The 57671-nt window shown below is 36.7% G+C and carries 54 protein-coding genes, 5 tRNA genes and 1 pseudogene (1 of these 60 running past the window's edge); 6 read left to right on the top strand and 54 right to left on the bottom strand.

What is annotated here, in order from left to right; genetic code table 11:
• From B5D29_RS06480 to B5D29_RS06405, 15 genes and pseudogenes are all read right to left on the bottom strand, one after another.
• On the bottom strand, positions 1-653 hold the 5' portion of the coding sequence (locus B5D29_RS06480; RefSeq protein ID WP_078768769.1) for a segregation and condensation protein A. Its footprint begins 76 nt before the window's first position; the window shows 653 of its 729 coding nt (coding positions 1-653); it begins with the start codon at positions 651-653; its stop codon lies beyond the left edge, outside the window.
• A 10-nt stretch (positions 654-663) separates the two neighbouring features.
• Positions 664-1335 carry a site-2 protease family protein gene (locus B5D29_RS06475; protein ID WP_078768768.1) on the bottom strand — a complete coding sequence of 224 codons (672 nt, stop codon included), beginning with the start codon at positions 1333-1335 and terminating at the stop codon, positions 664-666.
• Positions 1336-1354: 19 nt separating this feature from the next.
• Positions 1355-2170, bottom strand: a complete 816-nt coding sequence (gene prmC, locus B5D29_RS06470; protein WP_078768767.1) for a peptide chain release factor N(5)-glutamine methyltransferase — start codon at positions 2168-2170, stop codon at positions 1355-1357.
• Positions 2167-3141, bottom strand: a complete 975-nt coding sequence (locus B5D29_RS06465; protein WP_078768766.1) for a DUF1385 domain-containing protein — start codon at positions 3139-3141, stop codon at positions 2167-2169. The genes prmC and B5D29_RS06465 overlap by 4 nt, the downstream gene beginning before the upstream one ends.
• A 20-nt stretch (positions 3142-3161) precedes the next feature.
• On the bottom strand, positions 3162-4640 hold the full coding sequence (locus tag B5D29_RS06460) for a sensor histidine kinase (RefSeq protein WP_078768765.1): 1479 nt from the start codon (positions 4638-4640) through the stop codon (positions 3162-3164).
• 25 nt (positions 4641-4665) lie between these two features.
• The gene (locus tag B5D29_RS06455; RefSeq protein ID WP_078768764.1) at positions 4666-5379 is read right to left on the bottom strand and encodes a response regulator transcription factor; all 714 of its coding nucleotides are present in this window, start codon (positions 5377-5379) and stop codon (positions 4666-4668) included.
• A 28-nt stretch (positions 5380-5407) separates the two neighbouring features.
• The gene (locus B5D29_RS06450) at positions 5408-6712 is read right to left on the bottom strand and encodes an FG-GAP repeat domain-containing protein (protein WP_078768763.1); all 1305 of its coding nucleotides are present in this window, start codon (positions 6710-6712) and stop codon (positions 5408-5410) included.
• 375 nt (positions 6713-7087) lie between these two features.
• Positions 7088-8146, bottom strand: a complete 1059-nt coding sequence (gene mnmA, locus B5D29_RS06445; RefSeq protein WP_078768762.1) for a tRNA 2-thiouridine(34) synthase MnmA — start codon at positions 8144-8146, stop codon at positions 7088-7090.
• A gap of 6 nt (positions 8147-8152) precedes the next feature.
• Complete coding sequence (gene nadA / locus B5D29_RS06440; RefSeq protein ID WP_078768761.1) at positions 8153-9067, bottom strand: quinolinate synthase NadA; 915 nt, start codon at positions 9065-9067, stop codon at positions 8153-8155.
• A gap of 30 nt (positions 9068-9097) precedes the next feature.
• On the bottom strand, positions 9098-9520 hold the full coding sequence (gene nifU, locus B5D29_RS06435; protein ID WP_078768760.1) for a Fe-S cluster assembly scaffold protein NifU: 423 nt from the start codon (positions 9518-9520) through the stop codon (positions 9098-9100).
• Positions 9520-10704, bottom strand: coding sequence for a cysteine desulfurase NifS (nifS, locus tag B5D29_RS06430; RefSeq protein ID WP_078768759.1), 1185 nt, complete (start codon positions 10702-10704; stop codon positions 9520-9522). The genes nifU and nifS overlap by 1 nt, the downstream gene beginning before the upstream one ends.
• 164 nt (positions 10705-10868) lie before the next feature.
• Complete coding sequence (locus tag B5D29_RS06425; RefSeq protein WP_078768758.1) at positions 10869-11348, bottom strand: dihydrofolate reductase; 480 nt, start codon at positions 11346-11348, stop codon at positions 10869-10871.
• 9 nt (positions 11349-11357) lie between these two features.
• Positions 11358-12260, bottom strand: a complete 903-nt coding sequence (gene thyA, locus B5D29_RS06420) for a thymidylate synthase (protein WP_078768757.1) — start codon at positions 12258-12260, stop codon at positions 11358-11360.
• A gap of 101 nt (positions 12261-12361) precedes the next feature.
• Positions 12362-14095 carry an ArnT family glycosyltransferase gene (locus tag B5D29_RS06415; protein WP_078768756.1) on the bottom strand — a complete coding sequence of 578 codons (1734 nt, stop codon included), beginning with the start codon at positions 14093-14095 and terminating at the stop codon, positions 12362-12364.
• A gap of 468 nt (positions 14096-14563) precedes the next feature.
• A pseudogene (locus tag B5D29_RS06405) lies at positions 14564-15019 on the bottom strand (tyrosine-type recombinase/integrase); the annotation flags it as partial.
• A gap of 223 nt (positions 15020-15242) precedes the next feature.
• Here B5D29_RS06405 and B5D29_RS06400 point away from each other — a divergent pair.
• A complete protein-coding gene (locus tag B5D29_RS06400) occupies positions 15243-15602 on the top strand; it encodes a hypothetical protein (RefSeq protein WP_078768754.1) in 360 nt (119 codons plus the stop codon).
• Between the two features lie 148 nt (positions 15603-15750).
• Here B5D29_RS06400 and B5D29_RS06395 read toward each other — a convergent pair whose 3' ends face one another.
• From B5D29_RS06395 to gdhA, 21 genes are all read right to left on the bottom strand, one after another.
• On the bottom strand, positions 15751-15999 hold the full coding sequence (locus B5D29_RS06395) for a DUF2442 domain-containing protein (RefSeq protein ID WP_078768753.1): 249 nt from the start codon (positions 15997-15999) through the stop codon (positions 15751-15753).
• 15 nt (positions 16000-16014) lie between these two features.
• Positions 16015-16269: a DUF4160 domain-containing protein gene (locus B5D29_RS06390; protein WP_078768752.1), complete on the bottom strand. Its 255-nt coding sequence runs from the start codon at positions 16267-16269 to the stop codon at positions 16015-16017.
• Positions 16270-16528: 259 nt separating this feature from the next.
• Positions 16529-16604 (bottom strand) — tRNA-Lys (locus B5D29_RS06385).
• A gap of 6 nt (positions 16605-16610) precedes the next feature.
• Positions 16611-16685: transfer RNA gene (locus B5D29_RS06380), tRNA-Gln, on the bottom strand.
• A 10-nt stretch (positions 16686-16695) separates the two neighbouring features.
• Positions 16696-16772: transfer RNA gene (locus B5D29_RS06375), tRNA-His, on the bottom strand.
• Between the two features lie 23 nt (positions 16773-16795).
• Positions 16796-16872, bottom strand: a tRNA-Arg gene (locus B5D29_RS06370).
• 10 nt (positions 16873-16882) lie between these two features.
• Positions 16883-16956 (bottom strand) — tRNA-Gly (locus tag B5D29_RS06365).
• Positions 16957-17021: 65 nt separating this feature from the next.
• Positions 17022-19328 (bottom strand): ATP-dependent Clp protease ATP-binding subunit, encoded by a 2307-nt coding sequence (locus B5D29_RS06360; protein ID WP_078768751.1) that lies wholly within the window; start codon positions 19326-19328, stop codon positions 17022-17024.
• A gap of 21 nt (positions 19329-19349) precedes the next feature.
• Positions 19350-19976 carry a CDP-alcohol phosphatidyltransferase family protein gene (locus B5D29_RS06355; protein ID WP_078768750.1) on the bottom strand — a complete coding sequence of 209 codons (627 nt, stop codon included), beginning with the start codon at positions 19974-19976 and terminating at the stop codon, positions 19350-19352.
• Positions 19973-20698 carry a CvpA family protein gene (locus B5D29_RS06350; protein WP_078768749.1) on the bottom strand — a complete coding sequence of 242 codons (726 nt, stop codon included), beginning with the start codon at positions 20696-20698 and terminating at the stop codon, positions 19973-19975. The genes B5D29_RS06355 and B5D29_RS06350 overlap by 4 nt, the downstream gene beginning before the upstream one ends.
• A 1-nt stretch (position 20699) precedes the next feature.
• Positions 20700-21878, bottom strand: a complete 1179-nt coding sequence (locus tag B5D29_RS06345) for a DUF5711 family protein (RefSeq protein WP_078768748.1) — start codon at positions 21876-21878, stop codon at positions 20700-20702.
• Positions 21868-22611 carry a tRNA pseudouridine(38-40) synthase TruA gene (gene truA / locus B5D29_RS06340; RefSeq protein WP_078768747.1) on the bottom strand — a complete coding sequence of 248 codons (744 nt, stop codon included), beginning with the start codon at positions 22609-22611 and terminating at the stop codon, positions 21868-21870. Before truA ends, B5D29_RS06345 begins: the two co-directional genes overlap by 11 nt.
• Positions 22608-23417, bottom strand: a complete 810-nt coding sequence (locus B5D29_RS06335) for an energy-coupling factor transporter transmembrane component T family protein (protein WP_078768746.1) — start codon at positions 23415-23417, stop codon at positions 22608-22610. Before B5D29_RS06335 ends, truA begins: the two co-directional genes overlap by 4 nt.
• Complete coding sequence (locus B5D29_RS06330; RefSeq protein ID WP_078768745.1) at positions 23414-24286, bottom strand: energy-coupling factor transporter ATPase; 873 nt, start codon at positions 24284-24286, stop codon at positions 23414-23416. Before B5D29_RS06330 ends, B5D29_RS06335 begins: the two co-directional genes overlap by 4 nt.
• A complete protein-coding gene (locus B5D29_RS06325; protein WP_078768744.1) occupies positions 24286-25137 on the bottom strand; it encodes an energy-coupling factor transporter ATPase in 852 nt (283 codons plus the stop codon). Before B5D29_RS06325 ends, B5D29_RS06330 begins: the two co-directional genes overlap by 1 nt.
• Positions 25138-25140: 3 nt before the next feature.
• Entirely contained in the window at positions 25141-26007 is an 867-nt protein-coding gene (locus tag B5D29_RS06320) for a class I SAM-dependent methyltransferase (RefSeq protein WP_078768743.1), read from the bottom strand.
• Positions 26007-27359 carry a phosphoglucosamine mutase gene (gene glmM, locus B5D29_RS06315; protein WP_078768742.1) on the bottom strand — a complete coding sequence of 451 codons (1353 nt, stop codon included), beginning with the start codon at positions 27357-27359 and terminating at the stop codon, positions 26007-26009. Before glmM ends, B5D29_RS06320 begins: the two co-directional genes overlap by 1 nt.
• A 9-nt stretch (positions 27360-27368) precedes the next feature.
• Positions 27369-28421, bottom strand: coding sequence for a Holliday junction branch migration DNA helicase RuvB (ruvB, locus tag B5D29_RS06310; RefSeq protein ID WP_078768741.1), 1053 nt, complete (start codon positions 28419-28421; stop codon positions 27369-27371).
• A gap of 11 nt (positions 28422-28432) precedes the next feature.
• Entirely contained in the window at positions 28433-29038 is a 606-nt protein-coding gene (gene ruvA, locus B5D29_RS06305; protein WP_078768740.1) for a Holliday junction branch migration protein RuvA, read from the bottom strand.
• Positions 29035-29553 (bottom strand): crossover junction endodeoxyribonuclease RuvC, encoded by a 519-nt coding sequence (gene ruvC / locus B5D29_RS06300; RefSeq protein WP_078768739.1) that lies wholly within the window; start codon positions 29551-29553, stop codon positions 29035-29037. The genes ruvA and ruvC overlap by 4 nt, the downstream gene beginning before the upstream one ends.
• A gap of 132 nt (positions 29554-29685) precedes the next feature.
• Positions 29686-31020 carry an NADP-specific glutamate dehydrogenase gene (gene gdhA / locus B5D29_RS06295; RefSeq protein ID WP_078768738.1) on the bottom strand — a complete coding sequence of 445 codons (1335 nt, stop codon included), beginning with the start codon at positions 31018-31020 and terminating at the stop codon, positions 29686-29688.
• 170 nt (positions 31021-31190) lie between these two features.
• Here gdhA and B5D29_RS06290 point away from each other — a divergent pair, with 170 nt between their 5' ends.
• A complete protein-coding gene (locus tag B5D29_RS06290; protein WP_159443418.1) occupies positions 31191-31943 on the top strand; it encodes a YdcF family protein in 753 nt (250 codons plus the stop codon).
• A 20-nt stretch (positions 31944-31963) separates the two neighbouring features.
• Here the strand turns inward: B5D29_RS06290 and B5D29_RS06285 are convergent, their stop codons facing one another.
• The 8 genes from B5D29_RS06285 to B5D29_RS06250 all read right to left on the bottom strand — a co-directional run bounded on the left by B5D29_RS06285 (position 31964) and on the right by B5D29_RS06250 (position 39634).
• On the bottom strand, positions 31964-32599 hold the full coding sequence (locus B5D29_RS06285) for a hypothetical protein (protein ID WP_078768736.1): 636 nt from the start codon (positions 32597-32599) through the stop codon (positions 31964-31966).
• Between the two features lie 4 nt (positions 32600-32603).
• Positions 32604-33593 (bottom strand): FRG domain-containing protein, encoded by a 990-nt coding sequence (locus B5D29_RS06280; RefSeq protein ID WP_078768735.1) that lies wholly within the window; start codon positions 33591-33593, stop codon positions 32604-32606.
• The gene (locus B5D29_RS06275; RefSeq protein WP_078768734.1) at positions 33593-34618 is read right to left on the bottom strand and encodes a DUF2804 domain-containing protein; all 1026 of its coding nucleotides are present in this window, start codon (positions 34616-34618) and stop codon (positions 33593-33595) included. The genes B5D29_RS06280 and B5D29_RS06275 overlap by 1 nt, the downstream gene beginning before the upstream one ends.
• A 10-nt stretch (positions 34619-34628) precedes the next feature.
• Complete coding sequence (locus B5D29_RS06270) at positions 34629-35066, bottom strand: RrF2 family transcriptional regulator (RefSeq protein ID WP_078768733.1); 438 nt, start codon at positions 35064-35066, stop codon at positions 34629-34631.
• A gap of 109 nt (positions 35067-35175) precedes the next feature.
• On the bottom strand, positions 35176-37599 hold the full coding sequence (locus B5D29_RS06265; RefSeq protein WP_078768732.1) for an ATP-dependent Clp protease ATP-binding subunit: 2424 nt from the start codon (positions 37597-37599) through the stop codon (positions 35176-35178).
• A 43-nt stretch (positions 37600-37642) separates the two neighbouring features.
• Positions 37643-38641, bottom strand: a complete 999-nt coding sequence (locus B5D29_RS06260; RefSeq protein ID WP_078768731.1) for a hypothetical protein — start codon at positions 38639-38641, stop codon at positions 37643-37645.
• Positions 38641-39168 carry a UvrB/UvrC motif-containing protein gene (locus tag B5D29_RS06255; RefSeq protein WP_078768730.1) on the bottom strand — a complete coding sequence of 176 codons (528 nt, stop codon included), beginning with the start codon at positions 39166-39168 and terminating at the stop codon, positions 38641-38643. The genes B5D29_RS06260 and B5D29_RS06255 overlap by 1 nt, the downstream gene beginning before the upstream one ends.
• A 16-nt stretch (positions 39169-39184) precedes the next feature.
• Positions 39185-39634 (bottom strand): CtsR family transcriptional regulator, encoded by a 450-nt coding sequence (locus B5D29_RS06250; protein WP_078768729.1) that lies wholly within the window; start codon positions 39632-39634, stop codon positions 39185-39187.
• Positions 39635-39873: 239 nt separating this feature from the next.
• On the opposite strand from B5D29_RS06250, the gene B5D29_RS06245 reads away from it, so the two are divergent.
• A complete protein-coding gene (locus tag B5D29_RS06245) occupies positions 39874-40740 on the top strand; it encodes a collagen-like domain-containing protein (protein ID WP_143406741.1) in 867 nt (288 codons plus the stop codon).
• Positions 40741-40779: 39 nt separating this feature from the next.
• Positions 40780-41856 carry a tetratricopeptide repeat-containing glycosyltransferase gene (locus B5D29_RS06240; protein WP_078768727.1) on the top strand — a complete coding sequence of 359 codons (1077 nt, stop codon included), beginning with the start codon at positions 40780-40782 and terminating at the stop codon, positions 41854-41856.
• Between the two features lie 16 nt (positions 41857-41872).
• Here the strand turns inward: B5D29_RS06240 and B5D29_RS06235 are convergent, their stop codons facing one another.
• Positions 41873-44374, bottom strand: coding sequence for a heavy metal translocating P-type ATPase (locus B5D29_RS06235; protein WP_078768726.1), 2502 nt, complete (start codon positions 44372-44374; stop codon positions 41873-41875).
• Positions 44375-44555: 181 nt separating this feature from the next.
• Here B5D29_RS06235 and B5D29_RS06230 point away from each other — a divergent pair, with 181 nt between their 5' ends.
• Positions 44556-45104 carry a flavodoxin family protein gene (locus tag B5D29_RS06230; protein ID WP_078768725.1) on the top strand — a complete coding sequence of 183 codons (549 nt, stop codon included), beginning with the start codon at positions 44556-44558 and terminating at the stop codon, positions 45102-45104.
• A 130-nt stretch (positions 45105-45234) separates the two neighbouring features.
• Positions 45235-48051: a leucine-rich repeat protein gene (locus B5D29_RS06225; protein WP_078768724.1), complete on the top strand. Its 2817-nt coding sequence runs from the start codon at positions 45235-45237 to the stop codon at positions 48049-48051.
• Positions 48052-48090: 39 nt separating this feature from the next.
• On the opposite strand, the gene B5D29_RS06220 is transcribed toward B5D29_RS06225, so the two are convergent.
• The 9 genes from B5D29_RS06220 to ilvB all read right to left on the bottom strand — a co-directional run bounded on the left by B5D29_RS06220 (position 48091) and on the right by ilvB (position 57568).
• Positions 48091-50652, bottom strand: coding sequence for an ABC transporter permease (locus tag B5D29_RS06220; protein WP_078768723.1), 2562 nt, complete (start codon positions 50650-50652; stop codon positions 48091-48093).
• On the bottom strand, positions 50639-51331 hold the full coding sequence (locus B5D29_RS06215; RefSeq protein WP_078768722.1) for an ABC transporter ATP-binding protein: 693 nt from the start codon (positions 51329-51331) through the stop codon (positions 50639-50641). Before B5D29_RS06215 ends, B5D29_RS06220 begins: the two co-directional genes overlap by 14 nt.
• A gap of 76 nt (positions 51332-51407) precedes the next feature.
• A complete protein-coding gene (locus B5D29_RS06210) occupies positions 51408-52400 on the bottom strand; it encodes a sensor histidine kinase (RefSeq protein ID WP_078768721.1) in 993 nt (330 codons plus the stop codon).
• Entirely contained in the window at positions 52393-53070 is a 678-nt protein-coding gene (locus tag B5D29_RS06205) for a response regulator transcription factor (protein ID WP_078768720.1), read from the bottom strand. Before B5D29_RS06205 ends, B5D29_RS06210 begins: the two co-directional genes overlap by 8 nt.
• A gap of 118 nt (positions 53071-53188) precedes the next feature.
• A complete protein-coding gene (locus B5D29_RS06200) occupies positions 53189-53599 on the bottom strand; it encodes a hypothetical protein (RefSeq protein WP_078768719.1) in 411 nt (136 codons plus the stop codon).
• A gap of 10 nt (positions 53600-53609) precedes the next feature.
• Positions 53610-54089, bottom strand: coding sequence for a 3-isopropylmalate dehydratase small subunit (gene leuD / locus B5D29_RS06195; RefSeq protein WP_078768718.1), 480 nt, complete (start codon positions 54087-54089; stop codon positions 53610-53612).
• A 15-nt stretch (positions 54090-54104) separates the two neighbouring features.
• A complete protein-coding gene (gene leuC / locus B5D29_RS06190; RefSeq protein ID WP_078768717.1) occupies positions 54105-55364 on the bottom strand; it encodes a 3-isopropylmalate dehydratase large subunit in 1260 nt (419 codons plus the stop codon).
• A 12-nt stretch (positions 55365-55376) separates the two neighbouring features.
• Entirely contained in the window at positions 55377-55886 is a 510-nt protein-coding gene (gene ilvN, locus B5D29_RS06185; RefSeq protein ID WP_078768716.1) for an acetolactate synthase small subunit, read from the bottom strand.
• A 14-nt stretch (positions 55887-55900) separates the two neighbouring features.
• The gene (gene ilvB, locus B5D29_RS06180) at positions 55901-57568 is read right to left on the bottom strand and encodes a biosynthetic-type acetolactate synthase large subunit (RefSeq protein WP_341465257.1); all 1668 of its coding nucleotides are present in this window, start codon (positions 57566-57568) and stop codon (positions 55901-55903) included.
• Positions 57569-57671: the final 103 nt, after the last annotated feature.

Raw genomic sequence — 57671 nt, 5'->3', positions numbered from 1 at the left:
ATTCTTTTTGTTTTTGTTAGTTCCAAAACAGCTAAAAATGTTGCCACAATATCCGATTTTGATTTTGCTCCGTCAAACAAATTCAAAAAGCTGACCTTTTTTCCGCTCCAAAGTTTACGCATAACGGTTCTAACCTTTGATGCTACATTTACAAATTTCTTTGCAACAATAACTTTGAATGAATCAATCGGAGGGGGCAATCGTCTTTGTGCCTTGCCTGCAACATTTACATAAGCGTCCAAAAGTTCATCAGGTTCGTGAAATCTTTCATAATCATAATTTACCCACCCGCCTTGTGGCTGACGAACAAATCTGCCAAAGCCGTCTGTTCGATTGGAAAGTTTTTCTGCCATCAACTTACAGTCACGATATTCTATAAGTTCGCCTGTAAGTTCCTTTTTGAGCACTTCCGCTTCTTCATGTCGAGGGAGCAAAGAAACAGTTTTGATATAAATCAATCTTGCTGCCATTTCCAAAAAATCACCGGCAACATCAAAATCCGCTTCTTCCATTTGTCTGACATAATCAAGGTATTGATTGACAAGTTCAACAATCGGAATGTCATTAATATTCAGTTTATGCTTACTGATAAGGTGCAAAAGCAAGTCCATAGGACCTTCGAACACCTCAATTTTATAGGTTAAATTATCCATAATACCTCAATTAAATATGGAGCACCAATCTTGGAAGTAAAGAAATAAAGTTCAACAATTTACTTGTAAGAAAAGATATAGGAGTATCCAAAATTCCTGTGAAAAGAAGAATCATAAGGCCAATCATTATATATCTTTCATACATCATATATTTATAATAAATTTTATCAGGTAAAACAGCTGCCAAAATCTTTGAGCCGTCGAGCGGTGGAATTGGGAACAAATTAAACACTGCAAGCATAACATTGATTTGAGCAGAATAAAGGAAGAAATATGCTATTGCACTTCCAACAGCCGAATTGCCTGCAAATTTTGCCAAAATAAAATATCCCCAAACCGATACAAAGCCCATAAGAATATTTGCAAGTGGACCAGCAAATGCTGTCAGAGCCATACCGCCTTTTTCATTTTTAAAGTTTCTTGGATTAATCGGCACAGGGTTTGCATAACCGATGCCAAAGAGAAAAATCATCACTGTACCGATAGGATTGAGATGTGCAAAAGGATTGAGTGAAAGTCTGCCCTCTCTTTTTGCAGTGTCATCACCAAGTAAATGTGCCATAAGACCGTGTGCAAGCTCGTGTATCGGCAAGCAACAAAACACAACAAAACATCTCGAAAGCACAGCAATAACCGCAAGCAAGTACTCGCCTTGTTGTATATATCTAAAAATTGAAATCATTTAATTAATCACCTTTGTTTTATATTTTTGCAACAACCATTCTGTCGTTACCGTACATATCTTTTAATACTTCAACACTGTTAAAATCAGAAAGAACATCAATAATAGTTTTACCTTGATCCTCGCCTATTTCAAGCATCAAAACACCGTTTGGTTTAAGCTTTTTACTCCATTTATCATTGATAACTCTGTAAAAATCAAGTCCGTCAGTTCCACCGTCAAGAGCCATCACTGGTTCTTTTTTTACTTCATCTTGCAATGTTTGGAGAACATCCGTTTTGATATACGGCGGATTTGAAATAATCAAATCGGCTTGTTCAATATCTATATCGTTAAAAATATCATCATTAATCAAAATTGCATTATATATGCCATCGGAATTTTTCTTCAAATATTCAAATGCGTCTTTGCTTTTTTCAATGCAATAAACTTTTGATGACGGAACAGCTTTTGCAATACTCAAACCAATACACCCACTGCCTGAACACAAATCAATAATAACCGGAGCGTCAACAGTTTTCAATTGTTTAACAGCTAGTTCAACAAGTTCTTCGGTTTCAGGTCTCGGAATAAGAACGCCCTCGCCAACATAGAATTCACTTTCGTAAAAATCCCATTTACCAACAACATATTGAAGTGGCTCTCCTGATTTTAATTTCCACAAGCAATCCGCAAGCTGTCTTGTGATAACAAAATCATCTCTATGAGCATGATATTCGTTGTTTTTTATTCCTGCAACATGGCAAACTACTGTCAAAGCCTTGAAATCAGCCTCATCTACACCGTTTGCACCTAAAAAACTTACGCTGTAACTATACGCTTCCTTAACATTCATCGCTTAATTTCATCGTCCTCAATATTGTCTGTAATAACCGCTTTTATAGAAGCAATGCCAACTTCAATTATATCGTCTTCAGGCTCTTTTGTAGTAATTCTTTGCATCCATAAACCCGGTGCAGATACTATTTTGACAAACAGATTGTCGTGCTTGCCCGCGTATCTGATAAATTCATAGCCGATGCCCATAATAAGTGGGATGAGCGGTAATTTGATAAACATCCACGCAATTGTGTTTTGCTTCAATTCAGCCGGAACAACAAGTGAAAGAAGCGTAACAACAACAATACTTAAAATAAGCATTACAAACATAAATGATGTACCGCATCTTGGATGAAAGCGAGTACACTTTTTTACATTTTCTACAGTAAGCTCCTCACCTGCTTCATAGCAAGCAATGCTTTTGTGTTCGGCGCCGTGATATTTGAATAGTCTTTTTATATCTTTCATTTGAGAAACAAAAAGCATATAAACAACAAAGATAACTATTTTCATACAGCCTTCAATAGTACCCTGCCAAGGAGTGAGAGCCATATGTGTTGCTTCATTAATTTTATTGAATATAAACACAGGCAAGAAAAAGAAAATCAAGAACGCAAGTGCAAAGCCCAAAACAGAGGCAATGCCCATAATTATATCCATAAATTTGTCGCCGAGTTTATCAGTAATCCATTTTTCAAACTTGTTCATTTCGACATCTTCAAGGTCTTCCATACCTGATGCTTCTGCCGAATACATCAAAAGTTTGTAGCCCATAATCATTGATTCAATAAAAGCAACAATGCCACGAATAATCGGAAGTCCGAAAAATTTATTCTTATCTTTTAAATGCTTAAAATCATGATATTCAACAAGAATTGAATTATCAGTTTTCCTGACAGCAGTTGCAATCCCTTTTGGTCCTTGCATCATAACGCCCTCAATAAGAGCCTGACCGCCGACAGAAGTAATATGTTGTTTTTTACTCATTAAAACGATAGCCTTTCAAATTAATTTTGACTTGGTGCTTCTAATAACGGAAGATGAATAGTAACCAAAGTTCCCTTATTTTCAACACTGTCAATATCTAAAAATCCATTATGTAAATTTACGATTTCGGTTGTAACCGCAAGACCGATTCCCGAGCCTTTAACGCTGACATTTGCCTTGTAGAACTTTTCCTTAACATGAGGCAAGTCCTCTGCGGAAATACCGCAACCTTGGTCGGCAATAGCAATTTTTACAAAATCCTTGCCATCTCTTTTTTCAAATTCTGCCTTAACAAGAATTTTGCTTCCGGGACGAGAATATTTGAGTGCATTATCAAGAATATTCATAAACACTTGCTTGAGCCTGTTTGCATCGGCATTTGCAATACAAGGTACTTCAGGAATACTGTATTTAACCTCATAACCCTCTCGTACAGCACGCTCAATGAATGTAAACAGCGTTTCTTCAAGTTCGGCAAGAATATCTACATTTGCAAGTCGAAGCGTCATTCTACCGCTTTGAAGTCTTGAGAAATCAAGAAGTTCCTCAACAAAGCCTTCAAGTCTGCCTGCCTCTTTAACGATAACTTGCAAGCCTTTTTTGGTAAGCTCATCAACATTGTCTTGGTTGCCGAGAGTAAGCGTTTCTCCCCAGCCTTTAATTGAGGTCAAAGGAGTTCTCAATTCGTGAGAAATAGTAGAAATAAAGTCATTTTTCATTTTATCGGCTGTTTCAATTTCAGAAGCCATTGTATTAATGCTGTCTGCAAGGTCACCGATTTCATCATTGTATTTTTTCTCAATTCTGACATCAAGATTTCCCTCGGCAATTTTTTTAGTTGCCTGATTAACTTCTTTAAGCGGAGTGATAATTGTTCTGATAAAATACAAATTTGAAAGAATGATTATAGCCAAAATAATCAAGAAAATAAATGCTATTAGCACGGAAATACTTGTAATTTGACGGTCAACATTGTCAACAGCGGTCATAACACGAATTGCGCCAACCTTTGTGTTGTCAGAGCTTTTAATAACCCTGCAAACAGCCATAACTTTTTGACCGTTTGTTAGTTTGCCGACAAATTTAGCTTTTCCATCTTCATTTTCCATTGCAGATTGATAATCGGACATTTTCTGCTTCTCAACCGCAAAGCCGTTTGATGAAATAATTACATTCCCTTCATTGTCAACAATCCAAACAGTAGTTGAATCTTTGTTTGAATAAGTGTCAATATAAAGTGCGGCTGAAGATTCAAGCGATTCACCGTTGTTTATATTATTTTCAAAATAATTAACGGCAGAATCCGAAGCGGCGGAATTAACTATACTTTCAACCGAACTGTAATAATATACCTTTATAAGAGAAGTGCAAACAATGAAAGCAATGGTAAAAAGCAAAACAACAAGACCGATAATCAATATCAACCATCTGCGTGTAATGCCTTCGATTTTTTTGCTTTTAATTTTTGTAATGTAATCAGCATTAAAATCATTGCTCATTTGTTTATAAATCTCTACTTTCTGTTTATTGTTCGCTTGTTATCCACTTGTAGCCAAGACCCCAAATGGTGACAAGTCGTGTCGGACTTGAAGGATTATCCTCAATTTTCATACGAAGTCTGCGAATGTTTACATCAACAATCTTTTCATCGCCAAAATAATTTGCTCCCCAAACTTGCTTTAAAATATCATTTCTTGACAAAGCTGCATTTGGATTGCGGAAGAAATACTCAATAATTTGGAATTCAACCTGGGTGAGTTCAATCATATTGCCCGACTTCAAAAGAGTTCTGTTACGAAGATTAAGTTCAAATTCATCAAGAATTATACTGTCAGAGCTTGAATCACCCTTTTTGAAGCCTCTTGTCATTTCAACTCGGCGATAAACTGCATCAACACGAGCCATAAGTTCACTTGGTGAAAACGGCTTTGTAACGTAGTCATCCGCACCGAATAAAAGTCCGGTAACCTTATCCATTTCCTGTGTTTTTGCGCTGAGCATTATGATTCCGAGATCTGATGAAAGTTTGCGGAGTTCTTTGCATACAGCAAGTCCGTCAAGTTCCGGCATCATAATATCAAGAATAGCCACATCAAAGCCTTCTTCATCCTGCTTGAATTTTTGAAGTGCAACAAGTCCGTTTTCGGCTTGTTCAACAGTATAGCCTGAACGAGAAAGGTTAATTACAATAAATTCTCTGATGGATTCTTCGTCTTCAGCTACAAGTACTTTTTTCATATTTACACCGTACCTTTCTTACAGTATGCTAACAAATTTTGATGTATTGCTTCAATTCGTCAATTGAAATATCAATTTCTTTATCATTTGATGTTTTTGCAAGATAATAATATCCTGATTTGTCAAGAATTATGCTGTATCCTTGATAAGCATTTTCATCATATACCGCTTTTAAAACCGGCATAATTGAAAACACAGAAGATTTTGTTTTTTTGTTGATAACGGTCATTTCACGAGTCTTTTTGTTATATGTTGCAGATATGTTTTTAAAATATTTGTCCGGAATAATAACATTGTAATTATCATCTTTGACATACAACGAATAGTTTGTGTGAACAAGAATTGTTTTATTATAAATTTTCCAATTCAGCGGTTTGATATTTTTCGGCAAGCCCTTAATTGCAATATCTGTTGGGATTTCAATTCTTTCATCCTCGTTTATATCACAAGAATTTACAAGGCATCCTCTTGATGTTCCTGATGTTCTGCCTGTTGAATAACTATAAAACGGAGAGACAATTGAGTCGTACATATTTGACCAATAGATGACTTCTGTTCTTATACTGTTACCGTTTGAACCGATTGCATCGGCATATACTCTTATATCACCCTCGGCTTTTTCAACATTGATATTTCTATAAGAAATAACTCGAGAATCAAGTTTTGTCTCACCTTTTAATTTCAGGTTGTTGTCATTCAAAGAATAAAGTTCTGCCTTTGCACTTGTCTTTGTTCCCGAATTGATTTCAAACATCAATATTTCATTATTACCTGTTTGTTTAAAATCAACGATAACATAGTTGTTGAGATAAATTTCGTCTTTGTTGATTTGTTTAACCTCAAACTTTTTGTCATCAAATTTAAGGTCGTATACAACAAATAAATGACTGTTTGAATTTGAAATATTGTTCCAGCAAACAATGATTTCATCTTTGCCGTCGTTGTTAACATCTGCAAAGTCAAGACGATATGCATCATCTCCATAACCCTTTATATCGGAAACAACTTCCCACTTACCTGAATATTCCTTGATAATAGCCATTCGGATAGTGCCAAGATTATCGTTTGGCTCATAGAAAGCAACAGCTTCTTCTTTTTCGTCACCGTCTAAATCATAAAAGTTATATGATGTGATGTATTCGCCTGACGAAGGGTTCTTTAATGAATAACCGTTTGACATAAAACTGTCAAGTGCACTTTTAACATCGGCATTATCCCCAAACGGTGCAACTGCCGAAATTAAATCATTTACAGATGAAGCAAGCCTAAAACTGCAACCGGAGAACAACGCAACAATCAATACAATGCACATAAGTACTTTTATGTATTTCACATTCAATCCCCCTTGCAGATACAATAATTAAATAAATTATAACAGATTATTTAAATAAAATAAATAGCAAATTAAGAAAAAATAACATTTTTGTTACAAAAATAAACATCCAATATAAAAAATTGGATGTTTATAACAAAAATACTACAAAAAGAGGTGGATTGGAGCCTTTTTAAAGACATCGGTTAGAGGAGAAACAATGAAAAGAGAAACATTTTACCGACTCCGAAACAGTCAATGCCGTGTGGTTGGAGAAACCATTATATGTCTTCCACCCTCATAAATATTCACTTTATGATTATATTATACATATTTTTTTGTGAATTTCAATATAACAAAATGAATAATTAATTAAATTTTCGTTAATTCTCAAAATTATTCTATTGTTCCGCCACCAAGAACATAATCGCCGTCATATAAAACAACTGCTTGTCCCGGAGTAATTGCTCTGACAGGTTCATTAAATTCAACAACAACCCTATCGCCGTCACAATATGCAACACATGGAACTTCACGCATATTATATCGAGTTTTTGCAAAGCAAGATATTTTATCATCAGGCTTTTGAGCAATCCAATTAAAATCTCTTGCAGTAAGGCTTTTTTTGTTTAAATCTTCATTTGAGCCTAAAACAACGGTATTACTTTCAATATCTTTGCTGATAACATAAACCGGATGACCAAGAGCAATATTCAGCCCTTTTCGTTGACCGATTGTATAACGAATGAGACCGTTGTGCTTGCCGAGAACATTTCCCTGCTTGTCAACAAAATCACCGCATGGATATGTTTTGCCCTTGTATTGCTCAATGAATTTTGAATAATCCCCGTCAGGTACAAAGCAAATATCTTGGCTGTCTCGCTTTTTTGCATTGATAAAACCGTTTTTCTCTGCAACTTCTCGGATTTTTTCTTTTGAATATTTGCCCAAAGGAAAAACAGTATGCTCAAGCTGATACTGGCTCAAAGAATACAAAACATAACTTTGATCTTTTGACAAATCTTTGCCTTTTTTGAGCATATATCTGCCGTTTACATATTCAATATCAGCGTAATGACCTGTTACAACACAGTCGTATTGCAATTCTTCCATACGCTTCATTAATTTTTCAAACTTAAGATACCTATTGCAATCAATGCAAGGATTTGGCGTTCCGCCTGCTTCATAGGTTGAAATGAATTTGTCAATAACTTTTTTTTCGAATTCATCTTTAAAATTAAAGACATAATAAGGCATACCGAGTTTATAAGCAACAGACCTTGCGTCTTCTATATCATCAAGAGAACAGCATGTCTTTTCCCTATCGACGCCAATATCCTCGTTGTCGTAAAGTTTCATGGTAGCACCGATGCACTCGTATCCCTGCTCTTTCATAAAAAGTGCAGCAACGCTTGAATCGACACCGCCACTCATAGCAACAATCGCTTTTTTCATATTAAATCAGCCTAACTCAATCATTTTGTCAATACAGCGTTTTGCACCGAGCCTTACATCTTCGTCAAGTTCTATTTCTTCTCCGCCAATACCTTTGACACAATTCAATACATCAACGATTGTGGTTAATTTCATATTATGGCACACAAGGTCCTTTGAAAGCGGATAAAACTTCTTGTCAGGGCACGCAAGCTGTAAATGAGAAACAATGCTGTTTTCTGTTCCGATAATAAACTCTTTTGCATCACTTTTTTTTGCAAAGTCCATAATGCCTGTTGTTGAACCGACATAATCTGCTTGAGCAACAACTTCCGGCACACATTCGGGATGAACAAGGAACAATGCGTCAGGATGAGCTTCTTTTGCCTTTTTAACCTCTGCCATGCCTATTCTTGCGTGAGTAGGACAACCCCCGGAAAGAAGTTTAAACTCTTTTTCAGGAATTTGCTCTGCTATATATGAACCAAGGTTTTTATCCGGAATAAACAATATTTTGTCTGAATCAAGACTTCTGCAAATTTTAAGAGCAGAAGACGAAGTTACGCAAACATCACAAACGGTTTTAAGTTCACTTGTTGTGTTAACATAAGCTACAACCGTATAATCAGGATATTGCTCTTTAACCTGTTCGATAAGTTCTTTATCCATCATTTCAGCCATAGGACAGCCTGCGTCAGCATTTGCAAGGATAACCTTTTTGTCAGGTGAAAGAATTTTTACGGTTTCAGCCATAAATCTAACACCGCACATAATCACGGTTTTGTTTGTAACCTTTGATGCAGATAGCGACAAAGCAAAGCTGTCGCCGACAAAATCAGCAACTTCAAGAATATCAGGTGATTGATAGCAATGCGCTAAAAGGCAAATATCGTTTTCTTTTTTTAATCTAATAATTTCTTCTTGTATGTCTTTTAAAGCCATAACCTACTCCCAAGCATCACAATAAATGTTTTATTCGTGAGCTTCCTTTTCCTTAAATGTTTCAGGATCATATTCGATACCATTTTTATCATAATAATCCTTAACAGCAGCCTTGATTGCTTCTTCGGCAAGAACAGAACAGTGGATTTTTACCGGTGGCAAACCATCCAATGCTTCAACAACTGCTTTGTTTGAAAGCTCAACTGCTTCGCTGACAGGCTTGCCTTTGATGAGACATGTTGCCATAGAACTTGATGCAATAGCAGATGCACAACCAAAAGTGTTGAACTTAACATCAGTGATAATGTGATTTTCATCTATTTTGAGATATATTTTCATAATATCTCCGCATTTTGCATTTCCAACTTCTCCGACACCGTCAGCATCTTCAATTTTACCAACATTTCTTGGATTTGTAAAATGATCCATTACTTTTTCTGAATATAAAGCCATTAGTCTACTACCTCTCCTTTTTGAATTTTCTCCCAAACAGGAGAAATTGATCTTAAATATGTTACAACCTTATGGATTGAATTTATAATAATATCTGCCTCTTCTTCTGTGTTGTATTCACAAAGAGAAATACGAAGTGAACCATGTGCAGTTGCAACAGGAATACCCATTGACAAAAGAACATGTGACGGGTCAAGTGAACCGCTTGTGCAGGCAGAACCAGATGAAGCACAAATGCCGTCTTGATCAAGAAGAAGGAGCAAACCTTCACCCTCAATACCTTCAAAGCAAAAATTGATTGTACCCGGAAGTCTGTTATATCTGTCACCGTTCAAAGTGTGGCGTTCGATGTCAGCACAGCCGTCAATAATCTTATCACGAAGAGCGGTTACATATTTTGCATTTTTATCAAGGTTTTTAACTGCTTCTTCCATTGCGGCCGCCATACCAACGATAGATGCCATATTTTCTGTGCCGGCTCTCTTGCCTCTTTCTTGTGCACCGCCGTTGATTACATTTTGAAGAACAATACCCTTTCTGCAATACAACAATCCAACGCCCTTTGGACCGTGGAACTTGTGCGCAGAAATAGAAAGCATATCAATGTTCATATCAACAACATCAATCGGAATATGACCGAAGCCCTGAACAGCGTCAGTATGGAACAAAACTCCTTTTTCTTTACAAACGGCACCGATTTCTTTGATTGGTTGAATTGTGCCAACCTCGTTGTTAGCAGTCATAATTGTAACAAGTGCGGTATCATCTCGAATAGCATTTTTTACATCTTCAACCTTAACGATACCGTCGCTGTAAACATCCAAAAGTTGAATTTCAAAGCCCTCTTTTGCGAGCTTGTCCAAAGTGTGAAGAACAGCGTGATGTTCAAACTTTGAAGAAATAATATGCTTCTTACCTTTTTTTGCACCGTTATATGCAGCTGTGATAATAGCCTGATTATCGGCTTCACTACCGCCTGATGTAAAATAAATCTCGTTTGGATTAGCGTTTATACATTTTGCAACCCTTGCTCTTGCATCCTCAAGGTGCTCTTTGGCGATTTGACCAATATGATGAAGTGATGACGGATTGCCGTAAATCTCTTGCATCATTGGCTTCATAGCCTCTAAAGCAGTGTCGGAAAGCTGTGTGGTTGCAGCATTATCAACATAAATAGTTGTCATAATTTTTAACCTGCCTTTTTATTCCTATTAAATTTATAGGTTTTTCGTTCTATAATATATAACTTATTTCCTACTTTGTCAATAGGAAATTGAAATATTTTTAAAGTATTATTATCCATTTTTACACAATAATACAAAAAGCCTCCATTTAAAAGAGGCTAAAATTATTTTTTGTATATAACATGATAAAACTCTATGCCGTCAACATCGTAGAAGTTTATAATTTCCTTGATGTAATCACTTTTGTTAAAATCAGGAAAATATGTGTCTGCGTCAGGAGATTCTGCATTGATTTCCGTGAGATACAAATTATCGGCATACGGCAAAAATTCATTATAAATTCTGCCACCGCCAATAACAAATGCGTCTGTATTCTCTGTTTCGGCAAGTTTAATTGCTTCTTCAACAGAAGTGACCACCTCTGCCCCGTCAGCCTTATATTCAGGATTAGCAGATATAACAATGTTCTTTCTGCCCGGAAGTGCTTTTGGCAACGATTCAAAGGTTTTTCTGCCCATAATTACAGGATGACCCATAGTTGTTTCCTTAAAGAACTTCATATCTTCTTTAAAGTGCCAAATCAAATCGTTGTCTTTGCCAAGTTCAAGATTTTTGCCAACTGCGGCAATCATAGAAATAGCCATATATTCTCCTCATTGTGCGATTGGGAATTTTATTTTGCCAAGATGTTCATAATTCAAAAGTTTTACATCTTTGCAATCTCTCGAATTGTCAAATTCGAAAAAGTCTTTTACATCAGGATTTAGCCAAAGTTTAGGTGCAGGCAAATCACCCTGTTCATCAAATCTTCTGATTTGTTCTTTAATGCCATCAACCTGATTAACATAAATATGTGCGTCCTTGATTGACCAATCAATAGTTCCGGGTTTTAAGCCACAAACCTGTGCAAGCATACAGTTAAGCACAGAATACTGTGTTACATTGAACGGCAATCCAAGCGGAACATCACAGCTTCGTTGATGAACCCAACAGTTAAGTTTTCCGTCTGTAACATCCCATTCGCTTGACCAAACACAGCTTGGAAGAACAGCGGTATCAAGATAATCGTTCTGCCACAAAGTCATAACCATTCGTCTGTCTTCAGGATGATTTTTTATCTTATCAATGAGATTTTGGGTCATTTGGAATTTATTAACTATATATCCATAAGCAGTGCCGATAGTATGGGCATATTCCTCACCGAAAAATTTGTGAACATCTTGCTTTACAAGCTTTCCGCTTTCATCAGGAAGCATTTGGGTAGCGTTCCAATAGCCTTTATCGTCGATTTCCCACTCGTTCCAAATGTTTACATCTCGTTCTTTCAGCCAACGAACATCATTTGACTGTGCTTGATAAATCCAAAGCATTTCAAGAACAGCCTGTCTGATGAACAACTGCTTTGTTGTCAAAATCGGGAATTCCTCGCCAATATCAAGTTGAAAATGATTTGACGGAACTTTAATTGTATTAATACCCGTTCTGTTAACAACTTCCGTGCCCGTTGTTAAAATCTTTTTGCACAGAGCAATATATTCCTTATCCCAAAGTCCCATAAATTCACCTCAAACATTTTTGTATATAATATCACAAACCATAAAAATAGTAAATATAAAAGAAGCAACTAAATTTTTTTATATTTGATTTAATCTAATTTCTATTTCTTAATCAATATATCATAAAATCCGTTTTCTTTAACCTCGTAATTCTCATAATTATATTGACCTAATGCTGAGTGCTGAACAATATAACATTTTTCCGTTAACTCAATTTCATCAAAATTTAAGATTGTTATTGTATCAGAAACACTTATTTTGTTATTTGTTTTATTTTCAAGATGCAAATTTCCATAACTGATTATTTCATCTTTAAATGCATCGTTAATTGAATATCCGGCTCCTAATTGATGAAATTTAACATATGCGTTGAGCATACAATCACCAAAATCATTAAGATTTTTGTCAGACTGATAGTAATATAAATATACTAAAGTTCCTCGGTCATATTGAGGATTACAAAGAATTATTGTATTATTTTGATTTGTTCTGTCGGACTCGGCAAGACAATTATTCAAACTATTACCATATGACAAATGGTTAGATTCACTATTTTTCGGATAAATGTAGTAGAATTCAATTCCAAAAAACATTAAAGAAACAGTCAAATATCCAACCAAAATTAATTTGAATTTTTTAATATCAATAGCTTTTATTTTATTAATCAATAGTGCCAATCCTATTGCTTCAAAAAACAGTAATAACGGAGTCAGCACACCATATCTGTAAGCATACGCAAACAACGGCATATTAGTCATTGCACAAAAAACCACTATCACTCCGCAAGAAGCAATTATAATTGATTTTGTGATTGTACTGCCTTTTATATCTTTTTTATGTAATTTTGACAAAAACAACTCTGCAATTCCGAATATTGAAATAAGTCCGGCACCCACATTTCCATACAAGAATAGATTATTAACACTTATATTGTCTAATGTTATAGCACTTTCAGGAAATGCGACAATTGATAACGATTCAAAAAAGTTTTTAAATAGTTGTTTTATAACTTCAAAGAGTGTTCCTGAATTTAATGCCAAACTGTTTTCTCTTGAATAAAACTTCATATCAGGAAATGACATTATTTGAGTAGAGAATGGCTCAATTTTTCCTGTCAAGACTAATCCAAAAATAATAAACGGAATTGAAAAGAATAATAACGATACAACACTTAATACACTATCGCTGATGCTCATTCTTTTCTTAACAAATAAAATCAAGTATGTAATAGCTAAAAATACAGGAACAATCAGAACAGATGCAATATAAGAGTAAAAGCATAACGAAAAGAAGAACATAGAAAGAACATAATATAATCTCTTATTTTGTTTTTGTCCTTTTGCCAACATCAAGATTCCAAAGATGAGATTATATCCCATATAATTACAATCCAAAACATAGCATGAGCTAAAAATCATCCAAGGAGATACAGCAGATAATCCGACAAAAGCATATTTAAATTCTTTCTTCAAAAACAACAAACCGCTAAGTTTTGCCGAGCATACTAAACCGATACAGCCTACTATAAGTGCTGGTAATCTCAAAACGAACAAGCTATTACCAAAAAGTTTCACAGCAAAAGCTGAAAGATATGTTCCAAGCGGTGATTGTCCGCCTATAAACCATGTGGGAAAATACACGGGGAATTTGTTGCCTAACAAATCAGTGCCATTGTTTACAATCGACAACGCATTAGCAAAGAGCATTGACTCATCAATATGCACATCGCCGATAATAAAATTAGATATAAAAAATATAATTCTTAATACTATACCTATCACAACAAGCCAAAATAAGAATTTGTCTTTGCTTTTATACCACTTATTGATATTCATATAAACTCCCCTTTTTTACATACTATCATAAAAAATCTCATTAATCAATAACGGATAATTTATTATCGAAATGCCGGTAAAATTAAAAATTTGTATACAATACTGTATACAAACAAACCAAAAATAACAAAATATAAAAAGAAAAGCCTCGAAAATCGAGGCTTTGGTGACCCATCGGGGATTCGAACCCCGGACACCTTGATTAAAAGTAAAGGTGTTTAGGTACTCCAAAGGTGCATAAACACTGCGTTTGCGAAAATCTACGTATACAAATCCGTATACAAACGCATTATTTTTTTACTTATTTGCTGTATTTGCTTTTTGGTAATTTATTCATTGTTACCACTCTTATGTTCCTCGAAAACTAATTGTTTTACAAAATTGAGTACAAGGCTTTTTTCTTCTTTATTAAGAGTTAAAAACAAATTAAAAATTTCATCCGATTTATTCATCATTATTACCCCCTTCCTATAAAGCAACTCCATAATTAATTTTATATTCTGTTGCTAAATGTTTTTTATATTCATCAGACAATGAAGCTTTGCTGTTTTTCAAGTCTGTATAAATATCAGATGTAACCTTGATTGTACTATGACCTAAATACTGTTTACTTTCTTGTACATCGACACCTTGATAAAATAGCATAGTTGCATATGTATGGCGCAAATAATGGCTTGTAATACGTTCTATTCGCATTGGTAAACCTTTAGGGTCGTACTTGCTAACATCTGTATTAGGGTATCCATACTCCATATTTAAATCTAACAAATAGCTCTCCCACATTTTACGCCAACTTGTAGCAGAAAGCTGACCGCCTTTTGTATTTGTGCAAACTAAATCAAAAGGGTTATTAATACCGTTATCAAGCTTATATTGTTTTAGATATTCAACAAGCACATCTGAAATAGGTACTAAACGAACCGCACTTTTTGATTTACCGCCTTTTTTTGTTTATAGCTGTATTACTTTGCACATCAACCGATTTATTAACGGTAATAGTTTTATTTACTAAATCTATATCAAGCCATTGCAAAGCAAGACAAAAGAGAAGGTCACCGGGGAGTTGCAGCTCCACAGTGACCAAGGGTTTTAGTATACTTCCCATGCGTACTTTAACCTAACCACATCATACGGCATTTCGCAGTCAATGTCAAGGAATGACCGATATACACAAACTATTCATCAATCTGAATTTAATCAATTAAGTATTGACCAAACAAACAAATATGTACTTATGGATACCAACGGTAAACCAAATGGATACCAAACGGATACCAACGGTATACAGACGGTATCCATAGGTAAGGATAGTGTAGGTAAGGATAGTACAATCAAGGATAATATAAGTAAGGTTAATTTAGAAAAGACAAATTTAAGCAAATTTAATCAGGTGAGGGAAAAAGAGAGTGTGAGAGAAAAAACAAACGATAAAAACGGCAACGAACAAAAAAGCAATTTAGCAGATGATGAGTTTAGAGAATTTTTTTCAACTAAGAACTATTCTTAATAAAAAACAAAGCCTTTTTTAAAGGTAAACGGCTCAAACCTGTAACCGCAAACACTATTAAGTTTGATATATCCCCCGCCCACTCTAATAAAGCAAATAGAATATTAATAAAAAAAACAGCAGGAATATAAAACCCTGCTGTATTTATTTAAGCTACCATACCATTATTGTAAAGCTCATTACAAGATATATCTATTTCATCATTCCAACTAATACCGTAACCGCCCATATCAACCGTTACAAGCCCATATAAACCGTTTATTGTTTGCAAGGCTGTAAATTCCTTGTACTTATCAAACAAAGGCTTTATATCGTAATATTTGTGTTGACCGTTTTCAAAGGTTACAGATAACACAAAATTATCAAGCGGTTTAACTGCAATTACTTTGTTAAACATAGTAACACCTCTTTCTTATTCAAGTGGAGGAAGCTGTTTAAATTCTTGTGTATTCCACATATTAAGCAATTCAGCTTTATGCATTTCTACCCATTCTTGAACCATTGCAAGGGCTTTAGGTGGCAAATCACCCTCAAGCATTTGTAATGTTTGAATATCAATAGCTCCCATATATTCGCCATAAACACAATGTATATGTGGTGGATTGTGTTCACTCTGTTGAAAATACATTTTTATAACAAGTCCGTAAAATCTTGCCAAGACAGGCATATACAACACCTCACTAAATTATTTGTTCTTTCAATTAAATAATACAACAACAAAAACAAAATATCAACAAAAATGTAATTATTAAATGTATTTTTTTCATTTCAAATATTTTATAAGAAGTTTACGTATACAAATCCGTATACAAATTACCGTAAAATTTGATAAAAAACAGTAAAATTAAAACATTTGTATTATAGAAAATACTAAAAGAAAAAACCTTGAAACCCGCTAAAATAAAGGGTTTCAAGGCTTTTTTCTTTGGTGACCCATCGGGGATTCGAACCCCGGACACCTTGATTAAAAGTCAAGTGCTCTACCTACTGAGCTAATGGATCATATATTGGCTGGGGAGGCGGGATTTGAACCCACGCATGACGGAGTCAAAGTCCGTTGCCTTACCGCTTGGCTACTCCCCATTAATAAAAATGGGGTGGGATATCAGAGTCGAACTGATGACCTCCAGTGCCACAAACTGGCGCCCTAACCAACTAGGCCAATCCCACCATGTCTTGTTGTGACAAAAAAGTGGCGCGCTGTGGGGGACTCGAACCTCCGGCCTACTGCTTAGAAGGCAGTTGCTCTATCCAGCTGAGCTAACAGCGCATATAATATGTGGAGCGGGTGATGGGAATCGAACCCACGCGACCAGCTTGGAAGGCTGGGATTCTACCATTGAACTACACCCGCGTGTCACAACGGTCATTATTATATCTAATGACCGCTGAAATGTCAATACTTTTTTAATAAATTTCTTAATTTATTTTTACAGAAATCTCATCGGTTCCTGTTAAAGTAATCTTTTTTATGTCGATATCGTTGTTGAAAACAATTGTATTTGCAAGTTTTTCCTCAATATCTCGTCTGACGGCATCACGAAGTCCTCTTGCGTTTTTCTTTGAACCATAAGCCTTTTTTGCAAGATAAACAGGAACACTGTCTTCATAAACCAAGTCAATACCCTTGTCTTTTAAACTCGGAACAAGTTCATCAAGCATAATTTTTGCAATCTTTTCGAAATTATCAAAAGTAAGTTTGTTGAAAATTACAATTTCATCAACTCTGCCAAGAAATTCAGGACGCAAAAATCTTTCAAGAGCTTTCATAGTAACTTCACGGTTAATATCGTCAGCTGATTTTCCAAATCCCATAGTGTTTTGGTCAGTTGAGCCTGCATTAGAGGTCATAATAATTACCGTGTTTTCAAAGTTAACTACCCTGCCCTGTGCATCTGTAATTCTGCCCTCATCAAGAATTTGAAGTAAGATATTAAGAACATCTTTATGAGCTTTTTCAATCTCGTCAAAAAGGATAACACTATACGGTTTTCTGCGTACTTTTTCAGTAAGCTGACCTGCGTCATCATATCCAACATATCCCGGAGGTGAACCGATAATTCTTGACACGCTGAATTTTTCCATAAACTCACTCATATCAAGACGAATAAGGTTATCAGGTGAATCAAAAAGTGCATTAGCGAGCTGTTTTACAAGCTCGGTTTTGCCGACGCCTGTCGGGCCGACAAAAATAAATGATTGCGGTCTTTTTTTAGGGCTGATTTGAATTCTGCCTCTGCGAACTGCATTTGCGACCTTTTCAATTGCTTCATCTTGACCGATGATATGAGATTTAAGTTCATTATCCAAAGAGGCAAGTTTGTTAATGTCACCCTGTTCAACTTTTGATGCAGGGATACCTGTCCAGAGAGAAATAACCTTCGCCAAATCAGCTTCAAGAACTTGATTATCCTTTGCTTTTTCTTCAACCTCGGGAATCTCGTTATCAATGTTAATAAGTTGTGATTTAAGCTTGGAAATAAGCTCATAATCAATTTGCTCGCCCTCTTCAGGCTCTGACAACTTATCAATATTATCCATAAGGTTGTTTTTCTTTTCAAGGAGCATTTGGTATCTGCTGATTGCAGGATTGCGAAGATTTGCACAAGTGCACGATTCATCCAAAAGGTCAATCGCCTTATCAGGCAAATAACGGTCGGTAACAAATCTTTCACTCATTGTAACAGCCTTGTAAACCAAAGAATCGTTGATTTTTACCTTATGATAATCTTCATAATAGTTTTTGATACCAAGAAGCATTCTGTAAGCATCATCAATTGACGGTTCTTCAACTTTAACAGGCTGAAATCTTCTTTCAAGAGCAGCATCTTTTTCAATATATTTTCTATATTCGTTGAAGGTAGTTGCACCGATAACTTGAATTTCACCTCTTGAGAGTGCAGGTTTCAAGATATTAGCGGCATTCATTGTGCCCTCACTGTCACCTGTACCGACAAGGTTATGAACCTCGTCAATAAAGAGGATAATATTTCCCTCATGCTTAACCTCATCAACAAGGCCCTTAATTCTGCCCTCAAACTGACCTCTGAATTGAGTTCCGGCAACAAGGGCTGTAAGGTCAAGGAGATAGATTTCTTTATCCATAAGTCTTGCAGGAACTTCACCTTTGGCGATTTTGATTGCAAGACCCTCTGCGATAGCAGTTTTACCAACACCCGGCTCGCCGATTAGGCAAGGGTTATTCTTTGTTCTTCTGCAAAGAATTTGAACAGCACGCTCAATTTCGCTTTCTCTGCCGATAATATTGTCTATTCCGCCTTTTTTAGCCTTTTCGGTAAGATTGTTGCAGTAGCTGTTTAAAAACTTTCTCGACTCGTCCTGTGACCTTTTATGATTTCTTTTACCTTTTTTCATTGGTTCTTCGGTTGATGATTCAGAACCGCCCATAATATTGTTCATCATTTCTGAAAAAGGCATTGTTTGAGCACCGTCGGCATTTTCGGAATTGAACATTGCTCCGATATCGCCGAAATCGAAATCGTCCATATTTTCCATAAACATACCCATTTGCTCGCTTGCCTGCTCAAGTTCGTCTTCGCTGATGCCCATTTTTTCCATAAGGCCCTGAATAGGTCCCATATCGACATTCAGCTCCTTGGCACACTTATAGCAAAGCCCCTCGGGCTTCATAACGCCGTCTTCCATTTTTTGAATAAACACAATAGCAGGTCTTTCACCGCATCGTGTACACATTGGTTGTTTCATTCGATATATAATCTCCTAAAGTTATTTGTTTGATTTATTCTCCTTGATTTGCTTAATAAAGCCCGGAGCATAGCCGAACAATGATACAAATGCAAGAATAACAGATATAACCACCATACCATAGATAACAGGTGTTGGCAAAGCCTTGAAGAACCAATGACCAACCAAAGCACCGTTTGGACCGATAGCGATAATGGCAATCATAAATACATAAAATACGGTTGTGGCAATCTTACCCCACATTTCAGCCGCAACAGGACGCAAACCTTTTGCAAGAAGCAGTCCACCGCCGATAACCATAATAAGCTCTTTTGCAATAAACAAGAAAAGCAAATATTTAAGCGGACCGTCAAATGACCAAAACTTAAAAATCAAAATGATAACAATTGCAACCTGTGAGAGTTTGTCTGCAATTGGGTCAAGAATTTTGCCAAGGTTAGATACCATATTGTACTTTCTTGCAATTTTGCCGTCAATCAAGTCGGTTAAAGCTGCAATTATCATAAGTACAAAAGCGGGTATGTATATTTCTTTGATAAAAAGAATTGAAAAAACAGGAATAAGAGCAATTCTCAAAAAGCTCAACCAGTTTGGAATAGTATTCCAATTATCAAATAAATCATTTACATTTTCTTTAAATTTGCTCATATTATTCCCTCCGTAATCACATTAAATGGATTATAGTTGAGTAACAGTTGATAAAGCTGACTGTTGGCAGCAGTTTGTAAAAATTGATTGTCGGCAATATTAGGTACTCCCAAAAGGCTTGTAACAGCACTTACAAAAACAAATACAACAAGTGCACCTTTAAGAAATCCAAACAAAAAGCCTATCAATCTATCCATAAAAACAACAAAGCTTTTCTTTTTATTTTCTTTTCTCTTATTCTTATTCTTTCTTCTGATGTGGCTGATGACAGCACCTGTTATTCCAAAGAACAAAGCAAAAATAACAATGAATATTATAACTTTGAGAAATACTATTATAACAGGTTCAAACACCTCATTTGTTATATTTTGGGAAATATTATTTGAAGAAAGTTTTAACGAAGTTAAATCTATGTTATTTTTAATAATATTCGGCAGACTGTTGATAACGCTGTTAAAATTATTCATAATTTCGTCTATATTGGACGAGGTTACGATTTTTTGATTAACAACATCAACTACCCTTTCTTTTAAATAATTGTCGTAAATCGGCTGTGGCAGTCTGTCTGCAGAAATCATACAAGCAGACAATCCGACTACATATCTTATGAAATTTATAAGTGTAATAAATATTCCTTTATTCAGCCCTACAAAGCCGAAAAACAAGACTATACCGACAATAATCAAATCAACATAATTAACCGTATAATTAAATATCGTCATTTTATTTATCCTTCTTTATCACATCAATACATTGACCGTACTGAACATAAATTCTTGATGACAATGAATAAGCACTATTCACCGAAGTGTCACAGTTCACAGAATGTTTTAGCTCACCGCTTGTAAGCGAATAAACACATATTTTGTTATGAAACAATACGGTTATTTCATTTGAATTAGATGTTATTTCCTTTGAAGCAGATTTTAACGGAATGCTTGTTTTTATATTACCGTTTGATTTTACATAATCAAGTTTTGATTTTGACGAATTTGAAAAGTCGCTGTAATTAATCAAAAGCTCATTTGACGATGTGTAGCAATAATTCACAGTTGAAATACTGCCTTGTTTCAATATATATTCAACATTTTTGCCCGACTTTACAATCGACAAGAAATCGCTTCCGACTATGTATAAATTGTTTGAATCTGTAAAATGCAAATCAAGAATGTCCGACTTTTTAAATTCTTTTTCAAAGGTCATTTCTTCATTTGACATATTGAAAATATGTACGGTTGATGACAAGAAAGCATCTTTTGAATTAACGCTTGTAAAAGCAAATTTAGAAGCGTTTGAGTTGACAGCAAGAGTTGTTACATAGCCGTCATTAACCTCATATTCAAGTTTTTTGCTTTCATTTTTATTTATAACTACGATTTTTGATTTTGCATCATCGCAAAAAGCGGAATAAACAATTGTTCCGTTTTTTGAAACCACAGCAGTAATAAGATTGCGATCAAGCGTCTTTTCGTATAAATTCTTTGTTGTTGAATCAAGTCTGACTCTTGTTCCGCCCCTGTCAAAAAGGCAGGTATAATTGCCGTTTGATTTAAGAACAGGAGAAGCGTAGCCGTGATCAAAAGTATATCCGGTATTGCCTGATACAGGGTCGATAGAAATAACGCTTGTGTCTGTCAAAGCATAAAACTTTCCGTTTACCATCTGCATTTCCGAATCTTTGCGAACATCAACAGAATACGGATATGCATCACTATCAACAGAACTTGAAATGCTATCTGAATTAACTCTGTTTTTTATATCGGCAAAGTCAATTTCGCAGATCTTAAGCACAATCAAAAGCAAAACAATAACAGCCAAAACAATCCAAATGATTTTTTTGATTTTTTTGTCTTTTAGCTTTTTTCTTTCTATTCTTTGATTTTCTCTTTCATTACTTGGCATAATAATTCACCTTGTTTAAGTAAAGACCTTGAGGCGGAGCTGTTTTTCCGGCTCTGCGTCTGTCTTTTGAAAGAATTATATCTTTCAGCTCACCGCTTTTAATTTTGCCTTCGTTGACAAAAAGCAATGTTCCAACCATAATTCTGACCATATTATATAAAAATCCGTCTCCGCAAACTTTAAAGTAGACAAAATCATCTTCACGCCAAACTTTGCAGGAATATATTTCTCTTACAGAATCTTCGACATCGGATTTGATACTGCAAAATCCTGAATAATCATACTTGCCAACAAAAACTTGTGCTTCTTTATTCAAATATTCTGCGTCAAGGCTCCATCTGTACCACAAAGCGTATTTTGCATAAAACGGATTGCGATATTTTCCGTTATAAATTTTATAGACATATTCCTTTGATTTGCAGCTATATCGTGGATGAAAATCAAGGCTGACTTCTTTGCAATCATATGCGGCGATGTCATCAGGCAAATATGTGTTGAGAGCCAAAACAACACTCTCGTTCGGGATATTCATATCCGTATCAAAGGATATGCAGTACATATTAGCGTGCACCCCGCTGTCTGTGCGACTGCACCCCTTGACATCAAGTCTTTTATTAAACACCTTTTCAAGGGCATTTTGAAAGACCTCTTGAACCGTCACGGCATTACTTTGCACTTGATACCCGTGATAAGCCGAGCCGTCATATCTAATTGTTACAAGTAATCTTCTCATATAACCTTACTCATAAAAATTCTTGCAAGAACAATGCCGACAAAATATATGATTGACAAAATGAGCAATACATAGTCCTTTGCAGACATTTTCATAATCTTCATTTTTGTTCTGCCTGCTCCGCCTCGATAGCATCTGCATTCCATTGCATATTCAAGCTCATTTGCTCTTCTGAAAGACGAAACAAAAAGCGGAATCATAACAGGAACAACAGCCTTTACTCTTTTAAATATTCCTCCGCTTTCCATATCAGCACCTCTGCTTTTTTGCGCAGACATAATTTTGTCCACTTCCTCAACAAGAGTAGGAATAAAGCGAAGTGCAATAGTCATAGTCATTGCAATTGAATGAACATCGACCTTAAATAATTTAAGCGGTTTCATGAGCGACTCCATTGCATCGGTCAGAGCGGTAGGAGTTGTTGTGTATGTCAAAATCAAGCCGAATATAACAAGAATAATAATTCGAAGCGCCATAAATATTGAATTATTAATTCCTTGCGCTGTGATTTTCAAAAATCCTAATTGTACAAGCGGTTCACCCGAACCATAAAAAAGATTAAGCACAGTTGTAAAAATAACAATAACAATAATCGGTTTTAAGCCTTTAAGCATAATTTTTGGTTTGATTTTTGAAATTGTTGTTACTGCAATTGAAAGGAGAAGCACCAACCCCATTGTGTAATAGTTTCTGCACAAGAATACAGAAATCATAAACAGCAGTGCAGTAATAATTTTAACTCTTGCATCTGCTTTGTGAATAACAGAATCACCCGGAAGATACTGCCCGATAGTTACATCAATCATTGCATATCCTCCTTTTTACTTTTTAGTCTTTTAAACTCTTCTATTCCCTGCTCAACAGTATAAATATCTGTTCTGCAACCAATCCCCATATCGTGAAGTTTCAAGAATGCCTCGGTTACTTCAGGAACATTAAGTCCCATTGTTTTTAGTTCTTTGCCTCTTGAATAAACCTCATCAACAGTGCCAAACATAGCCACCTTGCTGTCGTTAAACACCAAAACTCTGTCGGCAATTTTTGCAACATCCTCCATAGAGTGTGACACAAACAAAACAGTACTGCCGGATTTGTTTTGATAATCTTTTACAAGGTTCAAAATGACATCCCTGCCCTTGGGGTCAAGTCCAGCACAAGGTTCGTCCAAAATAAGCACCTGTGGCTTCATAGCAATGATTGAAGCGATAGCAACTCGGCGCTTTTGACCGCCGGATAAATCAAACGGTGATTTGTTTTCCATTGCTTTATCAAGACCGACATACTCCATACTTTCGTACACACGGCTCTTGATTTCTTCATCGTCAAGCCCCATTTGTTTTGGTCCAAAAGCAATTTCTTTAAAAATTGTTTCTTCAAATATTTGATGCTCGGGATATTGAAAGCAAAGACCGACAGCAAAACGAACCTGACGAATATTGTCCTTGTTCTCTTTTGCCCAAATATCCTTGCCGTTAACGATTACAGTGCCCTCTGTCGGCTTCAAAAGACCGTTAAGGTGTTGAATAAAAGTTGACTTGCCCGAACCTGTATGACCGATTATACCGATAATCTCGTTTTCTTGAGCGTAAAAATCAACGCCGTCAACAGCACAAAACTCAAAAGGAGTTCCTATGCCATATATGAATTTTAAATTTTCACACTCTAAAATCGCCATTATTTTTCTCTCTTTAAATATTTATATAATTCTTTTGCACACTCGTCTGAATTAAGGACGGTTTGCTCTGTGTCCAAGCCAAGACAATTGACAAGTTCTGTTGACTGCGGAACTTCAAGTGACAACGCTTTAATTTTGTCAACATCTGCAAAAACTTCTCTCGGTGTGCCGTCAAGTTTGATAACTCCATCGTCCATAACAACAACTCTGTCAGCTTTTACAGCTTCGTCCATATAGTGAGTGATGAGAACAATGGTTATGCCCTCTTCTTTGTTCAGTTTCATAACAGTGTTGATAACTTCTTTACGACCGACAGGGTCAAGCATAGCGGTTGGTTCATCAAGAATGATACACTTCGGTTTCATTGCAATGATTCCTGCAACGGCAACCCTTTGCTTTTGACCGCCCGAAAGTTTTGACGGAGTTTTAAGTCTGTATTCATACATATCAACTGTTTTTAACGCATCGTCAACTCTTTTTCTGCATTCATCGGACGGAACACCGAGATTTTCAACGCCAAATGCAACATCTTCTTCAACAATAGAAGAAACAATCTGATTGTCGGGATTTTGAAAAACCATACCCGCATCTCGTCTTATATCGTAAATACTATCATCATTTTTTGCAACTTTGCCATTAACAGTGACAGTTCCCTCATCGGCAAACAAAATACCGTTCGTAAGTTTTGCAACCGTTGATTTGCCGGAACCGTTATGTCCGAGAATTGCAACAAACGAGCCCTGCTCAATTGAAAGGTTAAAATCATTAAGTACAGGAATACTTACGGGATTATCATTTTCGTCAGTTGTTTTATACGAAAACGAAACATTTTCAAATTTAATAAGTTCCATACATCAAGCCTTCCAAATAGCTGTTGTTCCGCACGGAAGGATTCCGCCGTTTGCCGTAACAGGCAAGCCGATTTCATCTGCTTCAACGCTTCCGCCGTGTTTTGATGTGATAACAGCATCAAGTATGTACTTCATAACAGAAGCTGAAAGTCCTGTTGTGTATGAATTAAGAATAACTGCAATAGGCTCGTCTGAAAGGACTTTTTCAACTTCAAGCATAAAGTCGTACAAACATTCTTCAAGATGCCAAATTTCGCCCTTCGGACCTCTGCCGTATGAAGGTGGATCAAGAATGATAATATCGTACTTATTCTCTCGTCTGTATTCTCTTTTAACAAACTTTATGCAATCGTCAACAATCCATCTGACATCACCATCGGCAACGCCTGAAGCCTGGGCATTTTCCTTTGCCCAATTTGTCATTCCCTTTGAGGCATCAACATGCACAACGCTTGCGCCCTCTTTAAGGCAGGCAACAGTTGCAGCGCCTGTGTATGCAAAAAGATTTAAAACTTTAACCTGTTCTTTATCGGAATTTTTGATAAGCTCTCTTACATAATCCCAATTGACAGCCTGTTCCGGGAACAAACCGGTATGCTTAAAGCCCATTGTTTTGATATTGAAAGTCAAATCCTTATATCTAACCTGCCAAGCAGACGGCATATGTGAAAACACCTGCCATTTACCGCCACCTGTTTTTGATCTGACATATCTTGCATTTGGCTGAAACCAAAGTTTATGATTTTTTTCACTTTTCCAAATAACCTGTGGGTCGGGTCTGATTAAAATCTCTCTTGTCCAGCGTTCAAGTTTTTCACCGCAAGAACAATCAATCAATTCGTAATCTTTCCAATCTTTTGAATATCTCATTATGAAAGTCTTTCCTTAACTACCTCAGCAATTTGTTCACCAAGTTTTTGTATATGATTTATATCCTTGCCCTCAAGCATAACTCTAACCAAAGGTTCTGTACCGCTTACTCTTACAAGCACTCGACCATCACCCATAAGTTCCATTTCAGCCTTTTGAGTTGCAGCAATAATATATTCATCATTATTATATTTTTTCTTACCCTCTGCCGACACTTTAACATTGATAAGCACTTGAGGATAAACCTGCATAACAGAAGCAAGTTCAGACAACTTTTTACCGCTTTTTACAACAGCTTCAAGAAGTTGAACACCCGAAAGTTCGCCGTCACCGGTTGTAGCATAATCAAGAAAAATAACATGACCCGATTGTTCGCCGCCGATATTATAGCCTTCTTTAAGCATCTTTTCAAGAACATATCTGTCGCCTACAGCAGTCTTTTCGCACTTAATGTCGTGCTCCTCGCAGAACTTGAAGAAACCCATATTACTCATAACAGTAACAACTGCGGTATCTTTTTTGAGTGTTCCCTCTTGTTTCATTTTTGATGAGCAAATAGCAATTACTTTGTCGCCGTCAACAAGTTCTCCGTTTTCGTCAACAGCAAGCATTCTGTCAGCATCACCGTCAAATGCAAGGCCTAAATCAAGACCTGCATCCTTGACAAACTTCATAAGTTCTTCAGGATGAGTTGAACCGCATTTGTCGTTGATGTTCACTCCGTCAGGAGTGTCAGAAAGCATAAAGCACTTTGCACCAAGTGAAGTGAAGATTTCTTTTGCACACGCACTTGCAGAACCATTTGCGCAATCAAGCGCAATTTTAAGTCCGTCAAATTTAACATCTGTTGTTGCAACAACATGCTCAATATAGTCTTTTAATGCGGATTTGCATTTCGTTGCGTTGCCGACTTCACCGCCGATTTTGTACTCGATTTTTTCGGTATTATCAAGAATGATAGATTCAATTTCATCTTCAAGTGCATCATCGAGTTTATATCCTGATTTTTGAAAAATCTTAATGCCGTTATATTCGCAAGGATTATGAGAAGCGGAAATCATAATTCCTGCCTCACATTCGTAAAGTCCTACAAGATAAGCAACTGCCGGAGTTGGAACAACACCAACAGAAAGGACATTGCATCCAACACTGCAAAGACCGGCAGTAAGAGCTGCTTCAAGCATATCACCCGACGCTCTTGTGTCCTTACCGATAAGAACAGTTGGCTTTGCGCTCTTTGATTCTTTAAGCAACACTTCAGCAGCCGCAGCGCCGATTTGCATTGCAAGTTCATTTGTTAAATCTTTATTTGCAATTCCTCTTACACCATCTGTACCAAAAAGTCTACCCATAACTTCTCCTTATAAATCAAATGACTGCTGTGGATTATCTGTATTATTTTCAAAACCGAGATGTTTATAACCGGCAGGAGTGACAATTCTGCCTCTTGGAGTTCTTGCCAAAAATCCTATTTGCATAAGATACGGCTCATAAACATCCTCAATAGTAACCGATTCTTCACCGATTGCGGCAGAAATAGTTTCAAGTCCGACAGGACCGCCGTTATAATTCTTAATCATAGTTGTTAAAAGTCTGCGGTCGATTGAATCAAGACCAAGTTCGTCAATCTCCATACTGTTAAGAGCTGACGCTGCAGCTTCGGCAGTAATAACGCCTTCATACTTAACCTCGGCAAAATCTCTGCTTCGTTTAAGCAATCGGTTTGCAATACGAGGTGTTCCTCTTGAACGGCTTGCAATTTGATATGCGCCTTCATCATCAACAGGAATATTGAGAATTTTTGACGACCTCTTAACAATTTGTGAAAGCTCCTCGGGAGTGTACATTTCAAGTCGAAGAATAACTCCAAATCTGTCACGAAGGGGTGCGGAAAGCTGGCCTGCTCTTGTTGTCGCACCGATAAGCGTGAATTTTGGCAAGCTCAATTGATAGCTTCTTGCACTCGGTCCTTTGCCGATTATAATATCAATCTTGCCGTCTTCCATCGCAGGATAGAGGATTTCCTCAACCGTTCTGTTAAGTCTGTGAATTTCATCAATAAAAAGGACATCGCCTTGTTCAAGATTTGAAAGAATAGCAACCAAATCACCTTGTTTTTCAATCGCAGGACCTGAAGTAACACGAATGTTAACGCCCATCTCGTTTGCAACAATTCCTGCAAGAGTGGTTTTGCCAAGTCCCGGCGGACCATAGAACAAAACATGGTCGAGTGGTTCGCCACGCTGTTTTGCGGCTTTAATATAAATCGAAAGATTTTCCTTTGCCTTTTCCTGTCCGACATAATCGGTCAGTTGTTTTGGTCTTAAGGAATTTTCTATTTCCTCGTCAGCAGGAGTGTATTCCGGTGCTGACATACGATTTTCAAAATCATATTCAAATTCGTTTTCTATCATAATTTCACCTGTTATAAGTTAGCAGAAAGGCTTTGAAGTCCTTTTCTAATCATATCATCAACAGACATATTCGGATCAAGTTTGCCGACAACGAGCGACGCATCGGATTGACTAAATCCAAGAGAAACAAGAACCTCAATAGCTTCTGACGAATTACTGCCGACAACTTGTGATTGAATGTTTTCAACAACAGTTGCGGTTTCTCCTCCGGCAATAATATTCATTTTGTCTTTCAATTCAAGAACAATGCGTTCGGCTGTTTTCTTGCCGACACCCTGTGCAACCTGAATAGACTTTACATCTCCGCACGAAACGGCAACGGCAAGTCTGTCAGGAGCCAAAGCAGACAAAATTGAAATCGCAGCCTTTGGTCCGACACCACTTACAGAAATAAGAAGTTTGAACGCATCGAGTTCATTTTGAGTTGAAAAGCCATACAAATCCATAGCGTCTTCTCTGATGCTCATATATGTCAGCAATCTTACCTCTGTTCCGATTGAGGTCAAAGAAGTGATGGTAGTTGTACTTACAAAACATTTGAAGCCGACTCCGCCACACTCAACAACCGCAAAGGTTGGTTCAAGATATGTAAGTGTACCCTTTAAGCTGTAAATCATTGTTTATCTCCAAAATTAATCATATTGTTGATTTTATTCATTGCAGAGCCACTGCAATGAGCGTGGCAAATTGCCATAGCCAAAGCATCAGCCGTATCATCCGGTTTTGGAATAGCAGGCAAATTTAGAATACTTTTTGTCATTTCCATAACCTGCTTTTTTTCTGCTCTGCCGTATCCTGTTACCGATTGTTTAACCTGTAATGGAGTATATTCGTAAATATCTTTCATATTCATTTGTGCCGCAAGAGTGATAACTCCCCTTGCCTGTGCAACATCAATAACAGTCTTTTGGTTTGAATTGTAAAAAAGTTTTTCCATACTCATAACTTCAGGCTTATATTTTTCAAAAATATAGCACATATCGTTATAGATAGTTTGAAGTCTTTGAGGAAACGGCGAGTCGGCAGGAGTTGTTATAGCTCCGTAACCGAGTACACGAAAATGCGAGTGATAATATTCAATTACACCCCATCCTACAATTGCATAGCCCGGGTCGATTCCTAATATAACCATTTCAAGACGCTCTTTTACATAATATTTTTAAAAATTATACCATATTTACATATAATTTGCAATATTAATTATAATATTTATATATAATAAAAGAGGACGAATCAAATCGTCCTCTAAAAAATTATAGTAAAATCAAACAATACCCTGTGCCATCATTGCATCTGCAACTTTTTCGAAGCCTGCAATGTTTGCACCTGCAACATAGTCGCCGTCAAGGCCATACTTTTTAGCAGCGTTGTCGATATTGTGATAAATGTTAATCATAATATCCTTGAGCTTTGCATCAACCTTTTCGAATGTCCAGCTGACACGCTCACTGTTTTGGCTCATTTCAAGAGCAGATGTTGCAACACCGCCTGCGTTGGCAGCCTTACCAGGAGCAAACATTACACCATGCTCTTGGAGATACTTTGTAGCTTCAAGAGTTGTTGGCATATTAGCACCCTCTGCAACAGCAATACAGCCGTTTTCAACAAGAAGTTTAGCATCATCAATTGTGAGTTCGTTTTGAGTTGCACAAGGCAAAGCAACATCACACTTGATTTGCCATACACCTCTGCCTGCGTGATACTGAGCAGATGGGCGAGCTTCCGCATAAGCGGTAAGTCTTTCTCTTCTGTTTTCCTTAATATCTTTAAGGAGAGCAACATCAATGCCGTCTTTATCGTAAACCCAACCTGTTGAATCAGAAACGGTAACAACTTTTGCACCGAGCATTTGTGCCTTTTCAACTGCATAAATAGCAACATTACCTGAACCAGAAACACAAACAGTCTTGCCCTCGATAGTAGAATCGTTGCACTTAAGCATTTCTTCTGTAAAATAAAGAAGTCCGTAACCTGTTGCCTCTGTTCTTGCAAGAGAACCGCCAAATGAAAGACCCTTACCGGTAAGTACGCCTTCATAGGTACCGCAAATTCTCTTATATTGACCGAACATATAGCCGATTTCTCTTGCGCCTGTACCGATATCACCTGCAGGGACATCAGTATCAGCACCGATAACTTTGCAAAGTTCTGTCATAAAGCTTTGGCAGAACATCATAATTTCTCTGTCGCTCTTGCCCTTCGGGTCAAAGTCAGAGCCACCCTTACCGCCACCGATTGGAAGTCCGGTAAGTGAGTTTTTGAATATTTGCTCAAAACCAAGGAATTTAATAATACCAAGGTTTACACTTGGATGAAGTCTTAAACCGCCTTTGTATGGACCGATAGCAGAGTTAAACTGTACACGATAGCCGCGATTTACATGTACTTGACCCTTGTCGTCAATCCAAGGAACTCTAAATCGAAGAATTCTTTCAGGCTCAATAATTCTTTCAAGAAGAGCAACCTGACGGTATTTCTTCTCGTTAGCATCAATTACAGGACGAAGTGAATTAAGAACCTCACTTACAGCCTGTACAAATTCAGGTTCATAATAGTCTTTTCTTTCAAGATACTCGAGTATCTCATCAACATAAGCCATAGCTTATTCCTCCGTATTTCGTTTGTTATATAACTTTAACTAATTAAAGCATTTATATAATATCACACCAATATTATTTTGTCACTATTTTTGGATAAATTTTATAAAATTATTTACATTTTTTCGTCAATATGCTAAAATATTTGTATAAATTTAACAAAGGAGAAAGTATGAAATCAGCATTGATTATTTTTGCGGTTTTAATAATATTAATATATATTTCCCCGCTTTATAAATCAAAAATAAACATCGGAAATATTTTTGGAATATTATTAGGCATAGTTTTGCTTTTGCTTGCAATATTTCAAAATGAAATAAAAATGTTCTACCAAACACCAATCGGCAAAATTGTAATAAATATTATCTCATTAACAGCCGTTTTATTTTTCATTTTATTCTTTGCAACCTTGTTCAAAATCATTAAAAATTCACGAAGCACAGCCAAAAACGAAAATACAGTTATAGTTTTAGGTTGCAGAGTTAAAGGAAGTATTCCGTCAAAATCACTTGTAAAAAGATGTCTTGTAGCAAGAGATTATATGACAAAAAATAAAAATGCCATTGCAATCCTGTCAGGCGGTCAAGGTGCTGACGAAGATATATCCGAAGCTGAATGTATGGAACGAATTCTAAATTCATACGGAATAGAAAAAGAACGATTGATTAAAGAAGAAAAATCAACATCAACATATGAAAATATGCTGTTTTCAAAACAAATAATTGATAAATTAAATCTGTCAAAAAGCATTGCAATTGCAACAAGCGAATATCATATGCTTCGAGCAAAAATGTATGCTCGAAAAGTTGGTTTTGTTTCGTCGTCACTCCCTGCAAAAAGCATACCGATACTGCGAGTTGCATATTTTACAAGAGAAGTTTTCGGAATATGGTATATGAAAATAACAGAGGCTTTACAAAAATAAGTAAAGCCTCTGTTATTAGTTTAATCGTCAAATGGCTCTGAATAGTCTTGATCATCACCAAACTGATTGAAGTAATCATCTAAATCATCCTGGTCAAATGCTCCGTCATTGTCGTCGTCATCGTCATCATCTCGGTCGTCATTATTAAAACCGTATTGATAACCATTATCATAATTATAATTATTTTTATCTCGTGCAAAATTTGTTGTATAAAACATTCCGGAAAACTGCATATACAAGCCGATAGTTAAAACAATGACATACAAAACCGCAGCAGATATTGCAGTAGTTTTGGCAACCTTATGGTGCTTTTCGTTGTCAACTATCAAATAATCCGTGAATTGTGTTGAACCGCATTGCGGACAAACAGCAAATGAATTATCAAGAGAAATTCCGCAACAGTTACATATTTTAGGCTGAATTTTCTTTGCATTCTTTCTGACAATCAAATAAACAATTGCGGTCGGAATCGGAAAGAAAAATCCAAGAACAGCAAATGTTATTCTGTTTTTAATGCCTCTTGCCTTTGAGTCCTCGCTGATTGCAACAGAGGTCAAAACGCAAACAAGGATTGACAAAAACGAAGATAATAAAACTAAAATCGCAAGTTTAATCAATTCTTGATTGCCGCCTGAAAGTCGACTGAAAAATGTCATAAAATCACATCCTAAAATAATTTTTCTTTATTTTACCGACTGCCTTTGACAAATCGGTTATAGTATCGTAATCATAATACGGGGCTTTTTGTTTTTGATAATCCAGCAATTCAGGACAAATATCCTTGTTGATTATCCACTTTTTAATAGCGAAATCATCCCTGATTTTCTTTGTAAGATAGCCGTTGCCGAATATCGTAAAATCATCAAGCAAAAGGAACACACCTTGCTGAAAGCGCATCAAATCGTTGGTAGGTACATCAATCAGCTTTGCCGTAGGGGCGCTGATTTCAAATATTGACCTGCCCTTTATTTCTTCAATCAAATCCTTGTTTTTAAGCAGATTTTCTTTGCCGTATTCTTTGCGTTTCAGCAAACTTTCCTTGCTATATTCCTTTAGTGCATCGGTTGCGTTTGTAGGTGCTTCTCGGAGTACAATAACATTATAATTCTTCATCCACTCATTTGCAATATGAGAATGAGTGGTATAGTCGTTTTCGTCCTTGATTTCAACGGTATAAAAAAGAATATCTTCGTCATATTCCGTTCTGTTTTTCAATGCAAAAGACAAAGAAACAAAAGGATTTTTCGTTAAATCAATCAGCGGACTCAAACCAAAATAATGCTGTGAAAAGCTCAAAAACGGATATAAATTATCCTCTGATAAACCACCGATGGTCTTTTTGAACACATCGGTATATTCGGGATATTTATTATAAAAATAGAGCAATCTTTGAGCATCAAGTTGTGCAAAATTTTCGTCATCATCAAGCACAATATTTCTATGTCTGAAAATAGACGGCAAAAGCGGACGGTCAATACTTCTTATCCTTTCGCCTCTGAAGTAAATTCTGTCACCGTGAGCATACGGAACAATAATATTTTCATAAAACTCCTGAAACGAATCTATTCTTTGAGATTGTGCACGAAAGTCAAAATCGAGCTCGTCTTCAAGTTTGCCTGCCAAATCATACAATTTGTTAAACTTTTTCATCAATACTTGTTATGTACCTTTTCTGCAAAGCAGACAAAGTCCTTTAGTTCAATTTTTGTACCGTCATCAAGAATTGCCGTGCCGTTCATCTTGCCGAAAACCTGATGCTGATCGGTAACGATAACCTTAACATCAATCAACGCACTTCTGTCGATAATCGGTGTGAAATCCATATCAAATCTGCCATCGGACGATTTAATTGTCCAAGGGTCAGTGTAATTGTCACTGATATTGAACACAACATCATCAAATTTGTTTGCAATGCCATTATAGAAAATAACATTTTCGCTTGCGGCGGATGTATCACCAAAGCCATAGCCGATGTTAAAACCAAACGGTACACCGTCTATTTGTCCCGAACCGGAGCCCCAATACCAAACATTATCTCTTGTCCAAACACCTCTGCCCCAATCAAGACCCGCAAAGTCTGTTTCAGGGTTGAGTGTGTAGGTTTTGCCTTTGTATGTTACTGTTCCGCTTGCACGCATACAGTTAATCTTTTGATTATAATAAAACGCTTTTTTATCCTCTGCCCAAGGTGTTGCAATAACCATACTGTCACGAGGTTCATCTGTAAGAATAATATCACAGGAAACGCCCTGCTTGTTATCAAATGATTTGTAGTTCATTTTTATTGCTCTTGAATCGCCAATGTGTTTGAATGAAACATCAAGATTTTTATTTTTGAACGAAACATCGCCTCTTGCAGAATGTGACGGCAAATTTGTTTTGCCCATAGGAAACGGAGTAAGCTCCGATTGAGTGTGTTCAACTGCTTTGTCAAGGTCAATAAAGCTGACGCTGTACATACCAAGATAACTCAAATCGGATATTGTGAGAGCAAGGCAAAACTTGTTAGAATTTGACATTATATAATAATAATCCCATTCTTTGATTCTTGTCTTGCGTTTTTTTATCATATTTCTGTCATATTTTTGAACCAATGTTTTGCTCCAACCCGGCTCGATAAGATGACCGTTTTCATCAAGAAGATTGTGGCTGTTTACTACTTCGTGATTTCTCATGGCTGACTCCTTAAATTATATAATCAAAGTTTGAAACATCCGAATTTTTATCAACAATATCCTGCAATGTTATGCTGTCAAGATATTCGGATATAACCTTGTACAACCCTTTCCAAATAGGAAGAGTAATACAATCCTCTGCTCTGTCACACAAAATAGGCGAATTATCAAGACAAGACACGGGAGCAAGACCGCCCTCTGTCAAACGCAAAATATCTCCTACTGTATATTCATTTGCGTTTTTTGCCAGTCTGTATCCGCCCTGATAACCTCTGTTTGTACGAAGAACATCAGGTTTATTGAGAATTGCCACAATTTGCTCCAAATATTTTTTGGAAATTTCCTGTCTGTTTGCTATATCCTTCAAAGACACATATCCATCGCCTTGATTTTGCGCTAAGTCAATCATCATACGCAGTGCATATCTGCCTTTTGTAGAAATTTTCAAAACATCATCTCCAATCCTTGTTATAATAATACCACCATTTTAGTAGGTTTTCAAGGATTTTATTTAAAATACGGCATAAAGATTGCTCTCTATGCCGTAATTTTATATATTAGGAGTTAAACTGAAAATCGCCGTCAGAAAAGTCAACAGTGCACTTTGAACCCTCGCCGATTGTCTTATCAAGAATAAGCTCGGAAAGTCTATCCTCAATCTTTGACTGAATAGCACGACGAAGCGGTCTTGCACCATAGGTTTTATCAAAGCCCTCTTTTGCAAGCTCTGTGATGGCATTGTCTGTAAAATCAAGTTCAATGCCAAGGTCTGCTGTTCTCTTCTTCAAAGATTTAAGCATACGCTTTGCAATTTCCTCAATGTCGTTTTGGTCAAGCTGATTGAATACGATAATATCATCAAGACGGTTAAGGAATTCAGGCTTAAAGGTCTTTTTCAAATCAGGCATTACCAAATCTTCGATTGAAAGTTTCTTGCCATCCTCTTGAACAAAGCCAAGAGCAAGTTTTTCATCAGTGATCTTTGAAGCGCCGACATTTGAAGTCATAATGATGATTGCATTCTTGAACGAAACTTTTCTGCCCTGTGAATCAGTCAATACACCGTCTTCGAGAATTTGAAGAAGCATATTAAACACATCAGGATGAGCCTTTTCAATTTCATCAAAAAGTACAACGCTGTATGGCTTTCTTCTGATTTTCTCGGTCAACTGACCGCCTTCATCAAAGCCAACATATCCCGGAGGCGCACCGATAAGTTTTGAAACAGTGTGCTTTTCCATATATTCGGACATATCAAGTTTGATAATTGCGTTTTCATCGCCAAACATTGCTTCTGCAAGGGATTTACAGAGTTCTGTTTTACCAACACCGGTTGGGCCAAGGAATATGAACGAACCGATAGGTCTGTTAGGGTTTTTAAGTCCTACTCTGCCTCTCCTGATTGCCTTTGAAATTGCACTTACAGCCTTATCTTGACCGACAATTCTTTCGTGCAGGATTTTCTCCATATTAAGCAATCTTTCGCTTTCTTCTTTTGTAAGTTGATTTACAGGAACGCCTGTCCACTGAGAAACAACTTGTGCAATTTCTTCGCTTGAAACTGCCTTTACATCATGGTTTGAAGAATTACGCCACTTTGATTTTTCGTCATTAAGAAGTTTATTGAGTTCATTTGCCTTATCTCTGATCTTTGCAGCTTCTTCAAATTTTTGGTTATTGACTGCATCCTGCTTTTCGGCATTAAGACGCTTAATTTCTTCTTCCATATCCTTAAGATTTTGAGGAAGTGTGTAAGCATTAAGTCTTACAACCGAAGCAGCCTCATCAATAAGGTCAATAGCCTTATCAGGCAAAAATCTGTCGTTAATATATCTTGATGAAAGTTTTACAGCCGAATTAATAGCGTCATCGGTAATTTTTACCTTATGATGTGCCTCATACTTATCACGAAGACCTTTAAGAATTTCAACAGTTTCTTCTTCTGTTGGTTCACCGACTGTTACAGGCTGAAATCTTCTTTCAAGTGCAGCATCTTTTTCAATATTCTTTCTGTATTCTGAAATAGTTGTTGCACCGATTACTTGAATTTCGCCACGAGCAAGTGACGGCTTGAGGATGTTGGCAGCGTCAACTGCACCTTCGGCAGCACCTGCACCCATAATGTTGTGAATTTCATCAATAAAGAGGATAACATCCTTGTTGTCCTTGACTTCATCCATTGCCTTTTTAATTCTTTCCTCAAAATCGCCTCTGTACTTTGTACCGGCTACCATTGAAGTCAAATCAAGTGAATAAATAGTTTTGTTTGCAAGCATTTCAGGAACTTCACCGTTAACGATTTTAAGTGCAAGTCCCTCTGCGATTGCGGTTTTACCAACACCCGGTTCACCAATAAGGCAAGGATTGTTTTTGTTTCGTCTTGAAAGAATTTGAATAACTCTTTCAATTTCCTTTTCTCTGCCGATTACAGGGTCAATCTTGCCCTGCTTTGCAAGCTCTGTAAGATTCTTGCCGAATTCATCAAGAGTAGGAGTTTTGCTCTTGCCCTTTTTCTTTGATGATGACTGTGGGTTTGAGTCATAGCTGTTTGAACTCAAATCGCTAATCAAATCATCAAAAACTCTTTGAGAATCTGTGCCAAGTTCATTGATGAACTTTACAGCATAGCTGTCGTCCTCTTTAAGAAGTGCAGCGAGCAAATGCTCAACACTTACATAGGAATTACGCATTGTTCTTGCAATTTGGAAAGAAATTTCAATTATTCTCTTTGCTCTCGGCGTGAAATCATCCGGAGTAAGAGATGTTGGGTTGCCAACGCCTATTTCTTCACGAATAAGGCGGTCTACACCCTCATAAGTAATATTATTGTTGGTGAGTGCAGGAATGGTTGAATCGGTTGAAAGCAGGCCTATAAGGATATGCTCTGTGCCGATATAATTGTGACCATATGCCTGTGCACTTTTGATTGCGAGGTTAAGCACCTCATTAGCTTTCGTAGTAAATGAATTAAAACGATACATAATATCATCGCCTTTCACTGTAAATTAATGACAGTGCGAAACGCTACACCAATTTTTCTCTGACTATTTGTGCTCTTAAGGTTTCGCACATTGACTGAGTTAAATCTGATTTTGATGACTCAACAAGAGTTGCATCAAATAGGTTATACATCATATCCCCGATAAGTTTGTATGAATAATCAAAGTATCCAAGCGATATACCGAGTCTGACTAAAGAAATACTGTTTAAAAATTCATCAACAGACAGCTTTCTTGCAAGTTTAAGTATGCCCAAAGTTCGATAAATTTTATCCTCACATTCGGCGTTTTCTTTGAGAGAATCTCTGAGTTTTCGTTCTTGAAGTACAATTTGATTACAAACCGAATTCAAATTATCAATTGCACTTTTCTCGGTAATACCGAGAGTTACCGTATTTGTAAGGATATAAAAATCTCCTGCTCCGCCATCATACATTTCGCTCAGAACGAAGCCGAGTTTCGAAACTGTGGTTGACAGCTTTGGAATAACATTCCTTTGAGCAAGTGCCGGCAAATGAAGAACGATTGAAACATTAAGACCTGTACCCAAATTGTACGGAGATGATGTCAAAAATCCATATTTGTCCGAATATGCAATAGGAAGTCCGTCAATTAATATATCATCAATGTCGTTTGCTTTGTTATAAGCATAAAGAGGATTTTGACCGGCAGAAAACGATGAAATTCTAATATGGTCATCATCATTTATCATTATGCTGACATCCTCATTTTTTGAAAGAAGAAAAGAGGAATTTTCTTTTGCAAAGCTGTCGGAAATTAAATCCTTTTCCGCATAAGACAAAGCCTTCGCTTTTGAAATATCGGAGGTATTGATTAAATCAAATTCCTGTGCAAGCGGTGAATTTTTTATACAGGCAAAAACCTTTTTAACTACCGCTCTTTTGGCGTCGTTGTTCATTCTCATTGGAAATGGTGTGTGTGCCAAATTTCGCATAAGCACAGCCTTTGAATACAACACAACATCCGCATTATCAGATGTGTTTTTATATCTGCTTTCCATCATCAATTCTCCTTGTTAAGCTCCTTGATTTTATCTCGAAGAGTCGCCGCATCTTCAAATCTTTGTTCCTTTACGGCTTGTTTAAGCTCTTCCTTGAGTTGTGCCAAGGTGTCGTTAGCTGTTTTCTTTTCGGTATTTGTAGCCTCGGTATAGGTTACATTTTTACCGATATGTTTTACATTTCCGTGGATTTTTTCAACGCTTGGGGCAAGTCTGTCATCAAACTTGTCATAGCAATCCGAACAACCCACATGACCGGAATTTACAATATCATTGAGTGTTGAACCGCAAGTTGCACAGCTGTTCAATCCAACAAGTGAATTAAATGCACTTGCACCTGCGCCCAAAAGATTGCCGAAGAAACTGTCGCCGAAAAAGCTATCGGCTGAAAATGGTTCAAAGCTAAAATCATTCATAACTCCGAGTTCTCTTGCGCAATCCTCGCAAAGATACATTTCTTCCTTTTGACCGTTAATAATTCTTTGAATATGAGTATTAGCCTCATTCATATGACAATGTGTACATTTCATAAATAACGCCTCCAATTTAATCAATATATGCAAGAAGCATCTGCTTTAGCTGTCTTGCACGAATAACATTTGCGTATTCCTTTGGAACACCTTTAAAATTGCTGTCTGCAACAGCGCAAACCATCATTTTGGTTGCCTTGTCATTAATCAATTTTTGATAATTACAATTTATTAAATTTGCCTTTGCACTTCTCTCGTCAATACTGTTTCCTATTGAATTAATGAAGCCCATTAAAGCGTTTTGCGGAGAAGTTGCACGGGTGATTAAGATATATCCTCCGCCACCTCGCCTGCTCTCAATCTGATAGCCGGCTTCGGGGGTAAACCTTGATGTAATCACATAGTTAATTTGACTTGGCACACAACCGATTCTGTTTGCTAAATCATTACGCTGAATTTGAACAGTTGATGTATTATCGTCAAACATATCAAGTATCATATCAGCTATTACATCACTCATCTTCATTTCTTAATCATCTTCTTTCTAAATCATATTGAACAATTCATCAAACTCTGACTTTGACTTTCTTTGTCCTTTAATTGTGTTATATCACAAAGGTCAGAAAAAGTCAATAGTTTTTTTGACTTTTTTCAAAAAATATTTTTGTCGAAAAAGTAACCACAAATATACGAAATTCATAAAATAAAATATATGCCTTTGGCTGTTATGGCAGGTATATATAAATTGATGAAAAGGTGATAAATATGATGATATACAATCAAAGGGAGCAGCACTGTATATGCCCTGCTCCAATTAAGCCTTGTCCGTGTCCTCCACCACCTCCGCCAAGACCACCGTTCCCTCCTGCTCCGCCGGAGCCTATTCCTGTTCCGTATCCGGTAGTTGGTCCGACAGGTCCAACCGGTCCAATGGGTCCTATGGGTCCGCAAGGTGTACAGGGCTATCAAGGAACGCAAGGTCCGATCGGTCCAACAGGACCACAAGGTATTCCGGGTCCTGATGGTGCAATAGGTCCAACCGGTCCGCAAGGAGTTCCGGGTGCCGTAGGTGCAACAGGTGCGGTAGGTCCGACAGGACCTCAAGGTCCGCAGGGTGTTGCAGGTGCAACGGGCGCAGTAGGTCCGACAGGTCCTCAAGGTCCGCAGGGTGTTGCAGGTGCAACTGGTGCAGTAGGTCCGACAGGCCCTGCGGGCGGAATTAGCGAATATGCGTCATTTTATGCACTTGCTCCAAACGACAATCCTACCGCTATTGCACAAAATACAGCAGTAGAATTTCCAAATACGTCAGCTTCAACAACAGGCATTACAAGATTAACTAATTCAACATTTAATTTAGCAGATACAGGAACTTATCTTATAATGTTTAAGGTAAATACAAATACAGCCGGTCAATTAGGCATTGCGGTTAACGGTGCTGTTCAACCGAATGCAACATTCGGAAATGCAGCCGACTACGGAATAATTGAAGGCAAAACAATCATTACAACAACAGCGGCAAACACTGTTTTAAGCATTGTAAATCCTATCGCAACAGCCTTTACCGTTACACCGTCTGCAGGCGGTACAGAAGCTACAGTATCGGATTTTACAATTATAAAACTTGCGTAAATAAAGGTGGCATATGCCACCGTACATAGAGGTGATTTTTTGAAAATAGCTGTTTATGCCATCTCAAAAAACGAAGAAAAATTTGTTGAGCGTTGGGTAAATTCTATGAACGAAGCCGACGAAATATATGTTGCAGATACTGGCTCAACAGACAAAACCGTTGAGTTATTAAAACAAAAAGGTGTTATTGTAAACTCTGTTAAAATCGAACCTTGGAGATTTGATGATGCACGAAACAAATCATTGGAATTTGTAAGCGAAGATGTTGATATTTGCGTTTGCACCGACCTTGATGAAGTGTTCACAAAAGGTTGGAGAAAAGAGTTGGAAGAAAAATGGACAAACGACACAACAAACGCAAGATACAACTATATTTGGAGTTTTGATGAAAACGGAAAACCGAAAACATCATTTTATATTGAAAAAATCCATTCGAGGCATAATTTCAAATGGCTATATCCCGTTCACGAAGTTTTGCAATACACAGTCAAACAACAGCAAAAATATATAACATTGGACAATGTAACCCTAATGCATTATCCCGATAAAAAGAAATCAAGAGGTCAGTATTTGCCACTTCTTGAATTATCGGTAAAAGAAAATCCGAATGACGACCGGAATATGCACTACCTCGGACGAGAGTATATGTTTTATAAAATGTACGACAAAAGCATTGAAACATTGAAAAAGCACCTTGCATTGCCAAGTGCCAAATGGAAAGACGAGCGTTGTGCATCAATGCGTTATATTGCAAAATGTTATATCAATAAAGCCGATTACGAGCAGGCGAAACAATGGTATGAAACGGCAATTAAGGAAGCACCATATTTACGAGAACCTTATATTGAATACGCACAACTTGAATATGAACTAAAAAATTGGAACAAAGTCGCAGAATTGATTGAAAACGCTTTGAAAATCAAGGAACGACCGATGACATATATCAGCGAGAGTTACTGCTGGGGATATTTTCCATACGACATGCTTACAATTGCATATTTCAATTTGAACAATTATTCCCTATCATTAAAAAACGCCGTGTCTGCATATCTTCTTGAGCCAGAAAACGAAAGACTAAAGGACAATATACAAAATATAAAGGAATTCATCAATTGACGAATTCCTAAATTATTTATTTAATAATTGTGTATCCCGCATCAACAACAGCTTGTTCCAAAACGGCTGTATCAACATCCTTGGAAAGTTCAACGGTTGCCTGTTTTTCTGTATGACTTGCAACAGCTGAAGTTACGCCATCAATTGCTTCAAGTGCTTTTTTTACGGCAGCTTCGCAATGCGGGCACATCATTCCGTCAATTTTAATTGTTTTTGTCATTTTAAATTCCTCCGTATAATCTATATTTACTTCTTTGATTTTTCTGTCATTTTTTGAACTTGTTACATTTACAAAATTAAGCCTCAACGCATTCATAACAACGCAAAAGCTCGAAAGGCTCATCGCAGCCGCACCGAACATCGGATTGAGTGTCCAGCCTGTGATTGGAATCCACACGCCGGCAGCCAACGGAATACCTATAATATTATAAATGAAAGCCCAAAACAAATTTTCTTTTATATTAGTAAGTGTATGACGGCTAAGCCTGATTGCGGAGCAAACATCTGATAGCTTGCTGTTCATCAAAACAACATCTGCGCTGTCAACTGCAACATCTGCGCCTGCACCGATGGCAATGCCGACATCTGACCTTGTAAGAGCCGGAGCGTCATTTACACCGTCACCAACCATAGCTACCTTGCCGAATGATTGAAGTTTTTTCACAACAGCTTCTTTACCGTCAGGCAAAACGTCGGATATAACCATATCAACGCCTGTTTGCTTGCCGATTGCATCAGCCGTGCGTTTGTTGTCGCCTGTGAGCATAACAACCTTTATTCCCATATTTTTAAGTTGCTTGATTGCTTCAGGACTGTCTTGTTTGATTGTATCGGCAACAGCAATAACACCAATCAGTTTTTCATCTTTTGCAAAAAGCAACGGAGTTTTGCCCTCATTTGACAATCTTTCAATATCGCTTTTAACTGATGAAATATCACAAACAGTTGAAATATACTTTGAACTGCCTGCATAAATCTTGAAATTTTCCAAAGTTCCGCACAAACCATTGCCTGTTTTAGATTCAAAATCTGTAATATCAAATGGCGGAATTTGTACTGTTTCGGATTTTTCCACTATCGCTTTTGCAAGCGGATGCTCACTTTTTATTTCAAGCGAATAAGCAAGTTGCAAAAGGTCATTTTCAGAAATGCCAACAGGAATTACATCAGTAACCTTTGGTTTGCCCTCGGTTATAGTACCAGTTTTGTCAAGAACAACTATTTGAGTTTTGCCCGCTTCTTCAAGAGAAACAGCGGTTTTAAACAAAATACCGTTCTTTGCGCCTTTGCCGTTGCCGACCATAATCGCAACAGGGGTTGCCAATCCAAGAGCACAAGGACAGCTGATAACCAAAACGCTGATTGCTCTGCTGAGTGAATATCCAAACGGCTTTGGCACAATCAACCACACGATAAAAGTGATAATCGCAATGGCAATAACAGTCGGAACAAACACTCCGGATACTTTGTCGGCAAGTTTTGCAATAGGAGCTTTTGTAGCCGAAGCATCGGACACAAGATTGATTATCTGTGCCAATGTTGTATCTTCACCGACTCTCGTAGCCTTGCATTTTAAAAATCCCGATTTATTAATTGTGGCTGATGTAACCTTGTCATCAACTGCTTTGTCAACAGGCAAGCTCTCACCCGTAAGCACGGATTCGTCAATAGCACTTTCGCCGTCAATAACTATTCCGTCAACAGGAACACTTTCGCCAGGTCTGACAACAAAAATATCGCCGACAGCCACATCGTCAATATCAACCGTTATTTCTTTGCCGTCACGAATAACATTTGCTGTTTTCGGAGAAAGCGACATCAAGCCTTTCAAAGCATCGGTTGTTCTGCCTTTTGAATATGCTTCAAGAGTTTTGCCGACTGTAATCAAGGCAAGAATCATAGCTGCGGATTCAAAATAAAAATCATCCATATATGACATAACCGCAGACATATCGCCTTTTGTTTGTGCAACCGTCATTGCAAAAAGTGCATAGGCGCTGTATACAAACGACGCACCGCTTCCGAGAGCAACAAGAGTGTCCATATTCGGTGATTTGTGGATAAGCCCCTTGAAACCACTGATAAAGAAATTTTGATTTATCACCATAATGATGATGGCAAAAAGCATTTGAGCAAGACCCATGGCAATATGGTTGTTTTCCATAAAACTCGGGAGTTTCCAGCCCCACATCATATGCCCCATAGAGATATACATCAATGGTGCAAGGAACAGCAAAGATGCTACAAGTCGCTTAACTAATTTCGGTGTTTGAGTATCTTTCAATTCATCATCGGAATTACTTTTAACTTTTTTATTTTTTATTTTAAGCGAAGCTCCGTATCCTGCTTTTTCCACTGCATCAATAATTTCTTTTGATGTAGCGGTGCCCTCAACGCCCATTGAATTTGTTAATAAATTTACAGAGCAAGAAGAAACTCCGTCAACCGAGCTAACCGCTTTTTCCACTCTTGCGGAACAAGCAGCACAGCTCATACCTGTCACATTATATTGAGTCATTTTTACCTCGTTTCTGAAGTTTGCAATAATAACACAAAGGCAATCAGCCGCAAAAGCCTATTGTGTTAATATGATTACCGAGTAATCACCTTCCAAATAAATAATATACACAAAATATTAATTTGTCAATTTATACTTTACATATTATGTGCAAAAATATATAATACCATTTGGTGATGAAATGAAAAAATTATTAATTATAAATGCCTCTCCAAGGGAAAACGGAGTTTGTGCAGAGGTTCTAAAACAAATCAAGCCTTATTTTATCGATTGTGAAACAAAGGAATATAATGTATACAAACTTGACCCTTTGCCATGCAAAGCGTGCGGATATTGCGAAATGCACAACGGCTGTGCAAACAAGGACCTTGACTTTTTCTTTTTGGATTTAAAAGAAGCTGACTATGTTGCAATTATTTCTCCGATGTACAACAACTTCTTCCCTGCTCCGCTAAAGGCTCTTATGGATAGATTTCAACGCTTTTGCAGTGCAAAATATCTGCGTGGCGACAGCGAGCCTATCGGCAAACAAAAAAGTGTAGGTCTTGTAATCACAAGCGGAACGAACGCACGAGAATGTGCAAACTATATGTCAAACAGCGTCAAGCAGTTGTTCTCCCCTCTCGGCGGAGAATTGAAAGCACGATACTACATACCCGGCACGGATTCAAACAACTACACATTCAACATTGTTGAACTTGAAAAATTTGTGCACCAAATCAAAAAATAATAATTATTTTAAGACGATTTAATTAAAGAACAATCAAGTCGTCTTTTTCTTATGCTTATATACCTTGCTTTTTAACATATTATATGATAGACTAAAAGTGCCAAATAATATTATAAAGGGGATTTTAACAATGAAAAAAGTTATTAGTCTATTTATGGCATTTGTAATTCTTTTAAGTATTACTTCCGGTTTAACATTTAATGTTTATGCCGCTACACCAACAACAGGTAAATGCGGGGAAAATGCTACTTGGAAATTTGATGAAGAAACAAATAACCTTATTATTTCAGGTACAGGTTCACTTATATATGATGAATCTATGGATGTATTCAGAAGGCAAACTGTATATGACTCTGCTTCCGGACATTGGATTAGTGGTAAATTCCCATATAAAATAAATAACTTGATTATTGAAGACGGAATTACTGAAATACCTTTAATATATAATTATCCATATGTATTTGGAGGAATGTATATAAAAAATTTTTATATACCTAAAACAATCACAGATTTAAGTAATGACTTCAATCTCAATTCTACAATTGAAGCATATTATGTTGATGAATCTAATCCAAATTATATGTCAAACGATAAAGTAATATATAGTAAAGATCAAACTGAATTATTCGCTTATCCTGATAATTATAAGCAAGAACAGTTTTCTGTTCCGTATGGTGTAAAAAAAATATGGAGATGGGCATTCAATAATGCAAAAATCAGCACATTATTTATTCCTGAAACTGTAGAAAGCATAAATTATTTTATAAAGGAAGAAAATGTTACTTATGTTGATGATAGCGCCGTATTTTCACATTATATAAGCGAATATGTTGTTGATGAAAATAATAATAATTTTTCTTCTGTTGACGGAGTGCTATTTGATAAAGTTAAGAACACACTTTTAAATTACCCATCAAGTAAAAAATATGATAAATATAATATTCCGAATGGAGTAAAAATAATTAATTCACATGCGTTTGGCATTGCTGATGGTGATAAACTCAAGGAAATTATATTACCTAAATCCATAGTTAATATAGGGTATCAAAGTAGACTTTTCTACAATTTAACCTTTTATTATGACGGAACAGAAGATGAATGGGAAAATGTAGAAATTGGTTATTATAATGATTCACCATCTTTAAATGTAATCTTTAATTATGTAGGCAAGTACGGCGAAAATATAATTTGGAAATATAACAGTACATCAAAAACTTTAACATTATCAGGTACCGGAGCTATAGACTCATTTAGTGACGCTGATGATTCTTCATATCGTGAAAGGCCATGGGAAGAATACATTTATGATATTGAAAACATAAAAATAGAAGAAGGTATAACTTCAATCGGAGATTATACTTTTAAAAACCTTGGAGAAATAAATAATATTGAAATACCAAAAAGTTTAATTTCAATAGGTGAGTCGGCATTTAAGGAATGTAGAATTAATCAAGTGTCTTATAATGGTACAAATACTGAGTTTTTTAAAATAAAAAACATCGAGAATAATAAAGAACTTATTATCGGTAAGTACAATCCTATATTAAATGAATTATTGTTAAAGACTATTGAGGTTGACTATAAGCAATCGGAATATCTTGAGCTTACAGATGAATACTTAACTAAAAAAGTAACCAACATAATAAATAACAATGACAATACAATAAAAAACAATATTAATGTTAAAAATGGTTATTTGTATATAAATAATATAAATATTGGAAAAATAAAAATCGGTTATGATTATTTTCCATATGAATATGAAGAAACTGAAAGTGAAAATATAAAAACTAATATAGAACTTCTACACGATATATATTTAGGTGTTTTAGATAATAATGATGATAATACTTTAGCAACTTTTTCAACGCAATTAAAATTTTTGAATGACTCAGAGTATAATAAATCAGATGAAAAATATGTTTCTGATTTTGTTAAAAATTTGAATATTACAAAACCATATTATTATGAAGTACAATATGATGAATATATCAAAGAATTTATAAAAGCTGAAAAAAATCAAAGTTGGAAATCTTTTTGGAATTATAATGATAAAATAGCCTCAAAATATTATAAAAAAGAGGTATCTAACAATTTAATAAATTTAACGATTGGTTCAGGTGCCGGTGGTACAGAAGGAAGTTTAAATTATAATTATTTTGAATCCGGTGCAAATTTAGCTATATTTAAAAACGATATTTTGTATAATGTATATAGTCCAGAATCACATTATTACATTAATGAAAGCGGAATTAAATGCAAGTATTCAGAACCATTTGTGCCTGTAATTGTATTGCCCGACAGTTTACCGGATGAGCAAATTGAAAGTTACATTATGCAAAAAATTAATAATGATTGGCAAAACAATGATATAAATGGTATAGTTAAAGGTGCAAAAATTGAAAATAGAATTGATATAGAAAACGGATACACATTAAAGAGTGCACATAATTGTGATTCGATTATCATTGCACGAAGAAGTGACAGTTCTGTACCATCTTCTCCTACTCCGGGTGGCTCAACAAGTGGCGGTTCAATCGGCGGTGGCGGAGGATTTACTCCTGCCCCAACTCCTGAAGATACAGATAAAAAAGATGAGGACCAAAAGCCTGAAACAAAGCCGGCACAACCGACAACACCGACTGATACAACAGAAAAATCTGCAACCGTAAAGGTAAATAAGGCTTTGGCAAAGAAAAAGGCACTTGTTATTTATTGGAACAAGATTGCAAATGTTTCGGGTTACCAAATCCAAGTTGCTACCGACAAGAAGTTTAAGAAAAACAAAAAGACCGTTACCGTTGCAAAGCAAAATACAAGCAAGAAAACCGTTAAAAAACTTAAAGCAAAGAAAAAATACTTTGTTCGAGTTAGAGCCTACAAGATTGTAGACGGTAAAAAGGTTTACGGCAAATGGTCAAAGATCAAATCAGTAAAAACCAAATAAAAAAATATAGGCTGTTCCATTTTGAAACAGCCTTATTTTTTAGTTTATATCATCTTTTAAGGTTTCGATTATATTGTTTTGCTGGACTTTTTTGACTGAATAAATCATTGTCATACCGATGATTGCAAACACAACAAGTGCAACAATCAAATACAGCAGATAATCTATTGAAAATGTTGTTGTGCTGTTATTCAAAGCCTTGTGCATACCGAAAGAAATCAATGCACTTATCGGCAAGCCGAAAATTACAGCCTTTATTCCGTAAAAAGCACTTTCGAGCATAATCATTTTGTTGAAACCTTTTGGTGTTATTCCGACAGATTTCATCATTGCAAATTCCTTTTTACGAGAAGCTATACCCGAAGAAATCGTGTTGATAATATTAAAGATTGTAATTAGCGAAATCAATGCAACGAAGCCATAAACAAACACCTGAATTACCAAAGCAATAGTATTGAATGTTTGCATTTGTTCCGAAAAATCAACAACTGAAAAATCGGAATATTTTCCGTCATCGGATATTGTGTTCAGCTTTTCTGTAACCTTCTGATGGTCGGTTGTTTCTATTCCCAAAATATATTTTGAAAGTTGATTGTCGTTTGCATTGATGTTCTTGCAAACTTTTACAAACTGTGAATACGGCATATACAGCGAAATAACTCCGATATTGTTCAAATTGCAAGGTTTGGCATTGCTGTATTTAACAAAGTCCGTAATTTCAAATTGAAGATTATCTTCCGGATAATATGCCTCTTTAAAACTTGAGCCGAGAATATTATCGGTGAACACCTTTTTGCCGTTTGCAGTGTGAGAAACATTGTTCATCAACAGCAATTTGCACTTATTGTTTGAATTATAATATGCCTTGCTGTCAATGTCGTTTTTAGCACAGAGTTCATTAAACATATCGTCATCAAGCATATTTATTAGAACCGCAAATCTATTTGAAAACTCTCGACTGTAAGCATTGGTAAGGTTTTTATTATCTGTAAACATCTCGAAATTATTTTTATAGTTCTTGCTTTTTTGAACAAAATAATAAAGATTTGTTACACTATACATATCGTCAATGCCGTCAATATTTTCAAATTCTTTTATTGCACTTTCACGGTTTGTTTCATCAAGATAAACGCCGATTTGATATGGCATTGAGTCCTGCGCTACCGTTTCGTTTGCGAAAAGAGCACAAAAATAATTGCAACTCAAAAACAAAACAATAGAAAGTGCGATTGAAACGGTAATTACCCTTGCTTTTCTGCCTTTTCGTTTGAGGTTTTTATATGCAAGTTCTCCTTCGTAGCCAAAAATTACTTTGATATATTTCGGACATTTGAGCGTCTTTGCTTTAACCTTTATTTCGTCAGATTGTCTGATGGCAGAAATTGTAGAAATCTTTGAAGCCTTTTTAGCCGGAATCGAGCAAGAAATCAAAATTGTAATGATGCTCAAACCCAAAACAATCAAAACCGCCCAAATCGGGAATACGACTTTCATTGAAACATTTTGTTCGGTTACTCCGTTAATCATTGAAGTAGCAATGATTTTTTTGCCGAGTGCCTTGAGTGTTATACCGATGCCGGCAACACCTGCGCCGATGCCAAGAGGAATACCAAACAGTGCAAGAATAAATCCCTCATAATAAATGGAAAATCGTTTTTGTCGCTTGGTTGCACCTACTGACGAGAGCATACCGAGATACTTTACCTTTTCGGAAAGCGACATTGCAAAAGCGTTATAAATAAGGACAACGGAAGCGACCATAATTATAATAAGTAAAATAACAACAAGAGGCAAAATATCCGCTACAAAGCTGTCACTTGAAAATGAAAGTTTGGAATAAAGCAATTCTTTGTTTACTGTGCTTGCACCCGGATTTGCCTTATCTATAATATCATTCACAACATCTAAAGACTTGCTGTTAAGAGTTTTAAGTTGAAAAGCAACAGTCGGATTTGCCTTTAAATTATCCGAATAAGTTAAAAATGCAAATTCGGAAGTAGGATTGTTTTGATGAAGGATCGCAGTTATTCTGTATTGTTTATCCTCTTGCCGTACAAACTTTTCGCCTTTTGAATATGCACCCGTGACATCGAATTCACCGTCTTTATCCCTCATGGTTCTTATACCGCACGGGATAGATACAATATCGCCGACCTGCCAATCAAGTTCGTTCTTTTCGATAAAATCACTTTGCACAGCAATTTCGTCACTTGTTTTTGGCAAAGTTCCGTCATAATCAGCCTGAATGAACATTTTAAAATATCCGTCATCACAAGCGCCGATTGAGCCTGTTGCAAGCCTGTCAGACTTGCCGTTGTCAATTTTGAACTGTTTATAATTTTCATCACACAGGCCAACGGTTTCAATTCTTTCATCCTTGTAAAGTTCATCAAGACTTGATAGTTTTACATCAGACAGTTGTGCGGCATAATTGCCGTCTGACACAACAGAGACATCTGCAAACAACTGCAAAAATGATGCCATTGCAACAAAAACAGCGGTTATCATTGCAACCGAAACAATAATTCCAAATGTTGTGACAAGGGTTCTGCCCTTGTTTTCTTTGAGGTGACGGAGAGTGAGTTTATTAACGATATTCATCCGTTTTCACCTCATCTCTTGTAATTCTGCCGTCCTCAATAGCAATAACTCTGTCGCCTGCAAGTGCAATTCGTTCATCGTGAGTTATGACAATGAGAGTTTGGTTGTTCTCTTTATTAAATTTTTTGAGTAGTGAAATAATTTCCTTTGTATTTTCGCTGTCAAGATTACCTGTCGGCTCATCGGCAAGCATAAGAGCAGGATTGTTCATCAATGCTCTGCCGATGGAAACACGCTGTTGCTGACCGCCCGAAAGTTGGCTCGGTAAATGTTTCAATCTGTTTTCAAGACCGAGAGTTTTTACGAGAGAGTCAATAATTTTTTGATTTGGCTTTCTGCCGTCTAACAACAGCGGGAGGGTCAAGTTTTCCTCAACCGTCAAAATCGGAATGAGGTTGTAGAATTGATAAATAAGTCCGATTTGTCTGCGACGAAAAATTGCAAGATTTGTTTCGTCAAGAGTCGAAATATCGGTTCCGTTGATTATTACACTTCCCTTTGTCGGAACATCAACTCCGCCGAGGATGTGAAGAAGCGTAGATTTACCCGAACCTGACGGACCGATAATTGCCACAAATTCACCTTGTTTTACAGAAAAAGACACATTATCAAGTGCAACGACTTTTGTTTCGTCCTTGCCGTAGATTTTTGATAGATTTTTTACTTCGAGAATTTTCATAGTCATCTCTCCTTTCGTGCCCTATTCTATAAAACGAGAATTACAATGCCGTGACAGAGAAATTACAGTTATGTCACTAAACAACAGATTTGTAAAACCTTATTTCAAAAACACTGCCTCTACCCTGCTCACTTTCAACTGTGACGGAGGCATTTTCTTTTTCAAAAACGGTTTTCGCAAGTGCCAAGCCAATACCGACACTGTCCTTTGATGAATTCTTACCGTGATAGAATCGCTCAAATATATGAGGCAAATCCTCCTCTGCAATTCCGCAACCGTTATCGGATATTGTCAACTTATTGTACAGGTTGGTTGATTCACTTGCGATAATGATTTTTCCGCCGTCATTTGTGTGTTCGAGGCAGTTTTTCACAATATTTGAAACTGCTTCAACCGTCCAGCTTTCATCACCGTTAAAGACAAAATCATTTGCACCGTTTTGAATAGCAATATTCTTCAGTTCTGCGGTCAAAGCAAACGGTTTTAAGCTGTCGTCAAGCACTTTTGATATACTTACTTCATCCCTTTTAAATTCGGTTGCATCTGCATCAAGCTTTGAAATTTTGAGAATATTGGTAATTAACCACTTCATTTTTGAAAGCTGATTGTTGATAACAGAAACAAACTCCTGTCGTTTATCGGGGTTTTCTTCATTTTCGAGCAGTTCACACATCATCATCATTGATGTAAGCGGAGTTTTAAGTTGATGCGAAATATCTGCAATTGAATCTGCGAGATATAATTTGTCATTTTTCAGATATTCATTTTGACTTTGCAAAAGTGTGATGACCTTATACAAATTATTTTTTAATATTGATAATTCGCCCTCGGTATTGTCATCAATATTCATATCGTATATACCTTTGCAGACAAGCGAAAGATAATCGTTAAGGTCATTTAGATTTTTGTATCTGCGTTTTGTAACAACTGTAAAAATAATTATCAAAATTATGCCAAGTGCCAAGCACAAAACAGCACATATCTTGCTGAAAAAAGCACATATGAAAGAAAGCACAGCGGTCAAAACCGATGATACAATCAATACTATTCTTATTTCTCTATCATTCATTTTCAATAATATATCCAAGACCCCTGATTGTTTTTATATATTTAGGTTCTGTTGGATTCTCCTCAATTTTATCACGAAGGCGTTTGATGTACACGGTCAAAGTATTATCCTCAACAAAGTCACCCGCAACATTCCAAATGTTTTCTAAAAGCTGTGTGCGTGAAAGGACACAGCCTCTATTATTAAGCAGAATAAGAAGCAATCTGTATTCCATTGCAGTCAAGACAATTTCGTTGCCGTTTTTATAAACCTTTGCTTCATTTGTATTAACAACCAAATCTTTAACTTTGATTTTACCGTCACCGCTGTCATTGTTGTATCGTCTGAATACGCTCTTAATTCTAACAAGAAGTTCTTTAAGTCTGAACGGCTTTGTGATGTAATCATCGGCACCGAGTTCAAACCCCATAACAACATTTACCTCATCATCATATGCCGTAAGAAATATAACAGGAAAATCGCCGATTTCCTTAATTCTTTTGCACACGGAATATCCGCTTCCGTCAGGCAAAGTTAAATCGAGCAAATACATTGAAAAATTCTTTTTATTTATAATTTCAAGTGCTTGAGAAACGCTTTTTGCAACGGTTACGGTATATCCCTCATTTTCGAGAGAATAGGACAAACCCATTGCAATTGCATCATCATCTTCTAACAAAAATATATCCATACAGCATCTCCTAATTATCATATAAATATATTATCATATTATAATGAGTTGTTCCATTACAAAATTGTAATATAGCACAGCATAAAAAAGAGGCTGAAGAAAATCCAGCCTCAAAATCTTATTTTACTGCATAATTAATGCCGTTTTCCTTGCACCAATCAACAATTTTGTTTTTGACATACTTATGCTCAAAATCACCGTAATCATTGCTGATTTCAGGATAAATGTTGCAATATTTCCAAAAAGTTTCAACATAATCATTATCTTCAACCTTTTCAAAATTGCCCTTGAGTTTTTTATTGTTTATGGTGTCAATAAAGGCACGCATAATCTCAACATCAGTGACGGTTACATACGGAACATAGCCGAGAGTAACCATAATTTGAGATTTTGAAACATTGTCAGGAATGTCGTTATCCGACAGTTCACTAACATTTTTAAGCGTATAATCCTTCATTGAAAAACAGTAACCATCCGAGCCTGCCCACGCTTTATTAACAGAATCATCAGTTATTTCAAAAATATCCATAAAAATATCCTTACTTAATTGAATTCATTAATCCGCCGTTTTTAATAATATTTTGAATAAACGGTGGGAAAGGCTGTGCCTGATAAGTTTTGCCTGTTGTGATATTTGATATTACTCCGCTGTCAAAATCGACCTCGACTTCGTCACCGTCTTTAATATCCTTTGCAGCCTCATCACATTCAAGGATTGCAAGACCGATATTGATTGCATTGCGATAAAAAATTCTTGCAAAAGTTGATGCGATTACACAGGAAATGCCTGAAGCCTTGATTGCAATCGGTGCGTGTTCTCTTGATGAACCACAGCCAAAATTAGCCTCGGCAACCATAATATCGCCTGCTTTTACATTTTTTGCAAAATCCGCATCAATATCCTCCATACAGTGAGAAGCAAGCCATTCTTCATCAGAACGATTGAGGTATCTTGCAGGGATGATAACATCGGTGTCAACATTATCTCCAAATTTATGTACTCTGCCTTTAGCATTCATAATATCTATACCTCCTTATAATGTTTCAGGGTCAGCTATATATCCCTTAATTGCAGATGCAGCGGCAACTGCAGGAGAAGCAAGATAAATTTCTGACTTTGTGTGACCCATTCTGCCAACAAAATTTCTGTTTGAAGTTGAAACTGCTCTTTCACCGGCAGCCAAAATTCCCATATGACCACCAAGACAAGGTCCGCAAGTCGGAGTTGAAACAATAGCACCTGCTTCGATAAACGCCTCTACAAGACCTTCCTTAACACAATTAAGGTAAATTGTTTGAGTTGCAGGAATAACGATTACACGAACTCCGTCAGCAACCTTTTTACCCTTGAGAATTTCAGCGGCAACACGCATATCTTCCATTCTGCCGTTTGTGCAAGAACCGATAACAACCTGGTCGATATCAATTCTGTCAATCTCGTCAAATGTTTTTGTATTTTCAGGAAGATGAGGAAATGCAACAGTTGATTTGAGAGTTGAAAGGTCAATTGTGATTGTTCTTTCATATTCTGCATCTGCGTCAGCCTCAAAAACCTTATATTCTCTTTCGCTTCTACCTTTGACATATTCAAGAGTGATGTCATCGACAGGGAAAATTCCGTTCTTCGCGCCACATTCGATTGCCATATTTGAAATGCAAAGTCTGTCATCCATAGAGAGTTCTTTAATTCCGTCACCTGTAAATTCAAGAGACTTATAAAGAGCACCGTCAACACCGATTTCACCGATGAGATGAAGAATGACATCCTTGCCTGAAATATAGCCGTGCTTTTTGCCTGTGATTACAACCTTGATAGCAGACGGAACTTTGAACCAAGCCTTGCCTGTAACCATACCGGCAGCCATATCGGTTGAACCAACGCCTGTTGAAAATGCACCGAGCGCACCATATGTACAAGTGTGTGAATCCGCACCGATAATGCAATCACCGCAGGTTACAATGCCCTGCTCCGGCAAAAGTGCGTGTTCAATGCCCATATTTCCGACATCAAAATAATGTGTAATCCCAAATTCTTTGGCAAATGTGCGTACCTGCTTGCAGTTTTCAGCAGATTGAATATCCTTGTTTGGTGTGAAATGGTCCATAACAAGAGAAATTCTTGTCTTGTCGAAAACAGACTTCTTGCCAAATTTATTCATTTCGTTGATGGCAACAGGAGAAGTAACATCATTGCCGAGAACCATATCAAGATTTGCCTCAATAAGCTGTCCTGCAACAACGCTGTCAAGACCTGCGTGAGAAGCCAAAATCTTTTGAGTCATTGTCATTCCCATAACATTACCTCCTTATATATCCTCGGTAAATGAGCCTGCGCCTCTTTGAAGTGAGGTAACACCTGTTCGAGCAAGCTCAACAATACCGAATTTTTCTTCAAGTTCTTTAATGAATCTGTCAATAGTTTCGCCCTGACCTGTATACTCAAGAGTAATAGTTTCAGGTGAAATATCACGAGCTCTTGAACCATAGGTTGCATTGAGTTCCAAAAGAGCATTTTTTTGTTCAATACCCTTGGCGTAAACCTTTACCAAAAGAAGTTCTGAAGATACCGAATTTTCAGCGGTAAGTTCCGATACTTTTTCAACAATTTCAAGTTTCATAAGCTGACGCTTAATTTGTCTGAAATTTTCAGGTTCTGTGTAAGTTTCGATAGTCATACGAGAGAACTTCTCGTCCTCTGTTTCACTAACGGTAAGAGAAGAAATGTTGTAAGCTCTTCTTGAAAAAAGGCTTGCAACTCTTTGAAGAACACCGCTTTCATTATCTACAAGAACCGATAAAACCAACTTTTCTTTCACAGCCGAAGTCCTCCTTAATTAAATTCTTCAATAATATCCGTATGAGCTCCTCCGGGAGGAATCATAGGAAGTACATTTGAATCCTTGCTGATTCTGCAATCAACAAGTACAGGCCCGTTATATGAGAAAACCTCATCAAGAACGCTGTCAATTTCATCATTAGTGTTAATACGAAGTCCCTTGACGCCAAATGCCTCTGCAACTTTAACAAAATCAGTTGCTCTGTTAGGGTCTGTATCAGAAAATCTATTTTCGTAGAAAAGTTTTTGCCACTGACGAACCATACCCAAAACTGTGTTGTTCATAATGAACATCTTAACAGGAATATTGTATGATCTCATAGTGCAAAGCTCTGACAAATTCATATGGAAACCGCCGTCACCCGCAAACATAACAACAGTCTTGTCAGGACAACCAACTTGACCGCCGATTGCAGCGCCCATAGAATAACCCATTGTACCCAAACCACCTGAAGAAAGAAGAGTACGAGGCAAATTGTATTTATAAAATTGTGCAGCCCAAAGTTGATGCTGACCGACATCTGTTACAACAATTGTATCATCCGCTGTTTTTGCATCAATCTTTTCAATCAAAGTCTGCGGATTTACATAATCACCGATTTGAAGTTGCTTGAACGGTCTTGAAAAGCTCTTGATTTCAGCTCGCCACTCGCTGTGGTTTTGCTTGTCAACAGCTTCTGTAAGCATAGGAATAATATCAGCAAGGTCACCACGGAGATGATAATTTGACATAATATTCTTGTCCATTTCGGCAGCGTCAATATCAATATGCAAAATCTCTGCATTTGGTGCAAACTTTGCTCTGTTGCCTGCAACACGGTCGCTGAATCTTGCACCGCAAACAATAAGAACATCGCAATCATGAGCCGCCTTATTGCATTCAAAATGTCCGTGCATACCAATCAAACCGAGGTGAAGCGGATGATTATAAGGAAAAGCGCCAAGTCCCATAAGCGATGAAACAACAGGACAGTCAATTTTTTCTGCAAACTTAACAAGTTCCTGACCTAAATTTGATGATACAGAACCGCCACCGCAGTAAATAATAGGCTTTTTTGCACCGTTAAGAAGTTCAACCGCTCTGTTAAAGCAAGACTCCTTTGGAGTTTTTGCCTTTTCAGGAATAACTTTATCCTGTTTTGTGTATTCGCAGGAAGCCGCAGTAATATCCTTTGGAATATCAATCAACACAGGACCTTTACGACCTGTCTGTGCAATTTTGAATGCACGGCGAATAATATCCGCCAAATCCTCAACTTTTTCAACCTGGAAATTATGCTTTGTAATTGGCATAGTGATACCGCAAATATCAACTTCTTGGAAAGAATCTCTGCCAAGTCCCGATGTAGCATAATTGCATGTTATGGCAACAACAGGCACGCTGTCCATATAAGCCGTTGCAATACCTGTTACAAGGTTTGTACAGCCCGGTCCGGATGTTGCAAAGCAAACGCCAACCTTGCCCGTTGCTCTTGCATAGCCGTCAGCAGCGTGTGCGGCAGCCTGCTCGTGAGCAGTTAAAATATGATTAAATGTGTCGCCGTACTTGTAAAGTTCATCAAAGATGTTAAGGATAGTACCACCCGGATAACCGAAGATAGTGTCTACGCCCTGTTCCTTAAGAACTTCAAGTACGATTTGTGAGCCGTTAAGTTCCATAATATCCTCCCTTAATACTCTATATTTATCTAAAAATATTAGTTAATATTTTATTCCATATATAATGTAATGTCAAGAATTATATTAATACTTGTAAAAATAATTT

Source organism: Eubacterium coprostanoligenes (genome assembly GCF_900167205.1).
GTDB lineage: Bacteria > Bacillota > Clostridia > Oscillospirales > Acutalibacteraceae > Eubacterium_R > Eubacterium_R coprostanoligenes.
Note: the sequence above shows the minus strand (reverse complement) of the source record. Positions and strands in the feature narration are given on the sequence as shown.

Excerpts from the sequence above, each read along its gene's own strand:
- prmC (WP_078768767.1), bottom strand. The coding sequence starts at position 2,170 with ATGAATGTTAAGGAAGCGTATAGTTACAGCGTAAGTTTTTTAGGTGCA.
- B5D29_RS06255 (WP_078768730.1), bottom strand. The coding sequence starts at position 39,168 with ATGAAATGTACACATTGTCATATGAATGAGGCTAATACTCATATTCAA.
- B5D29_RS06325 (WP_078768744.1), bottom strand. The coding sequence starts at position 25,137 with ATGGAACTTATTAAATTTGAAAATGTTTCGTTTTCGTATAAAACAACT.
- B5D29_RS06215 (WP_078768722.1), bottom strand. The coding sequence starts at position 51,331 with ATGAAAATTCTCGAAGTAAAAAATCTATCAAAAATCTACGGCAAGGAC.
- gdhA (WP_078768738.1), bottom strand. The coding sequence starts at position 31,020 with ATGGCTTATGTTGATGAGATACTCGAGTATCTTGAAAGAAAAGACTAT.
- B5D29_RS06355 (WP_078768750.1), bottom strand. The coding sequence starts at position 19,976 with ATGAGCAAATTTAAAGAAAATGTAAATGATTTATTTGATAATTGGAAT.
- leuC (WP_078768717.1), bottom strand. The coding sequence starts at position 55,364 with ATGGGAATGACAATGACTCAAAAGATTTTGGCTTCTCACGCAGGTCTT.
- B5D29_RS06425 (WP_078768758.1), bottom strand. The coding sequence starts at position 11,348 with ATGGCTATTTCTATGATTGCCGCAGTTGGCAAAAATCTTGAACTTGGC.
- glmM (WP_078768742.1), bottom strand. The coding sequence starts at position 27,359 with ATGGGTAGACTTTTTGGTACAGATGGTGTAAGAGGAATTGCAAATAAA.
- nifU (WP_078768760.1), bottom strand. The coding sequence starts at position 9,520 with ATGGCTTTATATTCAGAAAAAGTAATGGATCATTTTACAAATCCAAGA.
- B5D29_RS06320 (WP_078768743.1), bottom strand. The coding sequence starts at position 26,007 with ATGAGATATTCAAAAGATTGGAAAGATTACGAATTGATTGATTGTTCT.
- B5D29_RS06245 (WP_143406741.1), top strand. The coding sequence starts at position 39,874 with ATGATGATATACAATCAAAGGGAGCAGCACTGTATATGCCCTGCTCCA.
- B5D29_RS06260 (WP_078768731.1), bottom strand. The coding sequence starts at position 38,641 with ATGATGGAAAGCAGATATAAAAACACATCTGATAATGCGGATGTTGTG.
- B5D29_RS06360 (WP_078768751.1), bottom strand. The coding sequence starts at position 19,328 with ATGAAACAACCAATGTGTACACGATGCGGTGAAAGACCTGCTATTGTG.
- nadA (WP_078768761.1), bottom strand. The coding sequence starts at position 9,067 with ATGGCTTTAAAAGACATACAAGAAGAAATTATTAGATTAAAAAAAGAA.
- ruvA (WP_078768740.1), bottom strand. The coding sequence starts at position 29,038 with ATGATTTACAGCTTAAAGGGTACACTTACATATCTTGAACCAACCTTT.
- B5D29_RS06200 (WP_078768719.1), bottom strand. The coding sequence starts at position 53,599 with ATGGATATTTTTGAAATAACTGATGATTCTGTTAATAAAGCGTGGGCA.
- B5D29_RS06225 (WP_078768724.1), top strand. The coding sequence starts at position 45,235 with ATGAAAAAAGTTATTAGTCTATTTATGGCATTTGTAATTCTTTTAAGT.
- B5D29_RS06285 (WP_078768736.1), bottom strand. The coding sequence starts at position 32,599 with ATGACATTTTTCAGTCGACTTTCAGGCGGCAATCAAGAATTGATTAAA.
- thyA (WP_078768757.1), bottom strand. The coding sequence starts at position 12,260 with ATGGGACTTTGGGATAAGGAATATATTGCTCTGTGCAAAAAGATTTTA.
- leuD (WP_078768718.1), bottom strand. The coding sequence starts at position 54,089 with ATGAATGCTAAAGGCAGAGTACATAAATTTGGAGATAATGTTGACACC.
- truA (WP_078768747.1), bottom strand. The coding sequence starts at position 22,611 with ATGAGAAGATTACTTGTAACAATTAGATATGACGGCTCGGCTTATCAC.
- B5D29_RS06230 (WP_078768725.1), top strand. The coding sequence starts at position 44,556 with ATGAAAAAATTATTAATTATAAATGCCTCTCCAAGGGAAAACGGAGTT.
- B5D29_RS06275 (WP_078768734.1), bottom strand. The coding sequence starts at position 34,618 with ATGAGAAATCACGAAGTAGTAAACAGCCACAATCTTCTTGATGAAAAC.
- B5D29_RS06390 (WP_078768752.1), bottom strand. The coding sequence starts at position 16,269 with ATGCCTGTCTTGGCAAGATTTTACGGACTTGTTATAAAAATGTATTTT.
- B5D29_RS06465 (WP_078768766.1), bottom strand. The coding sequence starts at position 3,141 with ATGAGTAAAAAACAACATATTACTTCTGTCGGCGGTCAGGCTCTTATT.
- B5D29_RS06280 (WP_078768735.1), bottom strand. The coding sequence starts at position 33,593 with ATGAAAAAGTTTAACAAATTGTATGATTTGGCAGGCAAACTTGAAGAC.
- B5D29_RS06415 (WP_078768756.1), bottom strand. The coding sequence starts at position 14,095 with ATGAATATCAATAAGTGGTATAAAAGCAAAGACAAATTCTTATTTTGG.
- B5D29_RS06350 (WP_078768749.1), bottom strand. The coding sequence starts at position 20,698 with ATGACGATATTTAATTATACGGTTAATTATGTTGATTTGATTATTGTC.
- nifS (WP_078768759.1), bottom strand. The coding sequence starts at position 10,704 with ATGACAACTATTTATGTTGATAATGCTGCAACCACACAGCTTTCCGAC.
- mnmA (WP_078768762.1), bottom strand. The coding sequence starts at position 8,146 with ATGAAAAAAGCGATTGTTGCTATGAGTGGCGGTGTCGATTCAAGCGTT.
- B5D29_RS06395 (WP_078768753.1), bottom strand. The coding sequence starts at position 15,999 with ATGTTTAACAAAGTAATTGCAGTTAAACCGCTTGATAATTTTGTGTTA.
- B5D29_RS06345 (WP_078768748.1), bottom strand. The coding sequence starts at position 21,878 with ATGCCAAGTAATGAAAGAGAAAATCAAAGAATAGAAAGAAAAAAGCTA.
- ruvB (WP_078768741.1), bottom strand. The coding sequence starts at position 28,421 with ATGATAGAAAACGAATTTGAATATGATTTTGAAAATCGTATGTCAGCA.
- B5D29_RS06205 (WP_078768720.1), bottom strand. The coding sequence starts at position 53,070 with ATGGATATATTTTTGTTAGAAGATGATGATGCAATTGCAATGGGTTTG.
- B5D29_RS06475 (WP_078768768.1), bottom strand. The coding sequence starts at position 1,335 with ATGATTTCAATTTTTAGATATATACAACAAGGCGAGTACTTGCTTGCG.
- B5D29_RS06265 (WP_078768732.1), bottom strand. The coding sequence starts at position 37,599 with ATGTATCGTTTTAATTCATTTACTACGAAAGCTAATGAGGTGCTTAAC.
- B5D29_RS06250 (WP_078768729.1), bottom strand. The coding sequence starts at position 39,634 with ATGAAGATGAGTGATGTAATAGCTGATATGATACTTGATATGTTTGAC.
- B5D29_RS06290 (WP_159443418.1), top strand. The coding sequence starts at position 31,191 with ATGAAATCAGCATTGATTATTTTTGCGGTTTTAATAATATTAATATAT.
- B5D29_RS06455 (WP_078768764.1), bottom strand. The coding sequence starts at position 5,379 with ATGAAAAAAGTACTTGTAGCTGAAGACGAAGAATCCATCAGAGAATTT.
- B5D29_RS06235 (WP_078768726.1), bottom strand. The coding sequence starts at position 44,374 with ATGACTCAATATAATGTGACAGGTATGAGCTGTGCTGCTTGTTCCGCA.
- B5D29_RS06220 (WP_078768723.1), bottom strand. The coding sequence starts at position 50,652 with ATGAATATCGTTAATAAACTCACTCTCCGTCACCTCAAAGAAAACAAG.
- B5D29_RS06335 (WP_078768746.1), bottom strand. The coding sequence starts at position 23,417 with ATGATTGATGTAACTATCGGGCAGTATCTTCCGGGTGATTCTGTTATT.
- ruvC (WP_078768739.1), bottom strand. The coding sequence starts at position 29,553 with ATGGTTATATTAGGAATCGACCCGGGCTATGCAATTGTAGGATGGGGT.
- B5D29_RS06400 (WP_078768754.1), top strand. The coding sequence starts at position 15,243 with ATGTCAAGGAATGACCGATATACACAAACTATTCATCAATCTGAATTT.
- B5D29_RS06460 (WP_078768765.1), bottom strand. The coding sequence starts at position 4,640 with ATGAGCAATGATTTTAATGCTGATTACATTACAAAAATTAAAAGCAAA.
- B5D29_RS06210 (WP_078768721.1), bottom strand. The coding sequence starts at position 52,400 with ATGAATGATAGAGAAATAAGAATAGTATTGATTGTATCATCGGTTTTG.
- B5D29_RS06330 (WP_078768745.1), bottom strand. The coding sequence starts at position 24,286 with ATGGCGATTTTAGAGTGTGAAAATTTAAAATTCATATATGGCATAGGA.